The sequence below is a fragment of the Mesorhizobium sp. CC13 genome (genome assembly GCF_039907765.1).
Classification (GTDB): domain Bacteria; phylum Pseudomonadota; class Alphaproteobacteria; order Rhizobiales; family Rhizobiaceae; genus Aminobacter.
Genome location: NZ_JARDJI010000005.1, coordinates 57,672 through 114,171, shown reverse-complemented (window position 1 = coordinate 114,171; position 56,500 = coordinate 57,672). Strand labels below are relative to the sequence as shown.

Here is a 56,500-nt window from a genome sequence, read left to right as displayed (position 1 = left end):
TTCTTCTTCGCCGTCGTCGTCGGCGGCCGCGGCCAGATGCTCGGTCCGATCATTGGCATCTGGATCGTCTACATCCTGCCGAACATCCTCTTGGCCGGCTTCGTCGAGTATCGCCTGCTGATGTACGGCTGCCTGACCTTGCTCGCCGTCATGGCGTTCCCCGATGGCATCGTCGGCTCGGTCGAGCGCCTGCGCGCCAAGCGCAAGCAGACCGGCGGCGGCGAGCAGGCCTTCCGCATCGACGGCTTCCTGACCGATCTGCAGGCCGGCAAGACCGTGCGCGAGCCGAGCGAGGAGATCGTCGTCGAGGTGCGCAACGGCACCAAGAAGTTCGGCGAAGTGGTTGCCGTCAGCGCTGTCGACCTCAAGGTCCGCAAGGGCGAGGTGCATGGCCTGATCGGTGCCAATGGCTCGGGCAAGACCAGCCTGCTCAACGTGCTGAGCGGCCTCAGCCGCCTGAACTCCGGCTCGTTCATGATCAATGGCGTCGACGCCACCAACATGGCCGCCGACCGCATCGCCAACATGAGCCTCGGCCGCACCTTCCAGGCGCCGCGCATCTTCAGCCAGATGTCCCTGTGGGACAATCTGAAGATCGGCATGGACGCCCGCGTCGGCGCGGCCAGCGCCGACATCACCGCGCTCGCCAAGGCGATGGAGGAGAGCTTCGGCCAGGACGCCGCCACGCTCCTGTCGCACGGCCAGCGCCGCCTGGTGGAAGTGATGCGCACGGTGCTCAAGGAAGCGACCATCGTGCTGTTCGACGAGCCGGCCGCCGGCCTGTCGCAGAGCGAGCGCACCAACTTCGCCAATCTCGTCAAGTTCCTGAGCCGCCAGATGGGCAAGACCGTCATCCTGGTCGAGCACGATCTCGACCTGGTCTGGGGCATTGCCGACACCATCACGGTATTGGAGCAGGGCCGGGTGGTTTCCTCTGGCAAACCGGACGTGGTCGCCAAGGACCCGGCGGTGCAGCATATGTTCGTGGGGTCGCGCCATGCTTGAGGTCAAGAACCTGGTCGCCGGCTACGGCACCATCCCGGTGCTGCGCGACGTGTCGCTGACCGCCAAGGCGGGCGAAATCCTGCTGATCGGCGGCGAGAACGGTGCCGGCAAGTCGACGCTGATGCGGGCGATTGCCGGCTTCAACAAGCCCGACCGTGGCGAGATCCTGCTCGACGGCAAGGCGATCGGCGGCAATGCGCCGGAGAAGGTTGCTCAGTCCGGCTTGCGGCTGGTGCTCGACGGCCACCGGGTGTTTCCGGAGCTCAGCGTCTTCGACAATCTGCGCATGGGTGCGGCCGCTCGCCGGGGTGATCGCGCCGGCTTCAACAATGCGGTCGAGGAGATCTACGCGGTCTTCCCGATCCTGAAGGAGAAGCACAAGCTCTACGCCCGCGATCTCTCTGGCGGACAGCAGCAGATGCTGGCGCTTGGCCAGGCCTTCATCGCCCAGCCGAAGGTGCTGCTGTGCGACGAGCCGTCGATGGGACTCGCCCAGGCATTGTTGCCACCGATCCTGGCCTTCCTGCGCCGCTGGGCGCAGACGGGCACGGCCGTGGTCATCGTCGAGCAGCATCTGGCTGTGACGGCACCCTATGCCGACCGCGCCATGATCATCGAACGCGGCCAGGTGAAGTTCTCGTGCCTGGCCTCCGAGCTCGACGAGAAGCTCAACGCCCCGGCCGCGGCGGCGGAGTAAGGGTTGATGAATGACGAGGGCGCGGTCATGGACGAGGCGTCGGGCGCGAATGCCGCAGATACCGAGAACGCACCGCGCCCCTACATCAGCTTCCGAGGCAAGGTCGAGCCGCATTGGCTCGACGTCAACCGGCACATGAACGTGTCGTGGTACGACCACGTCTTCGACATCGCCGAAAGCGACCTGTTCGAGGTGTTCGGCATCCACGACGACTACATCAGGCGCACCAGCTACAGCTTCTTCCGGTTGGAGAAGAGCGTTCGTTACGAGCGCGAACTGATGCCGGATGCGCGGCTCGAGGCCCGCAGCGTCGTGCTGTGGACCGATCTCAAGCGCGTCCACCATTTCCACGAATTGTGGAATGTCGACCAGGACTACCGCGCGGCGACCGTCGAGGGCCTGTCGATCCACGTCGATCTGCGCCTGCGCAAGGCAGCCCGGATCGTCGAGGCGGCCGTCGCCGATCCGTTGACGAAACTTGCCGCAGAGCATGCGCGCCTGGTGTGGCCGAAGGGCGTGGCGCGGCGAGATTTCAGGACAAGAACGTGACGTTCAGCGATCTCGAATTCGACTACGTCGTCGTCGGCGCGGGCGCTGCCGGCTGCGTGCTTGCCGCCCGCCTGTCCGAGAATCCGAACGCGCGGGTCGCCGTCATCGAGGCCGGCGGACTGGACAAGGGCATGCTGATCCGCATTCCCGGCGCCAATGTCGTGACCGGCACGCACCCGGACTACAACTGGAGCTACGAAAGCGAGCCGGTGGAAGCGCTGGGCGGCCGCAAACTCTATTGGGCGCAGGGCAGGATCGTCGGCGGTTCCAGCTCGATCAACGGCATGATGTACATGCGCGGGCATCGGCGCGACTACGACAACTGGAAGGCGCTCGGCAACGACGGCTGGAGCTATGACGAGGTCCTGCCGTATTTCAGGAAATCCGAGACCAACGAGCGCGGCGCCAGCGACATCCATGGCGACAGCGGACCGTTGCAGGTTTCCAAGGGGCAGGGCACGGCACCCGTCTGCGACATGTTCCTCGATGCGGCGGCCCAGGAAGGCCTGCCGCTGACCGACGATCTCAACAAGGACGCAGCGGAGGCCTTCGGCCATGTCGACCTCACGGTTGGGCGCGGCAGGCGTTCGAGCACGGCTGCGGCTTTCCTGCACCCGGCGCTGAAGCGGCCGAACCTCACGCTGATCGTCAACGCGCCGGTGCTGCGCGTGGTGATCGAGGCTGGAATGGCGACGGGCGTGGTGTTTGCACATGAGGGGCGGACACGCCTGGCACGCGCCGTGAAGGAAGTGATCCTGAGCGGCGGGGCGGTGAATTCACCGCAATTGCTGATGCTGTCCGGCGTCGGCGAGGGTGCCAGCCTGCAACGCCTGGGCATAAAGGTGGCTGCCGAGCGGCCTGAAGTCGGGCGGAACCTGCAGAACCATCCGATGTACCGGCTGATGTACACCACGACCAAGCCGGTCAGCGCCTACACCCATGTCAGGCCGTGGGGCGCGCTGAAGGCGGGCGCGCAATACGCGTTGCGCCGGCGCGGCGTGCTGAGCCGCGGGCTGTTTCCGACATCCGGCTATTTCCACGCCATTGAAGGCGATGAAGGCAGTGAAATCCAGGTATGCATGGCGCCGGCGACCGTGATCCGGCGCGGGCCGGGCGTGCTCGGCATCCTGCCGCGCGAACACGGCTTCACGCTGCTGCTCAATCACGGTTCGCCCTACAGCCGCGGGCAGGTGACGCTGAAGTCGGCCGAGCCCCTGGCGCACGCTGCGATCTCGCCCAACTATTTCTCCGATCCACGCGACCTCAGGATCCTGGCCGAAGGCGCCGACAGGACACGCGCCATCGTCAACCAGCCGGCGCTTCGCGGCGTGCTCGACAGGGAATTGTTGCCGGCACGCCCGATCCGTTCGCTCGACGACATCGCCGAGGACATCCTGGCGACGGCCGTGACGCATTATCATGCCGCTGGCACCTGCCGGATGGGCGCCGATGGGGACTCGGTGGTCGATCCGCAGTTGCGGGTGCGCGGTGTGGAGAGGCTGCGGGTCGCCGACGCGTCGATCATGCCGGTGCTGGTCAACGGCAACACCTATGCCGCGACCGTGATGATTGCCGAGAAGGCGGCCGACATGATCAAGGCAGCAGCTTCATCAATATAAAATAAATTCAATGATTTATTTACTGTAGATGATGGAGTAGACGAGATGGAAAAGCGCGTTCTCGGGCGCACGGGCCTGGAGGTTTCGATCGTCGGCCTCGGCTGCAACAACTTCGGCGGCATGATCAGGTCGCTCGACACCGAGGCTGCCCGCAAGGTGGTGCATGCTGCGCTCGATGCCGGCATCACGCTGCTTGATACCGCCGACTCCTATGGTGTCAACGGGGGCTCCGAGACCACTCTGGGCGAAATCCTCCGCGACCGCCGCAAGGAGGTGGTGCTGGCAACGAAGTTCGCCTCGCCGCTGAACCGCGACAGGAGCAACCGCTACAACGGCTCGCGCGGCTACGTCATGGGCGCTGTCGAGGACAGCCTGCGCCGCCTCAGGACCGACTATATCGATCTCTACCAGTATCACTTCCCCGATCCGCAGACGCCGATCGAGGAGACGCTCAGGGCACTGGACGATCTCGTGAAGCAGGGCAAGGTCCGCTATCTCGGCTGCTCGAACCTGCCCGCCTGGATGCTGGTCGATGCCGGCTGGACCTCGCGCCACCACAATCTGCACGGCCTGCAATCCACCCAGGCCGAATACAATCTCATCTCGCGCTCGGCCGAGACGGAACTGTTCCCGGCGATGCGCCGCACCGGCATGACGCTGCTGCCCTATTTCCCGCTGGCGAGCGGGCTGTTGACCGGCAAGTACCGCAGGGGCCAGGCCATGCCCGAGGACACGCGCATGAGCATGGCCTATTTCAAGGCCGGCCTCACCGACACGAACCTCGACAAGGTCGAGAAGCTGATCGCCTTCAGCGAGGCGCGCGGCCGCACCATCCTCGAACTGGCGTTCTCGTGGCTTGCCTGCCAGCCGATCGTTTCCAGCGTGATCGCGGGGGCCACCCGTCCCGAGCAGGTGGTGGCCAATGCGGCGGCGGCTTCGTGGAAGCTGTCGGCTGCCGAACTCGCCGAGATCGACACGATCTGCAAGTGATTGTGCGACGCACAATCCTGGCTCGCCGTTAGTCCCTTTGGACGATTGCACCCCTTGGCGGGGAACGTAATTTTCTCGTCAGCTACGAAGTTGAATTGTCAGCGGAAACCCTTGAAATGAGCGATCTGGTTGAGCCGCGCACGGCAGACATCACCTATGAGACGGCCGAGCCGGTTCTCTACGAGACCGAGGGTCCGATCGCCTGGGTGACGATGAATCGCCCGACGTTCAACAATGCCCAGAACTCGCAGATGACCTATGCGCTGGACGACGCCTTCAAGCGCGCCGTCGACGATGACGCCGTGAAGGTCATCATCCTGCGCGGCGCGGGCAAGCATTTTTCGGCCGGCCACGACATCGGCACGCCGGGCCGCGACGTCAACAAGACCTTCGACCGCCGCCTGATGTGGGCCGACCACACTAACAAGCCGGCGGCCGAGATGCTCTACACCCGGGAGCACGAGGTCTATCTCGGCATGTGCCGCCGCTGGCGCGATATCCCGAAGCCGACGATCGCGCTGGTGCAGGGCGCCTGCGTCGCCGGCGGGCTGATGCTCGCCTGGGTCTGCGACTTCATCGTTGCCACCGACGACGCCTTCTTCCAGGACCCGGTCGTGCGCATGGGCATCCCGGGCGTCGAGTATTTCGCGCACGCCTTCGAGCTGCCGCCGCGCGTCGCCAAGGAGTTCCTGATGATGGGCGAGCGCATGCCTGCGGCGCGCGCCGAACAGTTCGGCATGGTCAACAAGATGGTGACCCGCGACGAACTCGAAGGCGCCGGCCGGGCGATGGCCGAGAAGCTGGCGCAGTATCCGCGCCTCGGCCTCTGGCTGTCGAAGCAGGCGATCAACCATGTCGAGGACCTGCGTGGCAAGCGCACCGCCATGGATGCGCACTACCACATGCACCATTTCGCCCATGCCCAGAACGACCTGACCACCGGCAACACGCTGGGCGGACAGGACGCCAGGAGCATGGCCGCCGCCAACAAGAAACAGGCCGGAGAGGCCTGAGCCCGCCGCTGCCGACCAACGGGAATTTCCAAGCGTGGATGTGAACTACACCGACGAGCAGAAGGCCTTCCGTAAGGAAGTGCGCTCCTGGCTCGAAATGCATGTGCCCGAGAAGCCGCTGCCATCCTTCGACACCAGTCGCGAGGGGTTTGAAGCGCATCGCGCCTGGGAGCGTGTGCTGGCCGACGGCCGCTGGGGCATGGTCACCTGGCCGGAGAGCTATGGCGGCCGCGGGCTCGACCTCATCCAGTGGCTGATCTTCGAGGAAGAATATTACCGGGCTGGCGCGCCGCTGCGCGTCAACCAGAACGGCATCTTCCTGCTCGGCCCGACCCTGATGGAATATGGTACCGACGAGCAGAAGGCGCGCTTCCTGACCTCCATGGCCTCGGGCGACGAAATCTGGGCGCAGGCCTGGTCCGAGCCGCAGGCCGGTTCCGACCTCGCCTCGGTGCGTGCGACTGCCGTGCTCGAATGCGACGAATATGTGCTCAAGGGTCACAAGATCTGGTCGTCGCGCGCGGTCTTCGCCGACTGGGCTTTCGGCCTGTTCCGCACCGATCCTGCCTCGCAGCGCCACAAGGGCCTGTCGCTGATCTTCTTCCCGCTCGACGCTCCGGGCGTGCGCGTTCAAGCGATCCCGCAGATCGACGGCGAGACCGGCTTTGCCGAAATCTTCCTCGACGACGTGCGCGTGCCCGCCTTCAACCGCCTCGGCGGCGAGGGCGAGGGCTGGAACATCTGCATGGCGACCGCCGGCTTCGAACGCGGCCTGATGCTGCGCAGCCCGGCGCGCTTCCAGGTGGCGGCGCGCAAGCTGGTCGAGCTGTACAAGGCGCATGAGGCCGAGGTCGAGCCGACGGTGCGAGCCGCGGTGTTGCAGTCGTGGATGGACGCCGAGGCCTATGCGCTGTCGATCTATGCCACCGCCTCGCGCCTTGCCGCAGGTGGCCACATCGGCGCCGAGGCCAGCACCAACAAGATATTCTGGTCGGAAATGGACATCGCCATGCACAAGGCGGCATTGTCGATCCTGGGCGCGCGCGCCGAACTTTTGCGCTCCGCACCCGAGGCCGGCGACATCGGCCGCTGGCTGGACGGCTATTTCTTCTCGCTGGCCGGGCCGATCTATGCCGGCTCGAACGAGATCCAGCGCAACATCATCGCCGAGCGCATGCTCGGGCTGCCGCGCGCATAGGGGGAGGCGAAAAGATGGATTTCCGTTTCTCCGAAGAACAGACGATGACGGCAGATGTCGTCCGCGAACTGCTCGCCGACGTCTGCCAGCCGGCCGACCTGCGCCGCCTGATGGGCGAGGGCGCTGCCCGCGACGAGGCCCGCTGGGCCAAGATCGTCGAGATGGGCCTCGCCGGTGCGCTGGTGGGCGAAGAAAAGGGCGGGCTTGGCCTCAAGGCAATCGACTTCGTCCAGATCGCCGAGGCCTGCGGTTATGCCGGCCTGCCGGAGCCGCTGGTCGAGAATGCCGGCGTGGCGCTGCCTTTGTTGGCGGACTTCTCCGGCAATGTCCGCGCGGCTGCCCTGCTGGGGCGGGCGCTGGCGGGCGAAGTGACGGTGACTGTCGCCCATCCGGCCAATCCGTTCGTCGCCGATGCCGATACGGCGGAGGCAGTGCTCGTCGTGCGCGACGGTGCCGTGCATCTGGTCGAGACAGCCAAGGCTAAGATCGGGGCGCAGCCGAGCGTCGATCCGTTCCGCCGGCTGTTTACAGTCGAATTCGAGCCGAGCGCCGAGACGCTGATCGCCGGCACAGACGAGGCGGCGGCACCGCTTGCCGCTGCACTCGACCGCGGGGCGCTGTTCGCCGCCGCGCAGATGCAAGGCATCGCCCAGCGTTGCGTCGATCTCGGCGTCGCCTACGCCAAGGAACGCCAGCAGTTCGGCAAGCCGATCGGTTCCTACCAGGCGGTGAAGCACCATCTCGCGACCGCCCAGGTGAAGATCGAATTCGCCCGGCCGGTGCTGCATGCGGCGGCCGCCCAGCTGGAGCAGGGCGACCTCTACAGCCGCGCCCGCATCTCGCAGGCAAAGCTCGCCTGCGCCGAAGCAGCCGACGTCGCCGCTCGCACCTCGATCCAGGTGCATGGCGCCATGGGCTATTCCTGGGAGGTGGACGTCCACTTCTTCCTCAAGCGCGGCATCGCGCTGACCAGCTGGTGGGGCGGCACCGCCTTCCACCGCGAGCGCGTCGCCGCCCGGGTCTTTGCGCGTCCGCTCGGACCCGAACACACCTTTGCCAGAGAGGCCGAACATGCCTGAAGCCTATATCGTCGACGCCATCCGCACGCCGGTCGGGCGCAAGAAGGGCGCGTTCGCGCAGATGCATTCGGCCGATCTCGGCGCCCAGCCGATCAAGGCGCTCATGGCCCGCACCGGCGTCGACCCGAACGCGGTCGACGACGTCATCTATGGCTGCACCGACACGATAGGCTCGCAGGCCGGCGACATCGCCCGCACCTGCTGGCTGGTGGCGGGATTGCCCGACCATGTGCCTGGCGTGACAGTCGACCGCCAGTGCGGTTCGGCACAGCAGGCGGTGCATTTCGCCGCCCAGGCCGTGATGAGCGGTACGCAGGACCTCGTCATCGCCGGCGGCGTGCAGAATATGAACATGATCCCCATGGCGTCGGCCATGCTGGTCGGGCCGCAGTTCGGCTTCCCCGATCCGTTCAGCACTTCGCCGGGCTGGATTGCCCGCTATGGCGACCAGGAGGTCAGCCAGTTCCGTTCGGCCGAGATGATTGCCGAGAAGTGGCAGTGCAGCCGCGAAGAGATGGAGCAGTTCGCGCTCGAAAGCCACCGGCGGGCCATCGCCGCCATCGATGCCGGCCGTTTCGCCGGCGAGATCGTGCCGGTCGGTGACTTCGCCGTCGACGAGACGCCGCGCCGCGACACCTCGCTCGACAAGATGGCGACGCTGAAGACGCTGATCGAGGGCGGCCGCGTGCATGCCGGCGTGGCCAGCCAGAACGCCGATGCCTCGGCGGCGCTGCTGATCGCCTCGGAGCAGGCGGTGAGGGACCACAACCTCAAGCCGCGCGCCCGCATTCATCACATCAGCGTGCGTGGCGACGACCCGGTGTGGATGCTGACGGCGCCGATCCCGGCGACGCGCCACGCGCTGGCCAAGACCGGCCTCAAGGTAGAGGACATCGACCTGTTCGAGTGCAACGAGGCTTTTGCATCGATCCCGCTCGCCTGGATCAAGGATCTCGGCATTCCGCGCGACAAGGTCAACGTCAATGGCGGCGCCATCGCGCTCGGCCATCCGCTGGGCGCCACCGGTGCTCGCATCATGACGACGATGCTCAACGAACTCGAGCGCCGCAACGGCCGCTATGCGCTGCAGACCATGTGCGAAGGCGGCGGCCAGGCCAACGTGACGATCATCGAAAGGCTCTGACCATGCCGTGCTATGCCTTCGAGGGCATCGTGCCGGTGGTCGATCCGACCACCTACCTGCACCCCACGGCGGTGCTGATCGGCGACGTGACCATCGGGCCGCGCTGCTACATCGGCCCCGGTGCTTCGTTGCGCGGCGATTTCGGCCGCATCACGGTTGTCGGCGACGCCAGCGTGCAGGACAATTGCACCCTGCATACAGGTGCGGGTTCCGACTGCATCGTCGGGCGTGGCGCCACGGTCGGACACGGCGCGATCCTGCATGGCTGCACGGTTGGCGAGAACGCGCTGATCGGCATGAACGCAGTGGTGCTGGACGGGGCCATAATCGGCGACGACAGCCTGGTGGCGGCGCTCAGCCTGGTGAAGAACGAGGTGGTGACGCCTCAGCGCAGCCTGATCGCCGGCAATCCGGCCAAGGTGATCAAGGAGATGCCGGAACAGGCGATCATCTGGCGCAACAATGGCGACGGCGAATACCAGCGGCTGGCCGACCGGTCGCTCGCCGACCTCGTGGAATGCGAACCGCTCCGCACCCCGGAGCCCGACCGCAAGCGCAATGCCGGCCAGGCGCGCGCCGTGCGGCTGTCGACCAAGACAAAGTGAGAAGGACTGACATGGCAGGGATCTGCGAAAACAGGGTTGTGATCGTCACCGGCGCCGGCCGCGGCCTCGGCCGCGCCTATGCGCTGGGACTGGCGGCCGAGGGCGCCAAGGTCGTGGTCAACGATCTCGGCGTAGGCACCCATGGCGACGCGACGGCGGAGACGCCAGCGCAGCAGGTGGTCGACGAGATCAGGGCCATGGGCGGACAGGCCGTCGCCAACCATGACGACGTCACCGATTTCGAGGCCGGCGGCCGCATCGTCAAGGCCGCGCTCGACGCCTTCGGCGGGCTGCATGCCGTGGTCAACAATGCCGGTTTCGTGCGCGACCGCATGTTCGTGTCCTGCACGCCCGACGAATGGGACGCGGTGCTGCGCGTGCATCTGCGCGGCCATTTCTGCGTCAGCCGCCACGCGGTCGACTACTGGCGCGCCCAGCAGAAGGCCGGCAAGCAGGTCGATGCCCGTATCATCAACACCTCGTCGGGTGCGGGCCTGCAGGGCAGCGTCGGCCAGAGTGCCTATTCGGCGGCCAAGGGCGGCATCGCCTCGCTGACGCTGGTTCAGGCGGCTGAGCTGCGCCGCTACGGCATCACTGCCAACGGGCTGGCGCCCAATGCGCGCACGCGCATGACCGAGACCGCGTTCGCCGAGGCGATGCAGGCCAAGGAAGGCGAGTTCGACATCTTTGCCCCCGAGAATACCGCTCCGCTGGTCGCCTGGCTGTGCAGTTCGGCCTCCGCCGACGTGACCGGCCAGGTGTTCGAACTGATCGGCGGCAAGATCCGCGTCTGCCTCGGCTGGAACGACGGCCCCGAGTTCGACAAGGAAAGCCGCTGGGAAGCAGCTGCACTGGGCGACAAGATCAAGGAGCTGGTGGCGGCGCGTCCTGCCGCGAAGCCGGTCTACGGCTCGTAAGCCAGCTTGCATCGCTGACAAGCATCAAGGGCGTCGGGCAACCGGCGCCCTTTTTCATTGTCCCGCTGCGTTGCCTCTCGCGCCCCAATAGCAAGACGGGACGGCGCCTTCGCACCGTCCCGTCTGATGTCGTCCGAAAATCCAGTTGGCTGCGCCGGATCCCTTGTCCGGGCGCATATCTAAGCGTCAGGCCGCGTTGCCGGCGGGCACCTCTTCGCGCAGGACGTTCTTGAGCACCTTGCCCTGCGGGCTGGTCGGCAGCGAGATCCGGATTTCGACGCTGCGCGGGCACTTGTAGTTGGCCATGTTGGCGCGCGACCAGTCGATGATCTCCTTCTCGGTGGCGCTCGTGCCGGGGCGCAGCACCACATAGGCCTTGCCAACCTCGCCGAGGCGCTCGTCGGGCACGCCGATCACGGCGACGATGCCGATCGCCGGATGCTGGCTCAGGATGCGCTCGATCTCGGCCGGATAGCAGTTGAAGCCGCCGGTGATGTACATGTCCTTGAGACGGTCCTCGATGCGCAGATTGCCGTTGGCGTCGAAGTAGCCGATATCGCCGGTGTGCAGCCAGCCATCCGGGTCGATGGTCTTGGCGGTTGCCTTGGGGTCGTTGAAATAGCCCTTCATGACGATATAGCCGCGGATCACCACCTCGCCGGGCTTGCCGTCGGGCTGGAATTGGCCGTCCTCGCCCAAAATACGGACCTCGACGCCCGGCGAGGGCTTGCCGGCCGTGTTGGCGATGACGTCATCCGGGTCGGTCGCCAGGCACATGGTGCCGTAGCCGCCGCATTCGGTCAGGCCATAGCCGTTGACCACGCCGGCAATGCCGAGATCCTCGCGCATCCGGCGGATGAGGATCGACGGCACGACCGCGCCGCCGGTGACGCCGAGGCGCAGGCTGGAGGTGTCGAAAGACTTCAGTTCCGGATGCTGCAGCATGCCCTGGAAAATGGCCGGCGGGCCGGGGATGACGCTGATCTTGTCCTCGGCGACGCGCTTGAGGATCTCGCCGGCGTCGTAGGTGAGGTGCGGCATCAGCACGGCGCCGCGCATCAGCGAGACGATGGCGCCCGAGCGGTAACCGAACGCATGGAAGAAGGGCGGGATGACGAGGATACGGTCGTGCTCGCGGATGCCGACGCGCGTCGCCCAGGCGTCGATGGCTCTGAGGCACTGCTGGTGGCCGTACATGACGCCCTTGGGATAGCCCGTGGTGCCCGAGGTGAACAGCATGTCGCAGAGATCGTCCGGGCCGACGGAGGCCTCCCGCTCGGCGAGCTCGGCGTCGCTGACCGTGTCGCCGGCAGCAACGAAGCTGTCCCAGTCGGCCTCGCCGCCGCGCGGCTCGCCGATGACGACCACCTGGCGCAGCAGTTCGCGGGTCTCCGGCTTCAGCTGGTCCGGATAGTAGGTGCCCAGGAACTCGCCGACAGAGAACAGCATCGATGTGCCGCTGCGCTTGACCAGTTCGCCGATCTCGGCGCCCTTGAAGCGCGTGCTGGCCGGGATGAGGATGGCGCCCGCTGTGACCAGGCCGAGCGCTGTGGCGAACCACCTCCAGGTGTTGGGCGCCCAGATCATGATCCGGTCGCCCTTCTGCACGCCGGCGGCGATCATCGCCTTGGCGACGCGCTTGCGCATCGCGTCGAGCTCGACGAAGTTCAGTTTGATGCCGTCCTCGATGGCCGTCCGCGTGCCGTAGACTTCGGCCGCTCGCGCGCAGAGCGCGGGGATGGTGGTGAACTTCCAATCTGCGTCTTCGATGATCATCAGTCTACCTGGAGGCGCGGCATATGAGACGGTTCGGCTGGGCGGGGGCGCGGCAGCCGGGCTGGTTTGGCCGGAACATAGGCGTCGGCTGCCGGCCGGCATCGTCCGAAGGGACGAATAAACCTTACGACGGCCGACATAAAGGCTGTAGGACTGCGTGCAGACGCACGCGCGCGCCGATACTGCCTGGAGTGACCGCATGAGCATTGCCCCGCAACCTGTTGCCGCGGCCTTCGAGGGCAAGGTCGTCATCGTGACCGGCGGCACCAAGGGCATCGGCCGGGCGATTGCCGAGGGGTTTCTGGGCGCGGGCGCGACCGTCGTGGTGTGCGCCCGCACTGAACCCGACGCCCTGCCGCATGCGAACGGGCGTCGGGCGATCTTCATGCAGTGCGACGTGCGCACGGCCCAGGCCTGCAAGGAACTGGTCGACCGCGTCGGCGAGGAGCATGGTCGCATCGACGTGCTGGTCAACAATGCCGGCGGCTCGCCGCATGTCGACGCAGCGACCGTGTCGCCGCGCTTCTCCGATGCCATCATCAACCTCAACCTCATGGCGCCGATCTACCTGTCCCAGGCGGCCTACCGGTGGATGGCGGAATTGCCGGAGGGCGGCAGCATCATCAACATCGCCAGCCTGTCCGGACGCCGCCCGTCGCCTGGCACGGCCGCCTATGGCGCGGCCAAGGCAGGCCTCCTCAGCCTGACCACCAGCCTGGCCCAGGAATGGGCGCCGAAGGTGCGCGTCAATGCCATCGTCGTCGGCCTGACCGAGACCGAGAAGGCCGACGAGACCTATGGTTCGCGCGAGGCGCAGCAGGCGATCGCAGCTTCCGTGCCGATGAAGCGCATGGGCCGCGGCGACGACATCGCCCGGGCTGCCCTCTACCTCGCCAGCCCGGACGCCACCTTCGTGACGGGTGCCACGCTCGAGGTCCATGGCGGCGGCGAGACGCCGCTGTTCCTCGACCTCATCAGGCGTTACGCGCCTCCGGCGGTCGAGTGACCGCTGGTCCAGGCCAGCACGACCGATGGCGCAGGCCCTTCCGGCGCGCATCCAGTGGTCCTAATGGACGATGCGCGGTGCCGTCGCTCGGAGGAGAGCGCAGGCCGCAATTTTCAGGAGTGAGACGAGACATGAGTTCCAGCATTCTGAGCCGGCGCGCGCTGTTCGCGGCCCTGATGTCGTTCACCGCGCTCGGCATGGGCGCGGCCCGGGCCGAGGAGACGATCAAGATCGGCGGCATCATGTCGCTCACCGGCTCCGGCGCCTCGATCGGCAAGAATGCCGAGGTCGCCTGGAAGCGGGCGATCGACGACATCAACGCGGCCGGCGGCATCCTCGGCAAGAAGGTCGAGCTGGTTCTGGCCGACACCATGACCGACCCGACCCATGGCGTGAGCGAGATGCGCCGCCTGATCGAGAGCGAAAAGGTGCAGGCCGTCGTCGGCCCGGCGACCAGCCAGGAAACCACGCCGCTGATGCCGATCGGCACCGAGGCCAACATCGCCCAGATCTCCAGCGCCGCCTCGACCCAACTCACGCCGCAGGTCGGTCCATACCATTTCTCGACCTCGCCGATCGGCGCGAACCAGATGATCCCCAACATCGCCTATGCGCTCGATGTGCTGAAGCTGAAGAAGCTGGCGCTGATGTCCGACAATGGCGGCATGTCGAAGGCCGCCATCTCCGACATCGTCGCCTACATGAAGGGCAAGGGCGTCGAGCCGGTCGCCGTGCAGGAATTCGCCTTCCGCACCGAGGACATGACCCCGCAGCTGTTCTCGCTGCGCAATTCCGAGGCCGAGGCGGTGCTCCTGATCAACTCGATCGGCGACGATTCGCGCAAGATGCTGGAAAACCGCTACGACATCGGCTGGGACGTGCCGGTTCTGGCCAGCCTGACCATGACCAACTATGCCGTCGGCAACGCCGCCACGATCGGCAACGAGCCGTTCGAAGGCGTCTATTCGGTGCAGTTCGAGGGCATGACCTATTGCCCGGGCGATGCGCTCGGCGAGAAGGAATTCGCCAAGTTCGCGGCCAAGGCGAAGGCGGAGATTGCGGATCTCGATCGCATGGGCGGGCCCTCGGCCCTGGTGCCTTATTACATCCAGCCCTTCATCCTGGCCGCGGCCATGAACGGCTCGGGCAAGACCGACGGCAAGTCGATCGCCGCGTGGATCGAGGCCAATGCCGGCGAGATCAGGACGCTGACCGGCAAGCTGGCGGCGAGCGCGGACAGCCACTTCCTGCCTGCGGTGGAGAGCCTGAAGGTGGTGAAGAACCCCTATCAGCTGCGCGAGGACGGCCTGGTCGAACGCGCCGACTGCGCGCAGTAGGCGCGCCGGCGCTTCAATTCACCAAGGGCGTCGCCGGTCATCCGGCGGCGCCTTTTTGCTGGCTCACCCGATCGAACGATGCGTCTTGTCCCGCGCCAAGCCATTCGTTCGATCGGGCTGTCGACAGGCACGGGTGACAGCACCCCATCGCACTTGCAGTGAGGAGCTGACATGCTGGAAGAACGGCTGGCGCGGGCCGAGGCTATGCTTGAGATCATGGCGCTGGAGGCGCGCTATGCCCGCGCCTGGGACAGTGGCGACGGCGATGGCTGGGCAGGCGTGTTCACCGAGGACGGCATCTTCGAGATCGCTGCCGTAGGCGACCGCCCGGCGCTCAAGCTGGAGGGCAGGGACCAGCTGTCGGCCTTCTGCCTGGAGTTCACCTCGAAGTTCACCGGCGTGCATGTACCGGGACTGCCGCTGGTCGACATCGACGGCGACGAGGCGACAGGGCACCTGCATTTCCAGTTCGTCGCAATCGGCCGGATTTCGGCCAATCATACGATGAGCCGCACTGCCTGCGGCCAATACGGCGTCCGCTACCGCAGGACCGAGGCCGGCTGGCGGATGGTCCACCGGCTCGAGAAGGCGTTCAGCAGCGCACGCTCCGAATTCTTCGATTTCTGAAGGTTCAGTACTTTTCTTCAAGCATCAGGTCAGCCATGCGCCAGGCGAGTGCCATGACCGGACCGTTGGTGTTGCCCGAGACGGGTGCGGGAATCACCGACGCATCGACGACGCGCAGGCCCTCGACGCCACGGACGCGCAGCCTTTCGTCGACGACGGCATCGGCATCGTTGCCCATCCGGCAGGTGCCGACCGCATGCAGTCCCGACACGAAGGTCGAGCGGAAGGCCGCGAGCATTTCCTCGTCCGATTGCACGGCGCGGCCGGGCCATAGCTCCTCCCTGACGTAAGGCTGCAGCGCCGGCTGGGCGACGAAATCGCGCATGATGCGCATCATCGAGATGGCGGTGCGCCTGTCGCCATCGGTCGCCAGCCAGTTCGGCCGGATCGAGGGCATGTCGCGCATGTCGGCGGTGCGGATCGTGACCTCGCCGCGGCTCTCCGGCCGCAGGGCATAGCCGATGATGGTTAGCCCCGGCTTGTCTTCGAGCTTCAGCCTGCCTTGCAGCAGGCCGCGGGCAAATGTGTAGGGCGACAGCGATAGCTGCAGATCGGCATAGGCGACATCGGGCGACGATCGGATGAAGCCGCCCATTTCGGAGGCGCCGAAGCTCATCAGCCCGGTGCCGGCGAGATAATAGCGCAGCACCTCGCCGACGAGGCGCAGGCCGCTGAGCCGCCGGTTGTGGCCATGGAGGCCGGCGAGGCGATGGGGCAAGGCGACAACGAGATGCTCGGCGAAGTGGCGGCCGACGCCGGGCAGTTCGGCAACGACATTGACGCCGGCAGCCGACAGCACGTCGGCGCGGCCGATGCCGGATACCTGCAGCAGTTGCGGTGACTGGATGGCGCCACAGGCGACGATGACCTCCCGTGTCGCGCGAACGGCGCGTTTTCGGCCGCCGGCGGCGAAATATTCGACGCCCACCGCCCGCCGCCCCTCGAATAGGACCCGCAGCACCTGTGCGCCGGTCCGGACGGTGAGGTTCTTGCGCCGCATTGCAGGGCGCAGGAACGCACGCGCAGCGCTCATGCGCCGGCCCCGGTGGTCGACCGTGTGGGTATAGGTGCCGACGCCTTCGCGTCTCGCGCCATTGAGATCGTCGAGATGGTCGAGACCGAGCGAAGCGCCGGCATCGGCAATGGCCTGGCCGAGAGGGTCGGCAAGCGGGCGGACGCTGACCTGCAGCGGTCCATCACTGCCACGGATGGCGTTGCCGCCAAGCTGGTGGTTCTCGATCTTGCGGAAGATTGGAGCCATGTCGGACCAGCCCCAGCCCTTCACGCCGAAATCGGCCCAGCCGTCATAGTCTTCCGGCGCGCCACGGCAGTAGAGCATGCCGTTGATGGAGCTCGATCCGCCCAGCCCGCGGCCCCGTGCCCAGGTTTCTCCCTGCGGGCGACCTTCCTCGTGCTCGACGGGGAAGTTCCAGGAGCGCTGCGGGTGTTTCGTCAGCTTGACCCAGCCGCGCGGCATGCGCACGAACGGGTGCAGGTCTGACGGGCCGGCCTCGAGGATGAGCACGCGGTGTCCGGGGTTCTCGCTCAGCCTGGCGGCCAGCACGCAGCCGGCCGAGCCGGCGCCAACGATGATGGTGTCGAATTCGCTCATGCCGCGATGTCTTGCTCTCGGGCGGCGGCTCGCATCCTGCAAACGAACTAGCCCAGGCGAGGGTGGCAGCGGTCCAGCCCGGCATATGCGCTAGTCCGCATGGACGATGTTCGGGCAAGCCGCATCCTGTGATTTCTCCTTGAGGAGTCTCCGCGTCAGAGAGCGTGGCGGCCTTGCGCGCATATCGATGCCGGCGCGCATCCAACCGGCAGCAAAGCCTACGTTCCTGGGGAGGAATGACATGAAGAAATCCATTCTCGCGGCAGCCCTGCTGCTTTCGACCGCGCTGACTGCCGCTGCGCAGGACGCCGGCGTCAAGCTCGGCGTGCTCAACGATCAGAGCTCGTCCTTCTCCGCCCTCGGCGGCACCGAGGTGACCGAGGCGGTCAAGCTCGCCATTTCCGATTTCGGCGGCCAGGTGCTGGGCAAGCCGATCGAGCTGGTTTCGGCCGACCACCAGAACAAGCCGGAGATCGCGCTGTCCATCGCCCGCGAGTGGCTGGAGCGCGACAATGTCGATGCGCTGTTCGACGTCGCCAACTCTGCGATCGCGCTGTCCGTCAACAACCTGCTCGGTGAGCAGAAGAAGCTCGGCTTCTTCGTGTCGCCGATGACCGACAAGATGACCGAGGCCGACTGCAACGGCTACGGCCTCGCCTGGGCCTATGACGCCTATTCGCAGGTTCGTTCGTCGGTCAGCGCCCAGCTGAAGGCCGGCGGCGAGACCTGGTTCATCCTGTCGCCCGACTACGAGGCCGGCAAGGTGATGGAAGCCGGTGTGAAGACCGCCGTCGAAGACGAAGGCGGCAAGATCCTCGGCCAAGTGCGCGCGCCGCTCGGCACCACCGATTTCTCGTCCTACATCCTCCAGGCCCAGGCTTCGGGGGCCAAGGTCCTGGCGCTGACGGTCAACGGTCCCGAGCTCGTCAACGCGCTGAAGCAGGTGCAGGAGTTCGGCCTGATCGACCAGGGCATGCGCGTGGCGGTGACGGTGCTGCACCAGTCGGATGCGCGCGCCATCGGCCTCGAGGCACTGAAGGGCATCCAGTTCGCGGCTGCCTGGTACTGGAACACCGACGACGCCTCCAAGCACTTCAAGGAAGAAATGCAGAAGAAGACCGGCAACGCGCCGGGCTGGGTCGCCGCCGGCGCCTACTCGGCAGCCACCAACTACCTGAACGCGGTCAAGGCCGCCGGCACCGACGAGCCGGCTGCCGTGCTCGCCCAGCTGCGCGAAGGCAAGATCAACGACCTGTTCGCCAAGAACGCCACGCTGCTGCCCAACGGCCGCCTGGTCCACGACATGCAGCTGCTCGAAGTGCGCGCCCCTGGCGAGGCATCCGATGCGCAGGACGTGTTCAAGGTGGTGACGACGGTTCCGGCCGAGCAGGCCTTCCGCGCGATCGACAAGAGCACCTGCAAGCTGGCGAAGGGCTGAGTTGACGGCGCCGGGCGGCGTTCACTGCCCGGCGCTTTCACCCGATGGGAGCAACGATTTGCCCGGCTATCTGATCTTCGAGATCGAGGTCACCGACGAGGCGGCCTGGACGCGCTATCGCGAGGTCGCCGGGCCGATCATGGCCGCCGGCGGCGGCCGTTTCGTGCTGTCTAGCGAGCGCATCGAAAGCCTCGAGGGCGGCTGGCAGCCGGCATCGATCTCGGTGGTCGAGTTCCCGAGCGCCGAGCATGCCCGACGCTTCTACCAGTCGGACGACTACCAGAAGGTGGTGGCGCTGCGGCAGCTCGCCTCGCGCGGCAAGGGCATTCTCGTCGACGCCTGAGGCGGCGAGGGCGGCCGATGCCGCACATCTGAAAGCATTGTGGAGGACAAGGTGCGACAAGGCACTGCGGACGACTACATCATCGAGGCGTCCGGGCTCAGCCGGTATTTCTACGGCTTCGCGGCCGTGAAGGACGTCGATCTCAAGGTCCGTCGGAATACCATCCACGCCCTGATCGGCCCCAACGGCGCCGGCAAGACGACGACCTTCAACCTGATCACCAAGTTCCTGCAGCCGAGCGAAGGCACGATCCGCTACAACGGCGAGGACATCACCGCGCTGAAGCCGGAAGAGGTGGCGCGCAAGGGCATCGTCCGATCGTTTCAGATCTCGGCGGTGTTTCCGCGCATGAGCGTGCGCGAGAACGTGCGCATGGCGCTGCAGCGGCCCACGGGCACCTCCTACCGCTTCTGGCAGAGCGAACGCACGCTCGGCGTGCTCGACGACCGCATCGACGAGTTGCTCGATGCCGTCGGCATGCTGAACTGGCGCGACCACGTCGCGGTGAACCTGCCGTATGGGCGCAAGCGCGCGCTGGAGATCGCCACGACCCTGGCGCTCGACCCCGAGATGCTGCTGCTCGACGAGCCGACCTCGGGCATGGGCCACGAGGACGTCGACCGCATCGCCGAGCTGATCCGCAAGGTTTCCGCCGACCGCACCATCCTCATGGTCGAGCACAATTTGTCGGTCGTTGCCGCCCTTTCCGACACCATCACGGTGCTCGCGCAGGGGCGCGTGCTGGCCGAGGGCAATTACGAGACCGTGTCGCGCGACCCGCGCGTTGTCGAAGCCTATATCGGTGGCGCAGATGACTGAGACTTCCAAGGTGGTGCTCGACGTCGCCGACCTGCATGCCTGGTACGGCGAGAGCAAGGCTCTCCACGGCATGAACTTCGACATCCGCGAGGGTGAACTCGTGACCCTGCTGGGCCGCAACGGCGCCGGCAAGACCACGGCACTGCGCTGCATCATGGGCCTGGTGCGCAAGAAGACGGGCGCCATCACCTATCGCGGCGAGAACGTCGCGGCGCGCGCGCCCGAGATCATCGCCCGGCGCGGCATCGCCTATTGCCCGGAGGAGCGCGGCATCTTCTCGAGCTTGTCCGTGGCCGAAAACCTGGAATTGCCGCCGGTCATCGCCAGGGGCGGCATGACGGTGGACGAGATCCTGGAGCTGTTCCCCAACCTCAAGGCGCGCTGGCAGAGCCCGGGCACCAAGCTTTCGGGTGGCGAGCAGCAGATGCTGGCCATCGGCCGCATCCTGCGCACGGGAGCAAAATTGCTGATCTTCGACGAGCCGACCGAGGGCCTTGCGCCCGTCATCGTCAAGCAGATCGCCGTCGTGCTCGAAAAGCTGAAGGCGAGGGGTTTCACCATCCTCCTGGTCGAGCAGAACTTCCGCTTCGCCTCCAAGCTCGCCGACCGGCATTTCGTCGTCGACCACGGCAAAGTGGTCGAGCGCTTCTGTCGCGACGAACTCGCCGGCAACGAAGCCAAGATCCAAGCTTACCTCGGGGTGTGACAGCCATGCTGGACCTGATTGGCGTTCCGCCAACCCTTCTCTTCGGCCAGTTGCTCGTCGGCCTGATCAACGGCTCGTTCTACGCCATGATGAGCCTCGGCGTGGCGATCATCTTCGGCATGCTGCGCATCGGCAATTTCGTCCATGGCGCGCAATATATGCTGGGCGCGTTCGGCGCCTGGTACCTGCTGCGCCTGCCCGAGCTGTTTCCCGGCCTCGGCCTGCCGTCCATCGGCTATTGGTGGGCGCTGGTCATCGTGCCGCTGGTAGTGGCCGTCATCGGCGCGCTGATGGAGCGCATCTTCATCCGCCGGGTATACGACCTCGACCATGCCTATGGCCTTTTGCTGACGGTCGGTCTCGCCATGGCGATCGAAGGCGCGTTCAACGTCTATTACGGCGCTGCCGGCCAGATGTATTCCGTTCCGGATACGCTCAAGGGCGGTATCAATCTCGGCTTCATGTTCCTGCCGACCTATCGCGCCTGGGTCATCGTTGCGGCAATCGTCGTCTGCTTCGGCACCTGGTACACGGTCGAGCGCACCAAGCTCGGTTCCTACCTGCGCGCCGCCACCGAAAACCCCGATCTCGTCCGCGCCTTCGGCATCAACGTGCCGCGCCTGCTGATGCTGACCTATGCCTTCGGCGTCGGCCTCGCCGGTTTCGCCGGTGTCATGGCGGCACCCATCTACCAGGTCAGCCCGCAGATGGGGCAGGGCATCATCATCACCATCTTCGCGGTGGTGGTTATCGGCGGCATGGGTTCGATCTTCGGCGCCATCGTCTCCGGCCTGATGCTGGGCGTGATCGAGGGCCTGACCAAGGTCTTCTATCCGCAGGCTTCGTCGACGGTGATCTTCATCATCATGGCGCTGGTGCTGATCTTCCGCCCGGCCGGTCTGTTCGGCAAGGAAACGACGAGCCATTCCGTCGCCGACGTGTCGTCCGGTCGCTCCGGCAGCTTCCTGGAGAACGGCCGCCTGTGGCTGGCGATCTTCGCCGTCGGCGGCGGCGTGCTGCCCTTCGTAATCTATCCGGTCATGGGCATGAAGATCCTGGTGCTGGCGCTGTTCGCGCTCGCCTACAATCTGATCTTCGGCTATGTCGGCCTGCTCGCCTTCGGCCATGCCGCCTTCTATGGCGCGTCGGCCTATGTCACCGCCCATGCGGCGGCGGCCTGGGGCCTGCCGACCGAGCTCTGCATCCTGATGGGCGTTGTGGTTGCCACCGCCATCGGCGCGCTGTTCGGCTGGCTGGCGATCCGCCGGCAGGGGCTGTACTTCGCCATGATCACGCTGGCGCTGGCGCAGATCATCTATTTCTACGCCGTGCAGGCGCCGTGGACCCATGGCGAGGACGGCATCCAGTCGGTGCCGCGCGGCACGTTGTTCGGCGTCATCGACCTCTCGAACACGTTGAACATGTATTACGTGACGCTCGCCGTGTTCCTGGTCGGCTTCGCCTTCGTCTACCGCATCGTGCACTCGCCCTTTGGCCAGACGCTGAAGTCGATCCGCGAGAACGAGCCGCGCGCCATTTCGCTCGGCTATTCGACCGACCGCTTCAAGCTGATCGCGTTCACGCTGTCGGCGATGCTGTCGGGCGTGGCAGGCGGCCTCAAGGCGATCATCTTCCAGCTGGCCTCGCTCGCCGACGTGTTCTTCATGACCTCGGCCGACGTGCTGCTGATGACGCTGATCGGCGGCGTCGGCACGCTGCTCGGACCGGTGGTCGGTGCCGCCGTGCTGGTGACGCTGCAGCGCGAGCTGGCAACGCTGGGTGCCTGGGTGGTGGTCGTCCAGGGTGTGATCTTCGTGCTGTGCGTTCTGTTCCTGCGCAAGGGCATCGTCGGCACGCTGGAGGAATTCCTGGCCAACCGCGCCGAGCGCAAGGCGCAGAAGAGCGCCGAGCGCACCGAAGCCAAGGTCGAAGTGGCGCAATGAGCGCGCCGTCGACCGTCGTCATCGGCATGGGACCCGGCCTCGGCCAGGCCCTGGTGAAGAAATTCGCGCGCGAAGGCCATCGTGTTGCCTTCGTCGGCCGTCGGGCCGAGGCGATCGCGCGCTACGAGCAGGAGCTGAGGGCCGACGGGCTCGACGTCACGGGTTTTGCCGGCGACGCCGGCAGGCCCGGGGACATGGATCGTGTCCACGCCGCGATCCGCGAGCGGCACGGCGATGCCGAGGCACTGATCTACAACGCGGCGATCATCGAGCCGGCGCGGTTCGTCACGCCGTCGCGGCTGGGCGAGGTGAAATACGGCACCGCCGACGGCTGGCGCTCGCACGGCGAACCGGCAAGCGTCGACTATGTCGTGGATGCCTTCCGGACCAATGTGGCCGGTGCGCTGCACGCTGCCCAAGCGGTGGCGCCCGGCATGATCGGGCGCGGCCGCGGCACGATCCTTTTCACCGGCGGCGTGCTGGCCTTCGGCCCATGGATCGAATGGGGCGTGACGTCGATGGGCAAGGCGGCCCTGCGCAGTCTTGGGCATTCGCTTGAGAAGGAGCTGTCGCCGTCCGGCATCCATGTCTCGACCGTCGCCATCCACGGCACGATGCAGGCGGGCACGCCCTATGACCACGACCTGGTCGCCGAAGCCTATTGGAAGCTTCACGTCCAGCCACGTGACCAGTGGCAGCCTGATTTCCATTTTTGTGCAGATGCCGCAGACGGCGGAGACCCGGACGCATGAACGGCCCGATCAACTTCAACGGCAAGCGCGCCCTCGTCACCGGCGGCGCCAGCGGCATCGGCGAGACGGCGGCGAAGCTGCTGGCTGATCTCGGCGCGAGGGTCATCATCGCCGATCTCGACCGCGATCGTCTCGATGAGGCGGCCGCGCGCACCGGATCGGCCGGCGTCGCCCAGGGCGATGTCGCGAGCGAGGCGGATGCCGAGCGCATGGTCCGCGAGGCGATCACCAAGCTCGGCGGGCTCGACCTCGTCTTCAACTCGGCCGGCATCGGCGACGATCTGGTGCCGGTGCACGAGCAGTCGGTGGATCGCTGGCAGCGGGTGGTCGACGTCAACCTGAAAGGCACTTACCTGATATGCCGCGCCGCGTCGCGGCCGATGCTGGTGCAGCAGAGCGGCGCGATCGTCAACGTGTCGTCGATCGTCGGGCTCGGCGGCTTTCCACGCCGCTCGGCCTATGCCGCTGCCAAGGCCGGCATCAACCACCTGACGCATACGCTGGCCTGCGAGTGGGGGCCGTCGGGTATCCGCGTCAACGCCATCGCCCCGGCCTACACGCGCACGCCGATGGTCGAGGCGCTGCTCGAACGCAAGGCTTTCGATCCGACGATCCTCGAGCGGCGGACGCCGCTGGGCCGTTTGGCGTTGCCGGCGGAGATGGCGCAGGCGGTCGTGTTCCTGCTGTCGGACTGGGCGTCCTACATCACCGGCACGGTGCTGCCCGTCGACGGCGGATGGAGCGCCTTCGGTGGCGCGGGCGACGTCGCGACTGCCTGAGATAGTTCCACCCGATATTTAGCTGGCAGTCGCAAATTACTGATATCAAATGGAAAGGCCGCGCAGTGCGCGGCCGTTTCGCTGCTGGGTACCAGGAACTCACTTGCTTCTGAAATCATCCAGCCGGTTTTCGCGCAGCGCCAGCACCAGCGCGCGCTTGCGGATCTTGGCGGCCTCGACCGGCATGGTGTCGATGAAATGCACGGCGCGCGGTGCCTTGTAGGCGGCAAGGCTTTCGCGGCAGTAGCGGATCAGCTCTTCCGCCGTGGCATCCTGGCCCTCGGCCTTGACGATGACGGCAACCGGAATCTCGCCCTTGCTCTCGTCGGGTGCGCCGACGACCGCGCACATGGCGACCGCCGGGTGCTTGTAGAGCAGCGCCTCGATCTCCAGGGGATAGACATTGTGGCCGCCGGCGATGATGACGTCCTTCTTGCGGTCGACGATGAAGAGATAGCCGTCCTCGTCGACGTAACCGAGATCGCCCGACTTCCAGCCGCCATTGCCGAAGGCTTCGGCCGTGGCCTTCTCGTCCATCCAGTAGCCTTGCGAGACGCAGTCGCCCGAGATGATGACCTCGCCGATCTCGCCCTGCGGCACGATATTGCCTCCGTCGTCGACGATCGAGATGCGCGAGCTGCCCACCGGCAGGCCGGCCGAACCCGGCTTGCGAATGCCCGCTGTCGGCTCCATCACGTTCTGGCCGCTGGTCTCGGTCGATCCGTAGACCTGGGTGACGCGTGCGCCCGACAATTCCTCGAAGCGGCGGATGACCGGCTGCGGCACCGGCGAGCCGCCGGTCGTGCAGATGCGCAGCGACGACAGGTCGTGCTTGGCCGGGTCGACCTCGTTGACGATGTAGACATACATGGTCGGCGTGCCGCCGAAATAGGTGGCCTTGTAGCGGCCGATGTCGGCCAGCACGCGGCCCGTGTCCCAACGCTCGTGCAGCACGATGGTGCCGCCGGTATAGAGGCAAAGGTTGAGCGTCACCGTCAGGCCGAAATTGGTGAACAGCGGCACGGCGCAGAGGTAGGTTTCCTCGGCGAAGCGCGTGCGGTGCGACACCATCATGTCGCGCAGCGTCGAGCACTGGTTGAACTGCGATTGCGCCGCGCCCTTCGGCGCGCCCGTCGTGCCCGAGGTGAAGAACAGGGCGCAGATGTCATCGATGTGGCAGGCGGCGTCCCCGAAGGTCGAGGGGGCGGCTGCCATCAGCGTGGCGAGATCGTCGGCGCTGCCATCACCTGACGCGACCAGGCAGTGGGCGAGGTCGGCGAACTCGGCACGGATCTCGGAGAAGTAGGGCCAGGTCGAGCCATCGGCGATCAGCGCCTTCATGCCGGTCTGGGTGACGATTTTGCGCAGCTCGGCATGACGGAACATGGCGCTGAGCGGGGCTGGGATCGCGCCGAGCCGCTGGCAGGCCCAGAAGCCGATCGCCATCATCGGCGTGCTCGGCAGATAGAGCCCGACGCGGTCGCCCTTGGCGACGCCGCGTGCCTTGAGAACATTGGCCAGCTGGGCCGTCAGCTCGGAAAAGCGCGCATAGGTGATCGTTTCCTTGTCGGTGACGATGAAGTTGCGCTCGCCGATCAGCCGCGCGTTCCGCGCCAGCACCTGGCTCAGGATTTCCATGCTCGTGTTCCTGCAGTCGAAATTGGGACTTTTGGGGCGACTTCAAGACCCGGCGGTCGGTACAGACATCGTCTGCACAGACTAAGCCAGGTCAGGGGCTGCGGTCACGAAATCAGGATGCCGCCGTCGATGGGCAGCTGATGCCCGGTCATCTTCCGCGATTCGTCGGAGGCGAGGTAAAGCGCCGCATTGGCGACATCGATGGGCTCGGCGATGCCGAGCAGATAGGCGTCGAACTGCGCCTTGAGATGCGGTTCGCGCTCGAAGAAGCCGAGCACCCGATCGGTCGCGACGGCGCCCGGCACCAGCACGTTGACGCGGATATTGTCCTTGGCGAACTCCACCGCCATCGAGCGCGTCAGCGAGATGATGCCGCCCTTGGCCGCCGAATAGGCGTCGCGGTTGGGAATGCCCATGGCGCCGACGATCGACGAGCAATTGACGATCGAACCGCCGCCGGACTGCTGCATCAGCGGAATGGCGTTGCGGCAGCAGACCCAGGTGCCGAACAGGTCGAGCTTGATGCAGCGCCAGAACTCCTCGAACGGCGCGACGGTGACGGGGCCATCGGCCGAGCTGGAGCCGCCGGCATTGTTGTAGAGCACGTCGAGGCGGCCCCAGGCGTCCATCGCCGTCCTGAACGACGCCTCGACGCTGTCGGGTTCGGTGACGTCGGTCTCGACATATAGGGCCGTGCCACCCGATGCATTGATCGAGGATGCGATGGCCTCGCCCTTCTCGCGGCTGCGGCCGGCGACGGCGACCTTGGCGCCTTCCCGGGCGAAGAGCCTCGCGGCTGCCTCACCGATGCCGCCGGTTGCCCCGGTGATGAATGCGACCTTGCCTGCCAGACGGGCCATGTTCGTTCTCCTCGAAACCGTACCCGCGAACCTGCGCGCGCGGGCACCGGCAACATCGTCCGAAGGGACTAAAATTGCCGAGCAATTCCGCCAATTTGGCCTCAAGATGCCGGGCAACTGGCGACTAGTCCCATCAGACGATGTTAGCGGTCTGCCCCTGTCCCATTCCTTGCCTCGATTGAAGAATTTGGCAGTGCCGAAATGGCAGCAGGAAGCGGCGCAAGGACATGAAGGCAGTGATCTGCAAGGAGTTCGCCCCACGGGCGGAACTCAGGATCGAGGAGATCCCTGAACCGGTGGTCAAGCCGGGGCAGGTGGTGATCCGCATCGAGGCATGCGGCATCAACTTTTTTGACGGGCTGATGGTCGAAGGCAAGTACCAGACCAAGCCCGAGCTGCCGTTCACGCCAGGCAGCGAAGCCGCCGGCACGATCATAGCAGTCGGCGAGGGCGTCGAGCGCCTCAAGGTGGGCATGCGCGTCCTGGCATTCGCCGGCATCGGCGGCTATGGCGAGCAGGTTGCGGTCGACGCCTGGAAGGTGTTCCCGATCCCCGCCGAGATGAGCTTCGTCGAGGCGGCCGGCTTCCTCATCACCTATGCCACATCGCACCATGCGCTCAAGGACCGCGCGCAGATCAAGCCAGGCGAGACTATCCTGGTTCTGGGTGCGGCCGGTGGCGTCGGGCTGACGGCCGTCGAACTCGGCAAGCAGATGGGCGCACGCGTCATCGCCGCAGCCTCCAGCGACGAGAAGCTTGCGTTGTGCCGCCAATACGGCGCCGACGAGACCATCAACTACTCGACCGAGGACCTGCGCCAGCGGCTGAAAGACCTGACCAACGGGCAGGGCGTCGACGTGGTCTACGACCCGGTCGGCGGTGCCGTGACGGAAACGGCCGTTCGTGGGCTCGCGCTGTTCGGCCGCCTGCTGGTCATCGGCTTTGCCGCAGGCGACATCCCGAAGATCGCGCTGAACCTTCTGCTGCTCAAGCAGTCGGCGCTGATCGGCGTGTTCTGGGGCGCCTTTGCCCGCTCGGCGCCGGAGAAGAACGCCGCAAACATTGCCGAGCTGATGGACTGGTTCGCCAGGGGCAAGCTCAGGCCGCACATCTCGGCCGAATATCCGCTCGACCGCTTCGCCGAGGCGCTCGACGTGGTCATGGAGCGCGCCGTCAAGGGCAAGGTCGTTCTGGTGACCGGCAATTCAGGACATAGCAAGGAAGGGGTGCCGGCATGACCGAACTGCTCGCAAAGACCGTTTCGGTCGCCAAGCAAGGCAACATTCTGGTCGCGACCGTCGACAATCCGCCCGTGAATGCGCTGTCGCATTCGGTGCGCTCGGGGCTGATCGAGGCGGTCAAGGCGCTCGAAAGCAATGCGGACGCACGCGCCATGGTCATCCTGTGCGAGGGCCGGACCTTCATCGCCGGCGCCGACATCCACGAGTTCAAGAAGCCGATGGTGGCCCCGCTGCTCGGCGAGGTGATCGATACGCTCGACGCCGCCACCAAGCCGATCGTCGCCGCGATCCATGGCACCGCGCTCGGCGGCGGCCTCGAAGTGGCACTCGCCTGCAGCTACCGCATCGCGCTCGAAGGCTCAAAGGTCGGCCTGCCCGAGGTCAAGCTCGGCATCCTGCCCGGTTCGGGCGGCACGGTGCGCCTGCCGCGCCTTGCCGGCGTCGAACAGGCGCTGACGATGATCAGCGAAGGCGGTCAGATTTCAGCGCGCGACGCTCGTGAAAAGGGCATCGTCGACGAGGTCGTCCCGGGCGACCTGAAGGCTGCGGCTATTGCCTTTGCCGAGAAGGTCGTTGCCGACGGCGCCAGGCTGCGCCGCACCAGCGACCTGCCGGTGCCGGCATTCGACGCGGCGGTACTCGAAACGAGCCGCGCGGCATTGTCGAAGAAATACAAGGGCTTCAAGGCACCTATTGTTGCTGTCGATTTGATCAGGATGGTGACCGAGACGCCGGTGGCCGAGGCCATCGCGCTCGAATACAAGACCTGCAAGGAGCTGCTGGTTTCGCCGCAGTCGAAGGCGCTGCGCCACATCTTTGCCGCCGAACGCGAGGCGCTGAAGATCGACGGCGTCGATGCCGAGGTTAAGCCGCGCGACGTCGGGAACGTCGCCATCGTCGGCCCCGGCACCATGGGCCGCGGCATCGCCGCCTGCTTCCTCAACATCGGCATCCCGGTGACATTGGTCGGTCTTTCGGACGAAGGCCTGGTGTCTGCGGTCAAGGCAATCGGCAAGATCTACGAGGGCAGCGTCAGGCGCGGGTCGATGACGGCCGACGAGATGGAGCGCCGCATGGCGCTGCTGACGCCGACGACGTCCTACGACACCCTCGGCGACGTCGACCTGGCGATCGAGGCGGTGACCGAGGACATGGCGGTCAAGAAGGACGTGTTCGCCAGGCTCGACGCGGTGCTGCGCGACGACGCGATCATCGCCACCAACACCTCGTTCCTCGACATCGAGGAACTGGCGGGCTCCTCGAAGAACCCGGCGCGCGTCGCCGGCATGCACTTCTTCAACCCGGCCAACGTCATGAAGCTGCTCGAAAACGTGCGGGCGGCAAGGACCGCGCCCGATGTGCTCGCCACGACCACCGCGCTGGGCAAGCGTCTCGGCAAGGTGCCCGTGATGGTCGGGCGCTCCGAAGGTTTCGTTGCCAACCGCATGCTCTCCAAGCGCACGCGCGAGGCTCAGTTCCTGCTCGAGGACGGTGCGACGCCGCAACAGGTCGACCGCGTGCTAACCGCCTGCGGCTTCCCCATCGGCCCGTTCGCGCTGGCGGACCTCGCCGGCATGGACATCATGGCCGCAGCGCGGGCGGCGCGCGTCGTCCGCATGTCGCCGCGCGAGCAGCAGTGCAACATTGTCGACAGGCTGGTGGCAGCCGGCCGCCTCGGCCAGAAGTCGGGCGCGGGCTACTACGTCTATGACGAGAACCGCAAGGCTTCGCACGATCCCGCAGTGGACGAGCTGCTCGACGCGCACCGCAAGGAACGCGGCTTCACCGCCCGCACCATCACCGACGAGGAAATCCTCGAACGCTGCCTGTTCGCCATGGTGAACGAAGCGGCCAAAATCCTCGACGAGGGTGCGGCGGCACGGCCTGGAGACATCGACGTCATCTGGACCAACGGCTTCGGTTTCCCGGCCTATCTGGGCGGCCCGATGTTCTACGCCGACCAGGTCGGCCTGCCGAAGGTCAAGGCGGCGCTCGACAAGTACGCGGGGCTCGTGGGCGAGCAATATTTCAAGCCGGCCGCGCTGATCGAGCGGCTGGTTGCCGAGGGCAGGGGTTTCTACGGCTGAGCCGTATCCCCTCCGAACCAAGAATTGAGAACAGACGGACTAGGATGCTATGAACAAGGAAATGGACCTGAAAGCGGTCGTCGCGCAGCTTCGCGACGGCATGACGATCGGCTTTGGCGGCTGGGGTCCCCGGCGCAAGCCGATGGCGCTGGTGCGCGAGATCCTGCGCTCGGACCTCAAGGACCTGACGCTGGTCGCCTATGGCGGGCCTGAGATCGGCATGCTGTGCGCCGCGGGCAAGGTCAAGAAGCTGATCTACGGCTTCGTTTCGCTCGACGCGATGCCGATCGAGCCCTACTTCCGCAAGTCGCGCGAAGCCGGTTCCGTGACGGTCAGCGAACTGGACGAAGGCCTGCTGCTGCTCGGCCTGCAGGCTGCCGGCCACAACCTGCCGTTCGCCGCGACCCGCGTCGGCCTCGGCTCCGACGTCATGAAGTACAATCCGGACTTCAAGACGGTGAAGTCGCCCTATGCCGACGGCGAAGTGCTGCTCGCCATGCCGGCGATCAAGCTCGACGTGGCGCTGATCCACGTCAGTCGCGCCGACCGCCTAGGCAACACCCAGACCGACGGTCCGGATCCGTTCTTCGACGGCCTGTTCGCACGTGCGGCCGACAAGGTGTTCGTCACCACCGAAGTGCTGGTCGACCGCCTCGACGCCGAATATTCCGACAAGGCCAAGAGCCAGCTTTTCGAGCGCTGCTTCGTCACCGGCGTGGTCAAGGCGCCGTTGGGCGCGCACCCGACCGCTTCGCATGACGCCTATGGCTGGGACATGGGCCACCTCAAGGATTACGCCGCATCGGCGACCGAAGAGGGCGGCTGGCAGCGCTATTTCGACCAATATGTGAAGGGCGACGAGGCCAGCTACGCCGCGAGCGTTGGCGGCGAAGCCAAGATCCGCGCCCTGCCGCTCCCCATTTTCTGATCGGACACGACATGACGACTGCAAAAGAATTCACGCTTGCCGAACTGATCGTAGCGGCCGGAGCGCAAGCCTGGGCCAGCGACGGCGAAGTTCTCGCGACCGGCATCGGCCCGCTGCCGCGCCTGGCGGCCGGCCTCGCCAAGCTGACCTGCGCCCCCGGCATCATGATGACCGACGGCGAGGCCTATCTGGTCGAGGACCCGATCCCGCTCGGGCCGCGCGGCGACTACAAGCCGAAGTTCTCCGGCTGGATGCCCTATGGCCGCGTGTTCGACAGCGTCTGGAGCGGGCGCCGCCACGCCATGGTGACCCCGGTGCAGGTCGACCGCTACGGCCAGGGCAACATCTCCGCGCTCGGCGGCGAGTTCCAGAAGCCGAAGGTCGCCATGCTCGGCGTGCGTGGTTTCCCGGGCAACTCGATCTGCCACAAGAACTCGATGTTCCTGCCGAACCACTCCAAGCGCACCTTCGTCGAGGGCGAGGTCGATGTGGTGGCTAGCGTGGGCTTCAATGCCAGGAACTGGCCGGAGGGCACCAAGCCCGCCGACGTCAAGCTCGGCGTGGTCATCACCGACCTCTGCATCTTCGACTTCAACGGCCCCGACCACGCGGCCCAGGTGCTGTCGCTGCATCCGGGTGTGACCTTCGATCAGGTGCAGGACGCCACCGGCTTCCCGCTGCTGCGCGCCGAAGGCATGACCACCACGGCGGCTCCGACCGAGGAACAGCTGGCGATCATCGCCAAGCTCGACCCGCACAATGTCCGTGCCACCGTGCTGAAGGGCAATCCCTCGGGCGTCCGCGCCGCGTGACGACATCGGCCGCCGGCACCGTTTCCGCCGGCGGCTTCTTCCCGGAATGGCAGTGGCGGACGTGAGATGGACTTCGAATACAGCGCAAAGACCAAGGACCTGCTCGAAAGGCTGAACGCCTTCATGGACGAGCATGTCTATCCCAACGAACGCCGCTACCACGAAGAGGTCGAGGCTGACCGCTGGGGCCATCCGCCTGTTCTCGAAGAGCTCAAGGCCAAGGCCAAGAAGGCTGGCCTGTGGAACCTGTTCCTGCCGGAATCGAACCACGGCGCGGGCCTGACCAACACCGAATACGCGCCGCTGTGCGAAGTCATGGGCCGGGTGCATTTCTCGTCGCAGATCTTCAACTGTTCGGCGCCCGACACCGGCAACATCGAGACCATCGAGCGCTACGGCACCGAGGCGCAGAAGGCGCGCTGGCTGCCCGGCATGCTCGGCGGCACCGTCCGCTCCGCCTTCGCCATGACGGAGCCGGATGTGGCGTCCAGCGACGCGACCAACATCCAGAGCTCTATCGTGCGCGACGGCGACGACTATGTCATCAATGGCCGCAAGTGGTGGATCTCAGGCGTCGGCGATCCGCACTGCGAATTGCTGATCTTCATGGGCAAGACCGACCCGGGCGCCCACAAGCACCAGCAGCAGTCGATGATCCTGGTGCCGATGGATACGCCCGGCATCAAGGTGCTGCGTCCCATGTCGGTGTTCGGCTACGACGACGCGCCGCACGGCCACATGGACATGCTGTTCGAGAACGTGCGTGTGCCCGCGTCCAACATGCTGCTCGGCGAAGGCCGTGGTTTCGAGATCGCACAGGGACGCCTCGGACCTGGCCGCATCCATCACTGCATGCGCCTGATCGGCCTTGCCGAACGTTGCCTGGAGTTGATGTGCCGGCGCGTGAAGAGCCGCGTCGCCTTCGGCCGGCCGATCGGCGAGCAGTCGGTGACGCTGGAGCGCATCGCCGAATCCCGCATCCTGATCGACCAGGCGCGCCTGCTTACGCTGAAGGCCGCCTACATGATGGATACCGTCGGCAACAAGGCGGCGCGCGCCGAGATCGGCATGATCAAGGTCGCAGCGCCCAACATGGCCTGCAAGGTCATCGACTGGGCCATCCAGGCGCATGGCGCAGCCGGCGTGTCGCAGGATTTCGTGCTCGCCAACTATTATGCGCATGCCCGCAAGCTGCGCTTCGCCGACGGGCCGGACGAGGTGCATCGCAACCAGATCGGGCGCCTCGAGCTCGCCAAATACGCCGACATCGGCTGACTTGGGAGGGCGCGCCATGGATGCCAGCCGTTTCGTCGGCACCGAGCCGCTCGCCGCCGACAGCAAGATCGACGTCGCGCGGCTGCATGCCTACCTCAAGGCCAACATCGATGGCTGCGAGGGGGAGATTTCGGTCGAGCGCTTCCGCGGCGGCCAGTCCAACCCGACGATGCTGCTCAGCTTCGACGGCAGGCGCAAGCTGGTGTTGCGCAAGAAGCCGGATGGCAAGCTGTTGCCCTCGGCTCATGCCGTCGACCGCGAGTTCCGCGTCATCAGCGCCTTGCGCGACAGCGACGTGCCGGTGGCGCGCGCCCGGCTGCTCTGCGACGACGAGAGCATCGTCGGCGCCATGTTCTACGTCATGGAGTTCGTCGAAGGGCGCTCGTTCTGGGCGCCGGCCTTGCCCGAGCAGTCGCCGGCCGAGCGCAAGGCGATCTACATGGAAATGAACCGCGTCGCGGCTGCCCTTCACAAGACCGACTACAGGGCGGTCGGCCTGGATGACTTCGGCAAGCCCGGTGACTACGTCGCCCGCCAGGTGGCGCGCTGGACGAAGCAGTATCGGGCCTCGGAGACGGAAACCATCGAGGCGATGGACCGGCTGATCGACTGGCTGCCCGGCAACATTCCGCCGGAGACCCGCACCTCGCTGATCCACGGCGATTTCCGCATCGACAACATGCTGTTCCACCCGACCGAGGCGCGGGTGCTGGCTCTCGTCGACTGGGAGCTGTCGACGCTGGGCGAGCCGATGGCCGATTTCGCCTATCACATGCTGACGTGGCGCCTGCCCAACAAGCCCTATCGCGGGCTCGGCGACCTCGACATCGGCGCACTCGGCATTCCCGACGAACAGCGCTACCGCGACGCCTATCTGAAGGCGACGGGGCAGCAGGGCGTGTCGGATCGCCACTGGTACGCCTATCTCGCCTACAGCTTGTTCCGCGTCGCCGGCATCCGCCAGGGCATCATGAAGCGCGTGGTCGACGGCAATGCCTCTAGCGCGCACGCCCGCGAGGCCGGCGCGCTGGCGCGGCCTGTGGCCGAGTTCGGCTGGCACTACGCGGAACTCGCGATGAGATCGTAAGGGAGGATGGAATGAGCGGACTGTATCCGGCCGAGGGAGCGGCCATAGTCATCGGTGGCAGCGGCGGCGTGGGCGCCGAGATCTGCCGCGTGCTGGCCCGCGACGGCTGCGACGTGGCGCTGACTTACCACAGCAACCAGGCCAAGGCGGAAGCTGCAGCAGAAGCGGTGCGCGGCGAGGGCCGCAAGGCGTCCATCCACAAGCTCAATATCGAGGACGTCGAGGCGACCCGCGCCTTTATCGACGGCGTGGCGGAAGCAAATGGCGGCGTCCACACGGTGGTCTATGCCGCCGGCCCGCTGGTGCCGCTGATCCATCTCAGCAAGATCGAGCCCGAACAGATGCGCAAGCACCTGATGCAGGACGCCTTCGGCTTCTTCAACGTGATCCACTATGCCATCCCGCACCTGCGCAAGGCGCGCGGTTCGATCGTCGCCTGCCAGAGCTCGGCGCAATATCGCTTCGCAGCAGCCGACGGGCTGTCGGTGGTGCCGAAGTCGGCCGTGCATGCGCTGATGAAGGGCGTGGCCAAGGAAGAGGGGCGCTACGGCATCCGCGCCAATGGCGTAGCGCTTGGCATCATCGAGACCGGCCAGCACACCGAGCTCAGCAAGCTCGGCTATATCGACGACAAGTACATGCAGGCCGCAGCCATGGCCACGCCGCTGCGCCGCAACGGCAAGGCCATCGACATCGCCGAGGCCGTTTCCTTCCTCGCCTCCAGCCGAGCCGGCTTCATCTCCGGCGAAGTCATCAACGTCGATGGCGGTTATCACGTCTGATCGTTTCCTCGGCGCGGGCTCCGGTGTCCGCGCCGCCGCCTCCGCAGCGGGCTTTCGCAATCGATGCGTTGCGGATCCGCCGTTAGTCTTTTCAGACGATGTTCAGAGGCTCCGCCGCTCCTAGCAAGTAGTTGGAAAACTTCGGTTCCGGGCGCTTCGCAGCAGAAATGACCTGCGCATTTGCTGTCCGGTTCCCCGCCGAAAACAACTGTTCTGGAGCAATCCTTTGCGCGAAGCCGTCATCGTTTCCGTCGCCCGCACTCCCATCGGCAAGGCCTTCCGTGGCGCCTTCAACGACACCGAGGCCCCGGCGCTGTCCGGGCATGTCGTGCGCGAAGCGGTCAAGCGCGCCGGCATCACTCTCGACGCGGTCGAGGACGTCGTCATGGGCTGCTCGGCCCAGCAGGGCACGCAGGGCTACAACATCGGTCGCCTGACGGCTGCCGCGGCCGGCCTGCCCGACAGCGTGCCCGGCATGTCCATCGACCGCATGTGCTCGTCGGGCCTGATGGCCGTGTCGATCGCCGCCAAGCAGATCATCGTCGACGGCATGGAGACGGTCGTCGCCGGCGGGGTGGAATCGATCAGCCTGACCCAGAACAAGCACAAGAACAGTTTTCGCGCCCGTTCGCAGGCTGTCACCTCGCAGTGGCCGCACATGTACATGACGATGATCGAGACCGCCGAGATCGTCGCCAGGAAGTACGGCATCAGCCGCGAAGCGCAGGACGAGTTCTCGCTTGCCAGCCAGTTGCGCACCGCCGCCGCCCATCAGGCCGGCCGCTTCGACGACGAGATCGTGCCGATGGCCTCGCGCAAGATGGTGATCGACAAGGAGACCAACGAGACCAGCTTCCACGACGTGACGCTGGCGCAGGACGAAGGTTTCCGCGCCGACACCAATCTCGACGGCCTTGCCAAGCTCAAGCCGGTCTTCGCCGACGGCGAGGTGATCAAGCTCGGCGAATACGTCACCGCCGGCAACTCGTCGCAGCTGTCGGACGGCGCTGCCGCACTCGTGGTCATGGAAGCCAGGCGGGCCGAACAGCTCGGCCTCAAGCCGCTCGGCGCCTATCGCGGCATGGCGGTCGCCGGCTGCGCGCCCGAGGAAATGGGCATCGGCCCGATCTTCGCGGTGCCGAAGCTGTTGCAGAAGCATGGCCTCAAGGTCGACGATATCGGCCTCTGGGAGCTCAACGAGGCCTTCGCCAGCCAGGCCGTCTACTGCCGCGACACGCTGGGCATCGATCCCGACAAGGTCAACGTCAACGGCGGCGCCATCGCCGTCGGCCATCCGTTCGGCATGACCGGCGCGCGCACCACCGGCCACGTGCTGATCGAGGGCCGTCGCCGCAGCGTGAAGTACGGCGTCGTCACCATGTGCGTCGGCGGCGGCATGGGCGCTGCCGGCCTGTTCGAAATCTTCAACTGATCGGGCATTTTGGGGGGGACGATGACCGCAGCCGAGTTCGGACAAGCACGGGGCCTCAAGCCCATACTGGGTCCCGCAACCCAGCTCGGCTTCGTCGTCCGTGACATCGAAAAGGCGATGCGCCATTGGATCGACGTCTTCGGCGTCGGTCCCTTCATCTTCATGGAGCGCGGCGTCAGCCAGCCGGTCAGCACCACCTGGCATCGCGGCCGGCCGGTCGAGGTCGAACTGCGGCTTGCCTTCGGCTATATGGGCGACGTGCAGATCGAACTGATCGAGCAGACCAACGACGCCTCGTCGCCCTACACGGACTTCCTCGGATCCGGCCGCGAGGGCCTGCAGCATCTCGGCTTCTGGGTGCATGACCATGCCGAGGCGACTGCCAGGGTGGAGGCAGCCGGCTATGAACGCGACTACGAAATCCGCATCGCTGGCCAGGACCAGCCGATCCTCTACTACCGTTCGCCCGACCTCTACGGGCCGATGCTGGAGATCGTGCCGCCGATGTGGCGCCGCTCGCGCCAGGCCGTGCTGGACCACATCCGCGCCTACAAAGGCACGGATCCCGTCATCCGCTTCGACACCTACAGCGCCTTCATCCAGCACGCCGGCGTGAAGTTCGATTGAACTGATCGCGCCAAGTCATTGGCCTGAAGCCGGAATTTGTCGCCGGTTCCTACTTCACCAGCTTCTCCAGCTCGTCGAGCTGCTGGCGCAGGCCGGCAATCGTCTGGCGCACCGCCTCGGCGTCGCGCGGCTGGTCGTGGTGGGCGCGTAGGCCGGCCAGCGCCATGTCGGCGATGATCTCCCCGATCTCTATGGGTGTCTTGGCGCCTGACGGCGAGTACCAGCGCGATGTCCAGTTGGCCATGCCGATCACGGCAAAGGCCGTGACCTTGGGGTCGACGGTCCGAAACTCGCCGCTGCCGATGCCGTCGGAAATGCAGTGCACGTAGAAATCGTAGATGTGCCGGCGGCCCTGGTTGTAGATCGGCCCGAGCGCCTCGGGGATCTGGGTTTCGAGGCGCGACAGGAGGATGAAGCGCGAGCCCGAGGACAGGCGACGAACGATGCCGTCGACAATGGCGCGGCGCAGCCGTTCCGAAGCCGACAAGCCGGGTTCTGCCATCAGCTCCTGCAGCCGGTGCGAAGGCGTCAGCGCCTCCGACTCGACCAGCGCCGCCAGCATCTCCTCCTTGTTGCGGAAGTAGTGGTAGACGGCCGAACGGCCGAGGCCGAGCGCCTGGGCGATGTCGTTGATGCTCGTCTGGGCATAGCCCTTGCTGTCGAACAGCTCGGCGGCGATGTCGATGAGCTGCTCGCGCACCAGTTCCTTGCGCGGGTTCGTGGCGGCGCGCGCCAGGCCGTCGCGATCGAGGGTGTCCGTGCCGTTCCCGCCTGCGTCCATCTGCGCCATACGCACCATCCTGCTCACCGCCAGGCCTCCCGTCCGGTGGGGAGTACCGCCCGCGATCCCGAAGCGATCAACCGTGGGTCGAATCGTCCGCCGCCGGGGCTTCCGGCGATTGGGAGTATAATACGGTTCGCCGCCGTGTAAGCCTGCGGCGAGGCAGGATTTGTCGCGCTCTCGACAGGCATCGTCATTGATCCGCGTTCTCGATGTTTGAAATGGGCTGGTAGAGCGGCGCGCCGAACAGCGGTCGCCGTGAAACAGGGCGACGGCCGTCAGCATCGCTGACACCGTAGCGCTCGGCGAGTTCGGTCGAATAGAAGGTGCCGCCGCTCAGCGCGATGGCGTCGCCCGCCCTGTGGATCGCCGCCAGGATGCGCCCGATGAAGAACGGCGTTTCGATATGCGGCAGGTTGCCGGCGTTGTCGCCGACCACACCGCCCGCGGCGATGCCGGCAAGCGTGCGCTCGGTGCCGATCAGGCCCGGCCAGAGCGAGATCGCGGCAACGCCGTAGGGCCGCAGCTCATGGGCCATGTCGTGGGCCAGCTTGTCCTGGCCGGCCTTGCCGACGCCGTAGGGCAGGCTGTGGCGATAGACCTTGCCGCCCGGCCCGGAGGTGTTGGCGATGAGGCCGGACCGCCGGCGGACCATGATGGGTGCTGCGAAGTGGCTTGCCGCATAGCTCGAGCGCAGGCCGACATCGATCATGTCGCGCCACAGCGACAGCGGGCGCTCCCAGAAGTTGCCGTCGGGCACGGCCCAGTCGGGCATGGCGAAGGCGTTGTTGACGAGCAGGTCGAGCCGGCCCTGTTCGGCGTCGACGCGCTTGAACAGGGCTTCGGTCTGGCCGTCGTCGAGGTGATCGCACAGGGCCACGATGCCCTTGCCGCCGGACTGGTCGACCGCTTCGGCTGTGTCGCGGACCGTGCCGCCCCAGGGGCCTATGGCCTGACGGTCGCTGCGGCCGGTGCAATAGACGGTGAAGCCGGCTTCGCCCAGCGCAATGGCGATGCCGCGGCCGAGACCGCGGCTGGCGCCGGTGACGACCGCGACCGGTCTGTTTTCCGCTGCGCTCAATTCGGTTTCCTCTGGTAGCCGAGGCCGAGCGGCTGCTGGTTGTCGGCCAACGTTTCGGCGAAGGCCGCGCCTACCGCTTCATAGCTCCAGTCGCCCTCGATCACCGGATCGGCGATCAGCGGATGGGTGACGAAGGACAGTTGCTTGCCGGCGATGCGGACGACCTGGCCGTTGATCTTCTCGGCGGCGTCGGAGAGCAGGTAGCTGACCACTGGCGCATTGACGTCAGCGTCGGGCAGGGCGGCATAGTGCACCTCGCGGCTCGCCGCCTGCTCGGCCATCAAGGCCTTGTTCTGGGCGGCCATTGCCGTTTCGGCCAGAGGCGACAGCGCATTCACGCGCACGCCGGTGCCGCGCAGTTCCATGGCCCAGCTGTAGGTCAGGGATGCGACCCCGCCCTTCGTCGCGCCGTAGCCGCCAAGGGCAATGTCGCCGGCCTGCGATCCCGAGGCGACATTGATGATCGAACCGCCCTTGCCGGCTGCGAGCATGCGCCGTGCCGCATGGCTGGCGCAGGCAGCGGTGCCGATGAGGTTGATCTCGACCATGCGCCGCATGTCGGCTTCGGTGAGATCGAGGATCTTGCCGATGCGCAGGATGCCGGCGTTGTTGACGATGCCATTGATGGCGCCGAAGGCGTCTATGCAGGCGTCGACGAGCGACTGCGCATAGCTCCAGGACGAGACGTCGCCGGCATGCGCGACGGCCTTGCCGCCAGCAGCAGCTATCGAATCGACCGTCGACTGTGCGGCCTCCGCGCTGATGTCGTTGACGACGATCGCCGCACCTAGCCCGGCCGCGTGGCGCGCATAGGCAGCGCCCAGGCCCGACCCGGCGCCGGTGATGACCACCGCCTTGCCCTCGAGTGATTTCATGTCGTGTCCTCCGGCCGGCCACCATGGCGGCACGTGCCGGTCCGGACATCCCACGTTCGGACGATGCCAGCGGGGATGCCCGTTGGGCCTCAGCCTTCCCGCTTCACACCGCTCGACAGCAGGTCTCGCGCCTCCGCCTGGCCGTTGAGCAATCGGTTGACACGGTTCTGCACGCGCCAGCCGTCAGCCGTGCGGACGAGTTCCCAGCGATTGGCGCTGGCCCGCTCGACGCGCCAGTGGTCGCCATGGATGAGGTAGACGCGCGAATAGCCCGTGGCCACCGCCTTGTCGCCGTCGACGGTGACATGCGGCATGCTCAGCACATGGGCGCAGCCGTCGGCGACGTAATGGACATGCGGCTCGATATCCACCAGCGAACCGACCCTTTCCGCGCCGACGAGCGGATCGCCGCCGAAGTCATAGGCGCCGTCCTCGGCCCACAGCGATGCCGTGACGCTGCCGGTGCGGCTGTCGACGGAGGGGCCGTAGGTCGCGAACAGCTGGTAGATGGCCAACTGGTCCTCCAGCCCCTTGATGCGCGCTTCCAGCGCCGCAAGGCGTGCCTCGATGTCAGGCATGTCTTTTCCTTCCTTGGGCAGTCGGCTCCATAGCTGCTGCCCTGGATGCGTCCGCCATCGTTCGTTTGGAGGATGAACCCGTTTTCGACAGACGCGACGCTGGTCCCGATTTCAGGGGAGGACGAACATGGATCTGGCAGACCGGATCGCGGCCGAGCATGAATGCGCCAGGCTTGTGCAGCGCTATTGCATCCTCGTCGACGGCTACCGGCACGAGGAGCTGGTGGGGCTCTGGGCGCCCGACGGGTTGTGGGAAACCTGGAAGGGCCCGCTCAAGGGTCATGCCGAAATGCGCGCCTATCTCGACGCCAAGGCGCAGACCGACACCACGATCCACATGGCGCACAACGTCGTCATCGACCTGATCGACGCGGACCATGCGACCGGCGTCGCCTGCTTCACCTATCACGGCAGCAGCCGCGACGACCCGAACGCGACGGTGGCTCGGGTCGTCGGGCGTTACTTCGACCGCTTCGTGCGCAACGCCGACGGCTGGCGCTTTGCCCACCGGCGCACCGACATGACCTTTCGCACCGGCTGACCTTGCTCAGCCCACCGTCTGGGCGCCGTCGACGACGAGGACGGCGCCGGTGACGAAGCAGGCCTCGTCGGAGGCGAGATAGGCAAAGGCGCTGGCGATGTCCTCGGGCTCGCCGCTTTCCTTGCCGGCGAGCTTGGGCGGCTTGACCATGATGGCGGGGTCCTGGTCCTCGATCGGCTGCAGGCCGGTGCCGATTTCGGTGCGCACCCGGCCGGGGCAGATGGCGTTGAAGCGCACGCCCTTCGGCGCATATTCCGTCGCAAGCGACTTGGTCATGGCGATGATACCGGCCTTGGAGGCGGCATAGGCGGCGGCGTAGGCGATGCCCTGCAGGCCGGCGGTCGAAGCCGTCGACACGACATTGCCGCGCGATGCGACAAGCGCCGGCAAGGCCTGGTGCACGACATGGAAGACGCTTTCGAGGTTGATGCCGAAGACCAGCGACCAGTCGTCGCCGGTCTGGTTGGCGAAATGGTCGCGGCGATAGATGCCGGCATTGTTGATGAGGCTGTCGAAGCGGCCGTGGAGCGCCAGGGCCTCATCGACCATCCGGCGCGCCGAGGCCTTGTCGGCGGCGTCATAGGCAAGCGCATCCGCGCGTGTGCCGAACTGTTCCTTGGCTATGGCGCAAACCTGCCTTGCACCTTCGAGGTTGCGGTCGGCGAGGATCAGCGTCGCCCCCTCGGAGGCGAGGCGCAGGGCGGTGGCGCGACCTATGCCCGATGCGGCGCCGGTGACCAGCACCACCTTGTTGTCGAAACGCTTGAGCCCCATAGTCTCCTCCAGTGCACTGCGCGACCGCTTCGCACCGGCCGTCGGCAGCGAGTAGACTAGTCGGGGTCAAGCGCCAGCATCCCACATTTGGACGATGTTGCTGGCGCCGGCCGGTGGCATCCGGCATGAAGCGCTTCGTTGCCGCATCAGGCGCAATGGCGTCGCTCCAATCCGTGCCCGACAGGACCGCATGCTCGAATTCACACCAGACCAGCAGATGATCCGCGAGGAAGCCCAGCGCTTCCTGCGCGAACAATCGTCTTCCGAAGCGATCCGGAGCGTCGTCGATGCGGGTGCCAGCCACGATGCGGCGCTGTGGGCCAGCATTTCGGGCGAGCTCGGTTGGTGCGCCATGGCGGTCCCGGAGGAATTCGGCGGGGTGGGACTTGGTGCCACCGAGGTGGCGATCCTGATGGAACTCACCGGTGCGCGTCTTGCCTGCGTGCCCTTCTGGTCGACGGTGTGCCTGGCGGCACCGCTGTTGCAGTCGGCCGGAAACGAGGCTGCCAAGGCCAAGTATCTTGCAGCCATTGCCGCAGGCGAAATGGCCGTGACCGTCGCCTATGCCGATCCTTCTGCGGCCGATCCGGCGGCGACGGTTGCGGTCAAGGCGACGCGCACCGCGACAGGTTACAGGCTGGACGGCAGGGTCGCCCACGTCGTCGATCTCGAAGTGGCCGATGTCGTGCTGGTGCCGGCGGGGCTCGAGGATGGGACGACGGCGTTGTTTGCGATGTCACGGGGGTCTGGCCAGACCATCACGCCGTTCAAGGTCCTGGACGGCACCCGGCCGATCGCTTCGCTCGATCTCGCCGTGGAAGTCCCGGCAGACAGCCGCATCGACGACGGCAGCGTGGGTGCCGACCAGTTCGGGCAGGCGCTGGCCTTTGCCAATCTCGGCCTCGCGGCCGAACAACTCGGAGCTGCGCAAGGCGCGCTCGACGTCACGCTCGCCTACATAGCCGAACGCGTCCAGTTCGGCCGTACCATCGCTTCCTTCCAGGCGATCAAGCATCGCTGCGCCAAGCTGGTGGTCGACATCGCCGAGGCACGCTCGCTGGTCTTCGGCGCGGCGGCGAGCCTGGGCGAGGGCGCCGACAACGCCCTGGAGATTTCTGGCGCCCGCGTGCTCGCTTCCGACCTGCAGTTCCGCGCTGCCGAGGAAGCGATCCAGTTGCATGGCGGCGTCGGCTTTACCTGGGAATACGACCCACATCTCTATTTCAAGCGGGCGCAGGCGAGTGCAGCACTACTCGGTTCGCACGACGCCCATCTCGACGGCATTGCCGCGTCCGTCTTCGGCGACGGAGGCCTGAAATGAGCGATCTGATCGCATTTCGCACAGAAGTGCGCGAGTGGATGGCAAGGCATCTCGCCGGCAAGTTCGCGGAGCTGAAACATCGCGGCGGTTCGGGCGAGGGCGATGTCCTGCCGCAATTGCGCAAGGAATGGGAGCGCGAACTGGCTGCCGGCCGGTGGACCTGCCCGGGCTGGCCGCAGGAACATGGCGGGCGCGGGCTTTCCGTCGCCGAGCAGGTCGCCTTCCAGGAAGAGTACAGCCGGGCCGGCGGGCCGGGTCGCATGGGCCATATCGGCGAGGGCCTGATGGGGCCGACGCTGATCGCCTTCGGCACCGAGGACCAGAAGAAGCGCTTCCTGCCGGGCATTCTCAGCGGCACGGAATTCTGGTGCCAGGGCTATTCCGAGCCGAGCGCCGGTTCCGACTTCGGCAACATCAAGACCCGCGCCAAGCTCGACCCAGAGACCGGCGACTGGATCGTTTCGGGCCAGAAGGTCTGGACCTCGCTCGCGCATCTGTCCGACTGGATTTTCGTCGTGGCGCGCTGCGAGGAAGGCTCGGTCGGCCGCAACGGCCTGATCTTCCTTTTGATGCCGCTTGCCCAGCCGGGTGTCGACATCCATCCGATCAAGCAGATCGGCGGCGGCGCCGAGTTCAACTCGGTGTTCTTCGACGGCGCCCGCGCCAAGGCCGGGGACGTCGTCGGTCAGCCCGGCGATGGCTGGAAGATCGCCATGGCGCTGCTCGGCTTCGAGCGCGGCATTTCCACCCTTGGCCAGCAGATGAGCTTCCAGCAGGAGCTCGACCTGATCGTGGAGATCGCCAAGGAGAACGGCTCCGACCGGTCGCCGGCGATCCGCCAGCGCGTCGCCCATGCCTGGACCGGCCTGCGCGCCATGCGCTACCTCGCCATGCGCGTTTTGAGCGACGACCAGTCTGCCGAAACGCGGCGCGAGGCGCTGACCTACAAGTACCAGTGGTCGAACTGGCACCGCGACCTCGGCCGCCTCGCCATGGACGTGCTGAAGATGGACGCCAACGTCGTCTCCGACGATCCGCGCCGCGAGCGGCTGCAGCAGATGTTCCTGTTTGCCCGCGCCGACACGATCTACGGCGGCACCAACGAAATCCAGCTCAACATCATCGCCGAGCAGGGCCTCGGCATGCCCAGGGAGCCGCGCGGCAAGCTGTAGAAGGCAAGGGCGCGCCTGAGCCAGGGAGGAATTTGGCATGGGCATTCGGGAGGCAGACCTCGAGGAACTCGCGGCGCGCGACGCGCTGCGGCGGCTGGTGACGGCCTATTCGCGGGCGGTCGACCGGCGCGATTTCAAGCTGCTGCGCAGCCTCTACCACGACGAGGCCTTCGAGGAGCATGGCGACATGTTCGTGGGCGGGCCGGACGAATACATGGCCTTCGTCGAGAAGGCGCTGTCGAACTATGCCGCGACTGCGCACTACGTGGTCAATACCAGCTTCGAGATCGATGGCGACCGCGCCGAGGGCGAGGTCTACAAGATCAATTACCACCGCAAGCACGGCCCCGACGCGCACGAAGTGATCACCGGCAGCCGCAGCCTCGACCGCTACCGGCGCGACGACGGCGAATGGCGTTTCCTCGGCCGCTCGATCACGCTCGACTGGTCGACCAGGCGCGCCGTCGACCCCGACGCTTACAGCGATTTCGCCGCAGGCAGCCCGCTCGGGCGGCCCGGGTCGGACGACCTGTCCTACCGGGTCCTCGCGCTTTTCGGCCGCCATGGCTGACGATTTCACTCATTCGCAGACAAGATTTCCCGAGGGAGGAAAGCATGACTGACCAGAGACAATTCGCCGGCAAGATCGCCGTTGTGACCGGCGCCGGCAACGGCATCGGCCGCGCGGCGGCGATCGCCTATGCGCAGGAAGGCGCCGATGTCGCGATCCTCGACCGCGAGGCCGAGGCGCTGGCCGAAACCGCCGAGCTGGTACGCGCCCTGAACGTCAAGGCGCTGCCGCTCGTGGGCGACATGATGAACCAGGAGGTGGTGACCGACAGCTTTGCGCGCATCAAGCGCGAGCTTGGTCCTGTCGACATGCTGCTCAACAACATCGGCCAGACCGCGCGCGAGAACTATTCGGAATTCTGGCAGGCAAAGCCGGAGACGCTGCAGTTCGTGATCGGTGTGTCGCTGATGACGACGCTGATGTGCACGCGCCAGGTTGTCGAGGACATGCGCGAGCGGCGCTCGGGCAAGATCGTGTCGATCTCGTCGGATTCGGCCATGAACGGCGACATCGGCACCGTCGACTACGCCTCGGCCAAGGCCGGCGTGCTCGGCTTCACCCGTGCGCTCGCCCGCGAGCTCGGGCCGTTCAAGGTCAACGTCAACGCCGTCTGCCCCGGCCCGACCAACACGCGCGCCATGCAGCGCATCCCCAAGGACGCCTATGAGCGCGCCAGGAACATGATCCCGCTCGGCGAGCTGAGCGAGCCGGAAGACATTGCAAACGCTGTGATTTTCCTGTCGAGCGAGAAGTCGCGCTTCATCACCGGCCAGACGCTGATGGTCAACGGCGGACGCGTCTTCTACTGATCGTTTTCGTTAGTTCATTCAGACGATGTTCCGCTTTGTGCGGCGCATCATTTGAAACAGGACGGTGCGATCGCCCTTATGCCATCGAGCAACGGGCGGTCGCCGGAACCTCCAGCGAGAGAGAATGCCCATGAGCCTGCATACCGTCCTGTGCGAACGCCTCGGCAGCCGCTACCCGGTGGTGCAGACGGCCATGGGCTGGGTCGCCGACGCCAACCTCACCGCCGCGACCTGCAACGCCGGCGGCTTCGGCTTCTTCGCCGGTGCGACCACCGAGCCGGGCGACGTCGAGAACCAGATCCTCGCCATCAAGTCGAAGACCGACCGTCCCTTCGGCGTCAACTTCCACATGTTCCAGCCCAACGCCGAGGAAGTGATCTCGGTCGTCATCAAGCACAAGGTGCGCGCCGTCAGCTACGGCCGCGGCCCCGACGCCAAGACGATCAAGCGTCTGAAGGACGCCGGCGTCGTCTGCATGCCGACCGTCGGCGCGGTCAAGCACGCGGTCAAGGCGGTGGAACTCGGCGCCGACATCATCACCGTGCAGGGCGGCGAGGGCGGCGGCCACACCGGTGCCGTGCCCACGACCATCCTGTTGCCGCAGGTGCTGGATGCCGTGAAGGTCCCGGTGGTTGCCGCCGGCGGCTTCTTCGACGGGCGCGGTCTTGCCGCTGCCCTCGGCTACGGCGCGGCAGGCATTGCCATGGGCACGCGCTTCCTGATGACCAAGGAATCGCCGGTGCCGCGTTCGGCGCTCGACCGCTACCTCGCCACCAGGGATCCGACGCTGATCCGAACCACCACCGCCGTCGACGGCTTGCCGCAGCGCTTCATCGAGAACGCCGAGATCAGGCGGCTCGAGAACATGAGCCTGCCGGCGCGCCTCGCCATGAGCATGAAATATGCCCGCCAGTGGGGCAAGGAGAGCGGGCTTGGCCCTATCGCCATGGCCAAGCTCGGCCTCAGGGTGCTGTCGAGCGGCGAGAACAGCTTCGCCCAGACCGTGATGGCGCCGAACCTGCCGACGCTGGTGCAGCGCGGCGTCGTCGAGGGCAACACCGAAACCGGCCTGCTGCCTTCCGGCCAGGCCGCTGCCATGATCGACAGGCTCGAGAGCTGCGAAGAGCTGATCGCCCGCATCGTCGGCGAGGCGGAAGCGCGGATCAAGGCCGTCTCGGCGCTCGTCGCCGCCAACTGATTGGAGAGAATTCGATGAGCGACCAATTCTGGACCAGGATCGAAGACGGCATCGCCGAGCTGGTGATCGAGAACGCCCCCGTCAACGCGCTCGACAGCATCGGCTGGCGCAGGCTCTCGCAGGAGATCGACGCCCTGAACGCCAACGCCGAGGTGCGCGTGATCGTCATCCGCGCCGAGGGCAGGGGCTTCTGCGCCGGCGTCGACATCAAGGAGCTGCAGAAGCATCCCGAGCGCATTCCCGAAGTGAATGCCGGCAATTGGGAGACCTTCCGCGCCATCCATCGTGGCCTGAAGCCGGTGATCGTGGCCGCCCACGGCTACATCCTCGGCGGCGGCATCGGCATCTGCGGCTCGGCCGACATCATCCTGTGCTCGCCCGACGCGACCTTCGGCGTGCCCGAGGTCGACCGTGGCGCGCTGGGTGCGGGTGCGCATCTACAACGGTTGTTTCCGGTGCAGAAGGTTCGCCAGATGTACTTCACCGGCGAGCCGATCGATGCGGCCGAAGCCTATCGCCTCGGTGCCGTCGAGAAGGTCGTGCCGCGCGAGGAACTGCGCGACGCGGCCATCAAGCTTGCCAAGACCATTGCCGCCAAGAGCGCGATCATGATCCGCCTTGCCAAGGAAGCGCTGAACGGCATCGAGGACGGCGACCTCGAGAAGAAATATCGCTGGGAGCAAGGTTTTACGGCCCAGGCCTACCTGACCCAGGAATCGCAGGAGGCGCGCGACGCCTTCGTTTCCAAGCGCGACGCCGACTTCAAGAAGTAATCAGACCGGGACGCCCCACGATGACTGCCACCAAGATTTTTCCCGCGCCGCCCTATGTCGAGGGCCATGGCCTGCTCAAGGGCCGCTCCGTGCTCATCACCGCTGCCGCCGGCGTCGGCATCGGCTTTGCCGCCGCCCGCAAGGCGATCGAGGAGGGCTGCCGCGCCATCATGATCTCCGACGTGCATGAGCGTCGCCTGGCCGAAGCGGCCGCGAAGCTGCGCGAGTTCTCAGCGACGGTCGAGATCTACAGCCAGCTCTGCAATGTCACCGACGAAGAGCAGGTCCAGGCGCTGGTCGACGCGGCCGAGGAAAAGCTCGGCGGCATCGACGTGCTGATCAACAATGCCGGTCTCGGCGGTTTGAAGCCTGTCGTCGAGATGACCGACGCCGAATGGAACCTGGTCCTCGACGTGACCCTTACGGGCACGATGCGCATGACCCGCGCGGCGCTGAAGAAGATGCAGCCGCGCGGCAAGGGCGCCATCGTCAACAACGCCTCCGTGCTCGGCTGGCGCGCCCAGAAGGGCCAGTCGCATTATGCCGCCGCCAAGGCCGGCGTGATGGCCTTCACCCGCTGCTCGGCGGTGGAAGCCGCCGAATACGGCATCCGCATCAATGCGGTCTCGCCGTCGATCGCCATGCACGACTTCCTCAAGCGCTCGGCGCCGCAGGAACAGCTCGACGCGCTGGCGAGCCAGGAGGCCTTCGGTCGCGCGGCGGAAGTTTGGGAAATCGCCAACGTCATGATGTTCCTCGCCAGCGACTATGCCGGCTACATGGTCGGCGAGATCGTCTCCGTCTCCAGCCAGAGGGCCTGACGATGGGCCTCGTCTTCTCCTCGCCCGACGAGGCGGTGGCGGCGATCGGCCAGAACCTCGGCTCGACCGACTGGCTCGTCATCGACCAGGCGCGCATCGACATGTTCGCCGAGGCGACCGGCGACCACCAGTGGATCCATGTCGATCCTGATCGCGCCAAGAACGGCCCGTTCGGTGGCACAGTGGCGCATGGCTGCCTGACGTTTTCGCTGATCAACGGCTTCCTGCCCGACCTGTTCAAGGCGGAAGGCATGAAGATGGGCATCAACTACGGCTGCGACCGGCTGCGCTTCCCAGCACCCGTGCCGGTGAACTCCAGGGTTCGCGCCACTGGCGAGCTGGTCAGCGCCGAGCTCCTGCCCGGCAACGCCGTGCAGACGACCGTGCGCGTGACCATCGAGATCGAGGGATCGGTGAAGCCGGGCTGCGTCGCCGACATGGTCGGCCGCTACTACTTCTGAGGCGCGCGGCGCTTCGGCCACCGGAGGTGATTATGGACAAGACGAGCGACGCGCAGGCCGAGATCCTGGCGCGGCTGGACAGGCTCGAGTCGCGCGACGAGATCCGCCAGCTGATTTCCAAATATTCGCTGGCGCTCGACATGCGCGACATGAACGCGATGGCCTCGCTGTTCGCGCCCGACGTCAAGGTCGGCGGCGGCAAGTCGGGCAGGGCGGCCCTGCGCGACTGGCTCGACGAGACCATGCGCAAGCAGTTCGACGGCACCTCGCACCATGTCGGCTCGACCATCATCGAGTTCGTCGACGCCGACAATGCGGTGGGCGTCGTCTATTCCAAGAACGAGCACGAATGCGGCGCCGAGTGGGTCATCATGCAGATGATGTACTACGACCGCTACGAGCGCATCGACGGCCGCTGGTTCTTCCGCCGCCGCCAGCCGCTCTACTGGTACGCCACCGACCTCAACAAGCCGCCCGTCGGCTCGCGCAAGATGCGCTGGCCGGGCCGCGAGCCCTATGAAGGCTCGTTCCACGACCTGTTCCCGTCCTGGAAGGAATTCTGGGCGCGCTCCGGTCCCGACGAGGCGCTGCCGGAACCGGCGCCGCTCGAAGCCTTCATCGAAACCATGCGCAGAGGCAATGAGATCCGTGGCAACCGTGTGCGCTGAGAAGACTACCGACGGGCAGATCGCCGACAGGCTGTTCAGGCCGATCAAGCTCGGCGGCCTGGAGCTGTCCAACCGCATCGCCATGGCACCGATGTCGCGCTATTTCTGTGCCGACGGCGTGCCGCACGAGAAGGTGTCGGCCTATTATTCGCGGCGCGCGCTGAACCAGGTCGGGCTGATCCTCACCGAGGCAACCTATATCGGTCATCCGACGGCGCCGAGCTACGAGGGCGTGCCCTATTTCGCCGGCGAGGCAGCTCTGGCCGGCTGGGCCAAGGTGCGAACGGCGGTGCATGCCGCCGGCGGCAAGATCTTCCCGCAGCTCTGGCACACCGGCAGCTTCCGCAACTCCTCGATGGCGCCCCAGCCGGGCGTTCCCGGCGTCGGGCCATCGGAAAACCTCAACGCCTTTACCGGCCATGCCGAACCGACCAAGGCGATGACCGAGAAGGAGATCTTCGAGGTCATCGAATCCTACGCCGAGGCCGCTGAAGCGGCGCAGCGTCTGGGCTTCGACGGCGTCGAGATCCACGGCGCGCATGGCTACCTGATCGACGAGTTCTTCTGGGCGACTTCGAACCGCCGCACCGATCGTTATGGCGGCAATCGCCGCGATCGCACACGCTTTGCCGTGGAGGTCATCGAGGCGATGCGCAGCCGCGTCGGTCCCGATTTCCCGATCTCGTTCCGCTATTCGCAGTGGAAGCAGCAGGACTACAAGGCGGTTCTCGGCGAAACGCCTGCCGAACTGGCCGATGTGCTGGAGCCGCTGGTCGATGCCGGCGTCAGCATCGTGCATTGTTCGACACGACGCCTTTGGGAGCCGGGCTTCCCGGCCGAGAACGACATGACGCTCGCCGGCTGGACGAAGAGGCTCACCGGATTGCCCGTCATCGCCGTCGGCGGCGCCGGGCTGGACCGCCCGGGACTCAATGCCGCCGAGGCCACCTCGCTCGAGGTGATCGAAAGGCCGCTGGCACGCGACGAGTTCGATATCCTCGCTGTCGGCCGGGCATTGCTCGCCGATCCGGCCTGGGCGCTGAAGGTCCGGCAGGGCCGGGCCCACGAAGGGGTGGGCTACTCCAGGGAACAGCTGAAATCGCTGTTCTGACCGAGAAAGGCGCCGTTCGCGGCGCCTTTTTGTTTGCGGCGACACCGGTCATTCCCAGCCATTCACTGCAGCCAGCAAAAAAAGAAGCGCCGGGGACCTGGTCCACCGGCGCTTTCAGCTTGGGTTGACTGGTTGGGAGAGAGCGGCCTGGCCCCTACGCCGCCTGGCGCGGACCATGGCCGAGGATGACGGCGCTGTTGAGCACGAGCCGCACGAGCTCGGTCTGCCGCGTGATGCCGCTCTTGGAGAAGATCGAGCGCAGGTGGGCACGCGCGGTGTTACGGCTGATGTCGAGCGAGCTTGCGGCGTCCTCCAGCGACAGGCCGGCGGTCAGGCGGCGTGCGACGGCCGCCTCGGCCGGGGTGAGGTCGAAGAGCTGGCGCACGAGATCGCCCTCGACTTCGGAATTGGCCTCAGGGTCGCGGATGTACACCGCAACCGCCGAATTGGCCGCTGCCGCGTTGTCCTTGCTGCCGCGGATCGGCCGGACGATGACGCCGAGATTGCGCGAGCCCGACTGCTTGGTCAGCGACAGCCCGCGCGAGACGGTACCCTCGTCGTCGGCCGCGCTCTGCATGGCGATCTTCACCAGGTTCTGGAAATCGCGGTCTTCCTTGGCCGAGGTGGCGCGCAGGCGATTGCTCTGGACCTGCAGCCCGTCGCGGGTCTGCAGCAGCTTGAGCGCCGCATCCGAAGCGCGGACGATCTTGCCCGAATGGTCGAGGATGACGACGCCGACATAGAGCTTGTCCATGACGTCGGAATAGAGCCTGCGCTCGACCTCAGTGGCGCCCATCCGCCACGACGTTTCGACACCCCGGACGAGTTGCGAGACGAGGATCTCGCAGACGGAAGCCGCGTCGTCGTCGAATTTTGCGCCGGCACGGTCGCGGAACACCCAGAGCGTGTAGCGCGCGGCGTCGTCGGCGGTCACGTGCGTCGCTGTCATGGGCTGGCAGCGTTCCGCCAGATAGGCGAGCTGCGCCGGGCGGGCGAGGGGAACGCCGGCGGCGTCCAGCATCGGTTCGTTGATTTCGGTGAACGCGTAGTAGGTCTCGCCGGTGCGTGTCCGGTCTTCGATCACCAGCACTGCGGCATAGGCATCGAACTGCTCGCGGATGAGTTCGAGCGAGCTGCGCAGCGGCTTGCCGTTGAGCAGGCTGTCCGAAACCCTGTTCAGGAAATGGCCGAATTCGACGATGGAGCGGGCGTGAAAGGTCATCTTAGGCTCTCCCAAATATCCGCCGCACGAGCGTGCGGTATCCTTGCCCGGCAGCGCCGTCGCGCCGGGAGGTCAAACGAGAATGAGTTCGTGGTTCAGGCGGGCGTAGGGCCTGCCCGGACTTCGGCTTTCAGGATGGTGGGAGGAAGCTGGGTCGCGCCTGCGACCGGACAAGCGGTGACCCAACTGACATGCGCATGCTGCTCGGTCCGGTCATCGCGCTTCCTCCCGAATGCGAAATGATTAACATCGACACAATGTCATTAAATTGACGGTGTGTCAAACGATGAGTGACATGCGTGGAATTTTTGACATGGTGTCAGCAGTGGAAAACGCCCTCTCTGCAAAGCAAACGGGCCGGGTCTCGCGACCCGGCCCGTGATGTGTCTGATCCGCGGTGGCGTTTCAGTCGCCGCAGTTGGCGCGTTCGACCAGCCCGTCCTCGCGCGGCTTGTAGGGGTTCTTGACGACCTTGATCGATTCCGGCGCCGGCAGGAAGTGGCTCTTGGCGCTCGCCTGGATGGGGCCAGTGAGCATTTCCACCTTCGAGGCGTTCTCCTGCAGCCAGGCTGCGATCGACGGACCGTCGGTCTTGCCCGAGCCGTTGATGGCCGCCGCCAGCACGATCGGCTGGATGTAGTAGGGGATCAGCGCCGAGGCGCCGCCCATGCGGTCGACGTCGGCTACCTGCTCCCTGGCGCGCTTGACGAACTTGGCGAAGGGCGACGCGCCGACCGGATCGTTGGCGCAAAAGGTCATGCCGACGAACTGCACGCTGTAGACGTCCTTGAAGGCTTCCTCGCCGACGACCGCGGCATTGCCGACCGCGTAGTTGGTCATGGTCTGGTTGGCCAGCACCGGCACGTCCCAGCCGATGTCGGCGCGGTTTTCGAGCAGCTTGCGCGAATCGTCGCCGATCGAGTTGATGAGCAGGATCGCCTCGGCGCCCGAACTGCGCATCTGGAACAGCTGCGGGGTCATGTCCTCGGTGCGGAAGGCGAATTCCTGCACGGCGGTCGGCTCGACGCCCTTCGACTTCAGGTAGTCGACGATCTCGACCACGGCGGCCTTGGACATGCCGCCATTGTCGGAGATGAGCGCCAGCTTCTTGAGCTTGAGCACGTCGATGGCGAAGTCGATGTTCGGCTTCATCTGGTTCAGCCCGGTGACCGAGCCCGAGAAGTGGAACGGACCGGCTTCGGGGGTGAGCTGGGTGGAGGCGGCCGACGAGACCTGCGCGATCTTCTTTTCCGTCGCGACCGGCACGACCGGGATCGTCTCCTGGCTGGTGGCCGGGCCGACGAGGACCTGGACCTTCTCGTTCTCGATCAGGCGACGGACCTCGCTGACGGCATGCGTCGGGTCGGTCATGGTATCGCCGAGCACCAGCTCGGCCTTCTTGCCGAGGATGCCGCCCGCGGCGTTGATGTCCTCGATCGCCAGCTTCCAGCCGACTTCGGCGGTCTTGCCGATCGATGCGCCGCCGCCGGTGAGCGACATGATGCCGCCGATCTTCATCGTTTCCTGCGCCGGGGCATTTCCGACCGAAAGGGCCAGCGCTGCCGCCGAGGCCATGCCGATGGTCAGACGTCTCGTAATGGAACCATTCCACTGGAAGTGCATGCGTTTCTCCTCCGCTTACTTCGACCGACAGCAGTCACGACCGTCGGTCCCAAGGCATCGTCCGCTTGGACGATGGAGCGCCGGGGCAGGCTGAAATCGTTCAGGTCGCGCTAAAATAAGATGTCGCCAATGTGCCAAATGGGCCACGCTCAGCGCGGTGGCAGCTTCCTGGCGACGACCGCTCGTGCCAGCTCAGGCTCCGGCAGCTTTCGCCATGCCAGCCAGGCAAGTATCGCTCCGAGCCCCATCAGCGGTACCACGACCGACATGCCTCTCACGGCGTCGCCGAGGAGGCCCGCGAGCACCGTGCCCGCAAGTCCGCTGCCCATCTGCATGAAGCCGCTCAGCGACGCGGCTGCGCCGGCATTGTCCGGAAAGGCGGCGACGGTCGCCGCCGACATCGCCGGCATGACGAACGAATTGCCGAAGACGAACATCGCCATCGGAACCATGACCGAGGCGAAGGTCGGTTCGTACAAGCCCAGGCAGATTGCCATGGCGAGTGCGCCGAGGCCGCTGGTCGCCAGACCGACCGGGACCATGCGATAGGCGCCGTAGCGCGGAATGAGGCTGCGCATCACCAGTGAACCGGCGATGAAGCTGGCCGACTGGAACAGCATCGCCAGGCCGAACTGCGCCGGCGTCAGCCCGAGCCGATCCATCAGGATGAAGGGCAGCACTGTCGCCTGCGTGTAGTAGGCGCCCAGCGTGCCGGCGATGACGAGGCTGGAGAACAGGAAATAGCCGCTGCCGAGCAGCTTCCCGTAGGTCCTGATGACCGCTTCTGGCCGTGCCCGGCTCGGATCGCGTTCGACGGTTTCGCCAGGGCGAACCTGACCGTCAGCAGGGCGGCGATACCCATCAGGAACATGATGGAGAAGATCGCATGCCAGCCGGCGATCTGCATGACCAGCCCGCCGATGGTCGGCGCCAGGGCCGGGGCCAGCGCAAGGATGAGGGTGATGAGGTTCAGGATGCGTGCGGATTGCTCGTGGGCGAACAGGTCGCGCACGATGGCGCGCGAGAGCGAAAGCCCGACCGCGGCTCCCGCCCCCTGCAGCAGGCGCGACAGGATCAGCACCTCGATGGAGGGCGCCAGCAGCGCGCCGAGGCTGCCGACGAGGTAGATGCCGAGGAACGCCAGCGTCACCGGCTTGCGGCCGAAGCCGTCGGCCAGCGGGCCGCAGACGAGCTGGGTGACGGCGAAGCCGGCGAAATAGAGCCCGAGCGTCATCTTCACCGCGTCCTCGGTCGTGCCGAAGGCATGCACGATCTCCGGCATCGCAGGCGTGAAGAGCGACAGCGAGGCCGGGCCGAGCCCGGCCAGCACTGCACTGACGATGGTCACGCGCCGCTCGCTCATCACGCCGGCCGGACGCTCGCTGGGATGGTCGTATTTCATGGCGCAGGCCTCCGGCTGGAATGGACGGCAGGCGCCTGTGCGGCAGAGTGCCTATGTCCAATTCCAACCACGGCCGCGAAAGATCATCCGCCGTTCGGACTATCCCGGTGCCGGCTGCCAGCCGACGGCCGAAAAGAAAAGGGCCGCTGCTGCGGCCCCTTCTTGGAGGTCAGACGGCCTGGCCGTGCAGGTCGTAGGCGTCGGCGCGCTCGACCTTGACGGTGACGATGTCGCCGACGCGCAGCGGGCGGCGCGACTGGATGTGCACCGATCCGTCGATCTCGGGCGCGTCGTATTTGGTGCGGCCCTTGGCCATGGTGCCGTTGGCCTCGTCGATGATCACCGGCAGGCGCTTGCCGACCTTCTTCTGCAACTGGGCCGCGGAAATCTTCTGCTGGCGCTGCATGAAGCGGTGCCAGCGGGCTTCCTTGACCTCTTCAGGCACCTGATCGAGGCCGAGGTCGTTGGAGCGGGCGCCCTGGACCGGCTCGTACTTGAAGCAGCCGGCGCGGTCGATCTTGGCTTCGTCGAGCCAGTCGAGCAGCATCTCGAAGTCTTCCTCGGTCTCGCCCGGGAAGCCGACGATGAAGGTCGAACGGATGGCAAGGTCCGGGCAGACGTCGCGCCAGCCGCGGATGCGCTCGAGCGCCTTTTCGCCATGCGCCGGGCGACGCATGTTCTTCAGCACCTGCGGCGAGGCGTGCTGGAAGGGAATGTCGAGATAGGGGAGGATCTTGCCGTCGGCCATCAGCGGGATGACATCGGCGACATGCGGGTAGGGGTAGACATAGTGCATGCGCACCCAGATGCCGAGTTCGCCGAGTTCCTGCGACAGGTCGAGGAATCTTGCGCGGACCTCGCGGTCCTTCCACGGGCTGGTCGCATATTTGATGTCGATGCCGTAGGCGCTGGTGTCCTGGGAGATGACAAGCAGTTCCTTGACGCCGGCATTGGCCAGCTTCTCGGCCTCGCGCAGCACGTCGGCCGCGGGCCGCGAGACGAGGTCGCCGCGCAAGGCCGGGATGATGCAGAAGGTGCAGCGGTTGTTGCAACCCTCTGAAATCTTGAGATAGGCGTAGTGGCGCGGGGTAAGCTTGACGCCCTGTGGCGGCACCAGGTCGGTGAACGGGTCGTGCGCCGGGGGCGCAGCCTCGTGCACGGCGGCCATGACGCTCTCATAGGCCTGCGGGCCGGTGATGGCGAAGACGTTCGGGTGCTTCTCGCGGATCAGTTCGGGCGTGGCGCCCATGCAGCCGGTGACGATGACCTTGCCGTTCTCCTTCATCGCAGTCCCGATCGCGTTGAGCGATTCATCGCGCGCCGAATCCAGGAAACCGCAAGTGTTTACGACCACGAGGTCGGCGCCGTCGTGCTTGCGGGCGATCTCGTAGCCCTCGGCGCGGAGCTGGGTGAGGATGCGTTCGGAATCGACGAGCGCCTTCGGGCATCCGAGGCTGACAAAACTGACGCGGGGTGCTGCGGTCATAGGCGGCTTCCAATGGACGCGGGCCGGCTACCCTGGGGTCCGGCCCGGAAATCTTGCGATGTATCGATCTGTTCGCTCTGGCACGAGCTCAATTCGGGCGGCGCAATAGCACAGTTCTGGCTTCAAGCAAACCGGCGGATGCGGCATGCGAAACGGGCCGGGTTGACCCGGCCCGCAAATCCCGTCGCCTCAGTGGCCGCCGGCGGTCGGCCCGAACCAGGGCGCCAGGAAGGCGAACTGCTCGGGGAACTGCTGCACGGCGCCGTCGAGCAGCATCTTGACCGCGACGTAGAGGATGATCAGCAGGCCGATATAGGCGATCCAGCGGAACCTGTGCAGCAGGCGGGCCACGAAGGAGGCGGCGAAGCCCATCAGCGCGATGGACAGCGCAAGACCGATGATGAGGACCGTCGGGTGCTCCATGGCCGCGCCGGCGACGGCCAGCACGTTGTCGAGCGACATCGAGACGTCGGCGATGACGATCTGCCAGGCGGCCTGGGCGAAAGTCT

56 protein-coding genes and 1 pseudogene (2 of these 57 only partly in view) are annotated in these 56,500 nt (G+C 66.2%); 42 read left to right on the top strand and 15 right to left on the bottom strand.

The window, feature by feature from the left end:
- The 11 genes from PV773_RS09810 to PV773_RS09760 form a co-directional block, all read left to right on the top strand.
- Positions 1-1,005 carry the 3' portion of an ATP-binding cassette domain-containing protein gene (locus PV773_RS09810; RefSeq protein WP_347966182.1) on the top strand. It extends 759 nt beyond the left edge of the window, so the window shows 1,005 of its 1,764 coding nt (coding positions 760-1,764); the start codon falls outside the window, past its left edge; the stop codon is at positions 1,003-1,005.
- Positions 998-1,702, top strand: coding sequence for an ABC transporter ATP-binding protein (locus PV773_RS09805; protein ID WP_347966181.1), 705 nt, complete (start codon positions 998-1,000; stop codon positions 1,700-1,702). The genes PV773_RS09810 and PV773_RS09805 overlap by 8 nt, the downstream gene beginning before the upstream one ends.
- 6 nt (positions 1,703-1,708) lie before the next feature.
- Positions 1,709-2,251, top strand: coding sequence for a thioesterase family protein (locus tag PV773_RS09800; protein ID WP_347966180.1), 543 nt, complete (start codon positions 1,709-1,711; stop codon positions 2,249-2,251).
- Entirely contained in the window at positions 2,248-3,870 is a 1,623-nt protein-coding gene (locus PV773_RS09795; RefSeq protein WP_347966179.1) for a GMC family oxidoreductase N-terminal domain-containing protein, read from the top strand. Before PV773_RS09800 ends, PV773_RS09795 begins: the two co-directional genes overlap by 4 nt.
- Positions 3,871-3,915: 45 nt before the next feature.
- Positions 3,916-4,860 carry an aldo/keto reductase gene (locus PV773_RS09790; RefSeq protein WP_347966178.1) on the top strand — a complete coding sequence of 315 codons (945 nt, stop codon included), beginning with the start codon at positions 3,916-3,918 and terminating at the stop codon, positions 4,858-4,860.
- A 116-nt stretch (positions 4,861-4,976) separates the two neighbouring features.
- Positions 4,977-5,873 (top strand): enoyl-CoA hydratase, encoded by an 897-nt coding sequence (locus tag PV773_RS09785; protein WP_347966177.1) that lies wholly within the window; start codon positions 4,977-4,979, stop codon positions 5,871-5,873.
- Between the two features lie 34 nt (positions 5,874-5,907).
- Complete coding sequence (locus tag PV773_RS09780; RefSeq protein WP_347966176.1) at positions 5,908-7,071, top strand: acyl-CoA dehydrogenase family protein; 1,164 nt, start codon at positions 5,908-5,910, stop codon at positions 7,069-7,071.
- 14 nt (positions 7,072-7,085) lie between these two features.
- Positions 7,086-8,150 (top strand): acyl-CoA dehydrogenase family protein, encoded by a 1,065-nt coding sequence (locus PV773_RS09775; protein WP_347966175.1) that lies wholly within the window; start codon positions 7,086-7,088, stop codon positions 8,148-8,150.
- Positions 8,143-9,294 carry an acetyl-CoA C-acetyltransferase gene (locus tag PV773_RS09770; RefSeq protein WP_347966174.1) on the top strand — a complete coding sequence of 384 codons (1,152 nt, stop codon included), beginning with the start codon at positions 8,143-8,145 and terminating at the stop codon, positions 9,292-9,294. The genes PV773_RS09775 and PV773_RS09770 overlap by 8 nt, the downstream gene beginning before the upstream one ends.
- A gap of 2 nt (positions 9,295-9,296) precedes the next feature.
- Positions 9,297-9,899 carry a phenylacetic acid degradation protein PaaY gene (locus tag PV773_RS09765; protein ID WP_347966173.1) on the top strand — a complete coding sequence of 201 codons (603 nt, stop codon included), beginning with the start codon at positions 9,297-9,299 and terminating at the stop codon, positions 9,897-9,899.
- 11 nt (positions 9,900-9,910) lie between these two features.
- The gene (locus tag PV773_RS09760; RefSeq protein WP_347966172.1) at positions 9,911-10,816 is read left to right on the top strand and encodes an SDR family oxidoreductase; all 906 of its coding nucleotides are present in this window, start codon (positions 9,911-9,913) and stop codon (positions 10,814-10,816) included.
- A gap of 186 nt (positions 10,817-11,002) precedes the next feature.
- Here the strand turns inward: PV773_RS09760 and PV773_RS09755 are convergent, their stop codons facing one another.
- Positions 11,003-12,592 (bottom strand): FadD3 family acyl-CoA ligase, encoded by a 1,590-nt coding sequence (locus tag PV773_RS09755; protein ID WP_347966171.1) that lies wholly within the window; start codon positions 12,590-12,592, stop codon positions 11,003-11,005.
- Between the two features lie 199 nt (positions 12,593-12,791).
- Here PV773_RS09755 and PV773_RS09750 point away from each other — a divergent pair, with 199 nt between their 5' ends.
- The 3 genes from PV773_RS09750 (at position 12,792) to PV773_RS09740 (ending at position 15,562) form a co-directional block, all read left to right on the top strand.
- Complete coding sequence (locus PV773_RS09750; RefSeq protein WP_347966170.1) at positions 12,792-13,598, top strand: SDR family oxidoreductase; 807 nt, start codon at positions 12,792-12,794, stop codon at positions 13,596-13,598.
- Between the two features lie 131 nt (positions 13,599-13,729).
- Entirely contained in the window at positions 13,730-14,935 is a 1,206-nt protein-coding gene (locus PV773_RS09745; RefSeq protein ID WP_347966169.1) for an ABC transporter substrate-binding protein, read from the top strand.
- Between the two features lie 171 nt (positions 14,936-15,106).
- Complete coding sequence (locus PV773_RS09740) at positions 15,107-15,562, top strand: nuclear transport factor 2 family protein (protein ID WP_347966168.1); 456 nt, start codon at positions 15,107-15,109, stop codon at positions 15,560-15,562.
- A 4-nt stretch (positions 15,563-15,566) separates the two neighbouring features.
- Here PV773_RS09740 and PV773_RS09735 read toward each other — a convergent pair whose 3' ends face one another.
- Entirely contained in the window at positions 15,567-17,174 is a 1,608-nt protein-coding gene (locus tag PV773_RS09735; RefSeq protein ID WP_347966167.1) for a GMC family oxidoreductase N-terminal domain-containing protein, read from the bottom strand.
- 241 nt (positions 17,175-17,415) lie between these two features.
- Here PV773_RS09735 and PV773_RS09730 point away from each other — a divergent pair, with 241 nt between their 5' ends.
- From PV773_RS09730 to PV773_RS09695, 8 genes and pseudogenes are all read left to right on the top strand, one after another.
- Complete coding sequence (locus PV773_RS09730; protein WP_347966166.1) at positions 17,416-18,612, top strand: ABC transporter substrate-binding protein; 1,197 nt, start codon at positions 17,416-17,418, stop codon at positions 18,610-18,612.
- 58 nt (positions 18,613-18,670) lie between these two features.
- Positions 18,671-18,955 carry a DUF1330 domain-containing protein gene (locus tag PV773_RS09725; protein WP_347966165.1) on the top strand — a complete coding sequence of 95 codons (285 nt, stop codon included), beginning with the start codon at positions 18,671-18,673 and terminating at the stop codon, positions 18,953-18,955.
- A 51-nt stretch (positions 18,956-19,006) separates the two neighbouring features.
- Positions 19,007-19,774: an ABC transporter ATP-binding protein gene (locus PV773_RS09720; RefSeq protein WP_347966164.1), complete on the top strand. Its 768-nt coding sequence runs from the start codon at positions 19,007-19,009 to the stop codon at positions 19,772-19,774.
- Positions 19,767-20,480 carry an ABC transporter ATP-binding protein gene (locus tag PV773_RS09715; RefSeq protein ID WP_347966163.1) on the top strand — a complete coding sequence of 238 codons (714 nt, stop codon included), beginning with the start codon at positions 19,767-19,769 and terminating at the stop codon, positions 20,478-20,480. Before PV773_RS09720 ends, PV773_RS09715 begins: the two co-directional genes overlap by 8 nt.
- A gap of 5 nt (positions 20,481-20,485) precedes the next feature.
- Positions 20,486-21,394: pseudogene (locus tag PV773_RS09710) on the top strand (branched-chain amino acid ABC transporter permease); the annotation flags it as partial.
- Between the two features lie 126 nt (positions 21,395-21,520).
- On the top strand, positions 21,521-22,423 hold the full coding sequence (locus tag PV773_RS09705) for a branched-chain amino acid ABC transporter permease (protein ID WP_347966297.1): 903 nt from the start codon (positions 21,521-21,523) through the stop codon (positions 22,421-22,423).
- The gene (locus PV773_RS09700; RefSeq protein ID WP_347966162.1) at positions 22,420-23,175 is read left to right on the top strand and encodes an SDR family NAD(P)-dependent oxidoreductase; all 756 of its coding nucleotides are present in this window, start codon (positions 22,420-22,422) and stop codon (positions 23,173-23,175) included. Before PV773_RS09705 ends, PV773_RS09700 begins: the two co-directional genes overlap by 4 nt.
- Positions 23,172-23,954 carry an SDR family NAD(P)-dependent oxidoreductase gene (locus PV773_RS09695; protein ID WP_347966161.1) on the top strand — a complete coding sequence of 261 codons (783 nt, stop codon included), beginning with the start codon at positions 23,172-23,174 and terminating at the stop codon, positions 23,952-23,954. Before PV773_RS09700 ends, PV773_RS09695 begins: the two co-directional genes overlap by 4 nt.
- 99 nt (positions 23,955-24,053) lie before the next feature.
- Here the strand turns inward: PV773_RS09695 and PV773_RS09690 are convergent, their stop codons facing one another.
- Both PV773_RS09690 and PV773_RS09685 read right to left on the bottom strand, forming a co-directional pair.
- The gene (locus tag PV773_RS09690) at positions 24,054-25,592 is read right to left on the bottom strand and encodes an AMP-binding protein (protein ID WP_347966160.1); all 1,539 of its coding nucleotides are present in this window, start codon (positions 25,590-25,592) and stop codon (positions 24,054-24,056) included.
- Between the two features lie 104 nt (positions 25,593-25,696).
- Complete coding sequence (locus tag PV773_RS09685) at positions 25,697-26,452, bottom strand: SDR family oxidoreductase (RefSeq protein ID WP_347966159.1); 756 nt, start codon at positions 26,450-26,452, stop codon at positions 25,697-25,699.
- Positions 26,453-26,679: 227 nt separating this feature from the next.
- On the opposite strand from PV773_RS09685, the gene PV773_RS09680 reads away from it, so the two are divergent.
- The 9 genes from PV773_RS09680 to PV773_RS09640 all read left to right on the top strand — a co-directional run bounded on the left by PV773_RS09680 (position 26,680) and on the right by PV773_RS09640 (position 36,723).
- Positions 26,680-27,690 carry an NADPH:quinone oxidoreductase family protein gene (locus PV773_RS09680; protein ID WP_347966158.1) on the top strand — a complete coding sequence of 337 codons (1,011 nt, stop codon included), beginning with the start codon at positions 26,680-26,682 and terminating at the stop codon, positions 27,688-27,690.
- The gene (locus PV773_RS09675) at positions 27,687-29,780 is read left to right on the top strand and encodes a 3-hydroxyacyl-CoA dehydrogenase NAD-binding domain-containing protein (RefSeq protein ID WP_347966157.1); all 2,094 of its coding nucleotides are present in this window, start codon (positions 27,687-27,689) and stop codon (positions 29,778-29,780) included. Before PV773_RS09680 ends, PV773_RS09675 begins: the two co-directional genes overlap by 4 nt.
- 49 nt (positions 29,781-29,829) lie before the next feature.
- On the top strand, positions 29,830-30,708 hold the full coding sequence (locus PV773_RS09670) for a CoA-transferase (protein WP_347966156.1): 879 nt from the start codon (positions 29,830-29,832) through the stop codon (positions 30,706-30,708).
- 11 nt (positions 30,709-30,719) lie between these two features.
- Complete coding sequence (locus tag PV773_RS09665) at positions 30,720-31,520, top strand: ketoacid CoA transferase (protein ID WP_347966155.1); 801 nt, start codon at positions 30,720-30,722, stop codon at positions 31,518-31,520.
- A 66-nt stretch (positions 31,521-31,586) separates the two neighbouring features.
- Positions 31,587-32,795 (top strand): acyl-CoA dehydrogenase family protein, encoded by a 1,209-nt coding sequence (locus PV773_RS09660; RefSeq protein ID WP_347966154.1) that lies wholly within the window; start codon positions 31,587-31,589, stop codon positions 32,793-32,795.
- A 16-nt stretch (positions 32,796-32,811) separates the two neighbouring features.
- Entirely contained in the window at positions 32,812-33,882 is a 1,071-nt protein-coding gene (locus PV773_RS09655) for a phosphotransferase family protein (RefSeq protein ID WP_347966153.1), read from the top strand.
- 11 nt (positions 33,883-33,893) lie between these two features.
- A complete protein-coding gene (locus PV773_RS09650; protein ID WP_347966152.1) occupies positions 33,894-34,664 on the top strand; it encodes an SDR family oxidoreductase in 771 nt (256 codons plus the stop codon).
- A gap of 226 nt (positions 34,665-34,890) precedes the next feature.
- Complete coding sequence (locus PV773_RS09645; RefSeq protein ID WP_347966151.1) at positions 34,891-36,096, top strand: acetyl-CoA C-acyltransferase; 1,206 nt, start codon at positions 34,891-34,893, stop codon at positions 36,094-36,096.
- Between the two features lie 21 nt (positions 36,097-36,117).
- Positions 36,118-36,723: a VOC family protein gene (locus PV773_RS09640; protein WP_347966150.1), complete on the top strand. Its 606-nt coding sequence runs from the start codon at positions 36,118-36,120 to the stop codon at positions 36,721-36,723.
- Between the two features lie 49 nt (positions 36,724-36,772).
- Here PV773_RS09640 and PV773_RS09635 read toward each other — a convergent pair whose 3' ends face one another.
- From PV773_RS09635 to PV773_RS09620, 4 genes are all read right to left on the bottom strand, one after another.
- Positions 36,773-37,513, bottom strand: coding sequence for a TetR/AcrR family transcriptional regulator (locus tag PV773_RS09635; RefSeq protein ID WP_347966149.1), 741 nt, complete (start codon positions 37,511-37,513; stop codon positions 36,773-36,775).
- A gap of 184 nt (positions 37,514-37,697) precedes the next feature.
- The gene (locus PV773_RS09630) at positions 37,698-38,585 is read right to left on the bottom strand and encodes an SDR family NAD(P)-dependent oxidoreductase (protein ID WP_347966148.1); all 888 of its coding nucleotides are present in this window, start codon (positions 38,583-38,585) and stop codon (positions 37,698-37,700) included.
- The gene (locus tag PV773_RS09625; protein WP_347966147.1) at positions 38,582-39,460 is read right to left on the bottom strand and encodes an SDR family oxidoreductase; all 879 of its coding nucleotides are present in this window, start codon (positions 39,458-39,460) and stop codon (positions 38,582-38,584) included. Before PV773_RS09625 ends, PV773_RS09630 begins: the two co-directional genes overlap by 4 nt.
- Before the next feature lie 89 nt (positions 39,461-39,549).
- Positions 39,550-40,038, bottom strand: coding sequence for a nuclear transport factor 2 family protein (locus tag PV773_RS09620; RefSeq protein ID WP_347966146.1), 489 nt, complete (start codon positions 40,036-40,038; stop codon positions 39,550-39,552).
- A gap of 127 nt (positions 40,039-40,165) precedes the next feature.
- On the opposite strand from PV773_RS09620, the gene PV773_RS09615 reads away from it, so the two are divergent.
- A complete protein-coding gene (locus PV773_RS09615; protein ID WP_347966145.1) occupies positions 40,166-40,579 on the top strand; it encodes a nuclear transport factor 2 family protein in 414 nt (137 codons plus the stop codon).
- A 6-nt stretch (positions 40,580-40,585) separates the two neighbouring features.
- Here the strand turns inward: PV773_RS09615 and PV773_RS09610 are convergent, their stop codons facing one another.
- Positions 40,586-41,353, bottom strand: coding sequence for an SDR family NAD(P)-dependent oxidoreductase (locus tag PV773_RS09610; protein WP_347966144.1), 768 nt, complete (start codon positions 41,351-41,353; stop codon positions 40,586-40,588).
- A 190-nt stretch (positions 41,354-41,543) separates the two neighbouring features.
- Between PV773_RS09610 and PV773_RS09605 the strand changes: the two genes are divergently transcribed.
- The 10 genes from PV773_RS09605 (at position 41,544) to PV773_RS09560 (ending at position 50,258) form a co-directional block, all read left to right on the top strand.
- Positions 41,544-42,674: an acyl-CoA dehydrogenase family protein gene (locus PV773_RS09605; protein WP_347966143.1), complete on the top strand. Its 1,131-nt coding sequence runs from the start codon at positions 41,544-41,546 to the stop codon at positions 42,672-42,674.
- Complete coding sequence (locus PV773_RS09600) at positions 42,671-43,846, top strand: acyl-CoA dehydrogenase family protein (RefSeq protein ID WP_347966142.1); 1,176 nt, start codon at positions 42,671-42,673, stop codon at positions 43,844-43,846. Before PV773_RS09605 ends, PV773_RS09600 begins: the two co-directional genes overlap by 4 nt.
- A 37-nt stretch (positions 43,847-43,883) precedes the next feature.
- Complete coding sequence (locus tag PV773_RS09595) at positions 43,884-44,417, top strand: nuclear transport factor 2 family protein (RefSeq protein WP_347966141.1); 534 nt, start codon at positions 43,884-43,886, stop codon at positions 44,415-44,417.
- Between the two features lie 44 nt (positions 44,418-44,461).
- Complete coding sequence (locus tag PV773_RS09590; protein WP_347966140.1) at positions 44,462-45,226, top strand: SDR family oxidoreductase; 765 nt, start codon at positions 44,462-44,464, stop codon at positions 45,224-45,226.
- A gap of 130 nt (positions 45,227-45,356) precedes the next feature.
- Positions 45,357-46,424 carry a nitronate monooxygenase gene (locus PV773_RS09585; protein WP_347966139.1) on the top strand — a complete coding sequence of 356 codons (1,068 nt, stop codon included), beginning with the start codon at positions 45,357-45,359 and terminating at the stop codon, positions 46,422-46,424.
- A gap of 14 nt (positions 46,425-46,438) precedes the next feature.
- Positions 46,439-47,197 (top strand): enoyl-CoA hydratase family protein, encoded by a 759-nt coding sequence (locus PV773_RS09580; RefSeq protein ID WP_347966138.1) that lies wholly within the window; start codon positions 46,439-46,441, stop codon positions 47,195-47,197.
- Positions 47,198-47,217: 20 nt separating this feature from the next.
- Positions 47,218-48,018 carry an SDR family oxidoreductase gene (locus PV773_RS09575; RefSeq protein ID WP_347966137.1) on the top strand — a complete coding sequence of 267 codons (801 nt, stop codon included), beginning with the start codon at positions 47,218-47,220 and terminating at the stop codon, positions 48,016-48,018.
- Between the two features lie 2 nt (positions 48,019-48,020).
- Positions 48,021-48,479, top strand: coding sequence for a MaoC family dehydratase (locus PV773_RS09570; RefSeq protein WP_347966136.1), 459 nt, complete (start codon positions 48,021-48,023; stop codon positions 48,477-48,479).
- A gap of 32 nt (positions 48,480-48,511) precedes the next feature.
- A complete protein-coding gene (locus PV773_RS09565; RefSeq protein ID WP_347966135.1) occupies positions 48,512-49,147 on the top strand; it encodes a nuclear transport factor 2 family protein in 636 nt (211 codons plus the stop codon).
- The gene (locus PV773_RS09560) at positions 49,128-50,258 is read left to right on the top strand and encodes an NADH:flavin oxidoreductase (protein WP_347966134.1); all 1,131 of its coding nucleotides are present in this window, start codon (positions 49,128-49,130) and stop codon (positions 50,256-50,258) included. The genes PV773_RS09565 and PV773_RS09560 overlap by 20 nt, the downstream gene beginning before the upstream one ends.
- Before the next feature lie 154 nt (positions 50,259-50,412).
- Here the strand turns inward: PV773_RS09560 and PV773_RS09555 are convergent, their stop codons facing one another.
- The 6 genes from PV773_RS09555 to PV773_RS09530 form a co-directional block, all read right to left on the bottom strand.
- Positions 50,413-51,480 carry a helix-turn-helix transcriptional regulator gene (locus tag PV773_RS09555; RefSeq protein WP_347966133.1) on the bottom strand — a complete coding sequence of 356 codons (1,068 nt, stop codon included), beginning with the start codon at positions 51,478-51,480 and terminating at the stop codon, positions 50,413-50,415.
- A gap of 405 nt (positions 51,481-51,885) precedes the next feature.
- Entirely contained in the window at positions 51,886-53,103 is a 1,218-nt protein-coding gene (locus PV773_RS09550; protein WP_347966132.1) for an ABC transporter substrate-binding protein, read from the bottom strand.
- 149 nt (positions 53,104-53,252) lie between these two features.
- Positions 53,253-53,783 (bottom strand): MFS transporter, encoded by a 531-nt coding sequence (locus PV773_RS09545; protein WP_347966131.1) that lies wholly within the window; start codon positions 53,781-53,783, stop codon positions 53,253-53,255.
- The gene (locus tag PV773_RS09540; protein WP_347966130.1) at positions 53,765-54,505 is read right to left on the bottom strand and encodes an MFS transporter; all 741 of its coding nucleotides are present in this window, start codon (positions 54,503-54,505) and stop codon (positions 53,765-53,767) included. The genes PV773_RS09545 and PV773_RS09540 overlap by 19 nt, the downstream gene beginning before the upstream one ends.
- 169 nt (positions 54,506-54,674) lie before the next feature.
- Positions 54,675-55,991: a 30S ribosomal protein S12 methylthiotransferase RimO gene (rimO, locus tag PV773_RS09535; RefSeq protein ID WP_347966129.1), complete on the bottom strand. Its 1,317-nt coding sequence runs from the start codon at positions 55,989-55,991 to the stop codon at positions 54,675-54,677.
- A gap of 189 nt (positions 55,992-56,180) precedes the next feature.
- Positions 56,181-56,500, bottom strand: partial view of a TerC family protein gene (locus tag PV773_RS09530; protein WP_347966128.1) — the final stretch only. It continues 373 nt past the right edge of the window; 320 of the gene's 693 nt are visible here — the last part of the coding sequence; its start codon lies off the right edge, out of view — the gene reads right to left on this strand; it ends in the stop codon at positions 56,181-56,183.

Coding starts and splice junctions, on each gene's coding strand:
- PV773_RS09805 (WP_347966181.1), top strand. CDS start 998: ATGCTTGAGGTCAAGAACCTGGTCGCCGGCTACGGCACCATCCCGGTG.
- PV773_RS09800 (WP_347966180.1), top strand. CDS start 1,709: ATGAATGACGAGGGCGCGGTCATGGACGAGGCGTCGGGCGCGAATGCC.
- PV773_RS09790 (WP_347966178.1), top strand. CDS start 3,916: ATGGAAAAGCGCGTTCTCGGGCGCACGGGCCTGGAGGTTTCGATCGTC.
- PV773_RS09785 (WP_347966177.1), top strand. CDS start 4,977: ATGAGCGATCTGGTTGAGCCGCGCACGGCAGACATCACCTATGAGACG.
- PV773_RS09775 (WP_347966175.1), top strand. CDS start 7,086: ATGGATTTCCGTTTCTCCGAAGAACAGACGATGACGGCAGATGTCGTC.
- PV773_RS09770 (WP_347966174.1), top strand. CDS start 8,143: ATGCCTGAAGCCTATATCGTCGACGCCATCCGCACGCCGGTCGGGCGC.
- PV773_RS09765 (WP_347966173.1), top strand. CDS start 9,297: ATGCCGTGCTATGCCTTCGAGGGCATCGTGCCGGTGGTCGATCCGACC.
- PV773_RS09760 (WP_347966172.1), top strand. CDS start 9,911: ATGGCAGGGATCTGCGAAAACAGGGTTGTGATCGTCACCGGCGCCGGC.
- PV773_RS09755 (WP_347966171.1), bottom strand. CDS start 12,592: ATGATCATCGAAGACGCAGATTGGAAGTTCACCACCATCCCCGCGCTC.
- PV773_RS09750 (WP_347966170.1), top strand. CDS start 12,792: ATGAGCATTGCCCCGCAACCTGTTGCCGCGGCCTTCGAGGGCAAGGTC.
- PV773_RS09745 (WP_347966169.1), top strand. CDS start 13,730: ATGAGTTCCAGCATTCTGAGCCGGCGCGCGCTGTTCGCGGCCCTGATG.
- PV773_RS09740 (WP_347966168.1), top strand. CDS start 15,107: ATGCTGGAAGAACGGCTGGCGCGGGCCGAGGCTATGCTTGAGATCATG.
- PV773_RS09735 (WP_347966167.1), bottom strand. CDS start 17,174: ATGAGCGAATTCGACACCATCATCGTTGGCGCCGGCTCGGCCGGCTGC.
- PV773_RS09730 (WP_347966166.1), top strand. CDS start 17,416: ATGAAGAAATCCATTCTCGCGGCAGCCCTGCTGCTTTCGACCGCGCTG.
- PV773_RS09715 (WP_347966163.1), top strand. CDS start 19,767: ATGACTGAGACTTCCAAGGTGGTGCTCGACGTCGCCGACCTGCATGCC.
- PV773_RS09705 (WP_347966297.1), top strand. CDS start 21,521: ATGGGCATGAAGATCCTGGTGCTGGCGCTGTTCGCGCTCGCCTACAAT.
- PV773_RS09700 (WP_347966162.1), top strand. CDS start 22,420: ATGAGCGCGCCGTCGACCGTCGTCATCGGCATGGGACCCGGCCTCGGC.
- PV773_RS09695 (WP_347966161.1), top strand. CDS start 23,172: ATGAACGGCCCGATCAACTTCAACGGCAAGCGCGCCCTCGTCACCGGC.
- PV773_RS09690 (WP_347966160.1), bottom strand. CDS start 25,592: ATGGAAATCCTGAGCCAGGTGCTGGCGCGGAACGCGCGGCTGATCGGC.
- PV773_RS09685 (WP_347966159.1), bottom strand. CDS start 26,452: ATGGCCCGTCTGGCAGGCAAGGTCGCATTCATCACCGGGGCAACCGGC.
- PV773_RS09680 (WP_347966158.1), top strand. CDS start 26,680: ATGAAGGCAGTGATCTGCAAGGAGTTCGCCCCACGGGCGGAACTCAGG.
- PV773_RS09675 (WP_347966157.1), top strand. CDS start 27,687: ATGACCGAACTGCTCGCAAAGACCGTTTCGGTCGCCAAGCAAGGCAAC.
- PV773_RS09670 (WP_347966156.1), top strand. CDS start 29,830: ATGAACAAGGAAATGGACCTGAAAGCGGTCGTCGCGCAGCTTCGCGAC.
- PV773_RS09665 (WP_347966155.1), top strand. CDS start 30,720: ATGACGACTGCAAAAGAATTCACGCTTGCCGAACTGATCGTAGCGGCC.
- PV773_RS09660 (WP_347966154.1), top strand. CDS start 31,587: ATGGACTTCGAATACAGCGCAAAGACCAAGGACCTGCTCGAAAGGCTG.
- PV773_RS09655 (WP_347966153.1), top strand. CDS start 32,812: ATGGATGCCAGCCGTTTCGTCGGCACCGAGCCGCTCGCCGCCGACAGC.
- PV773_RS09650 (WP_347966152.1), top strand. CDS start 33,894: ATGAGCGGACTGTATCCGGCCGAGGGAGCGGCCATAGTCATCGGTGGC.
- PV773_RS09640 (WP_347966150.1), top strand. CDS start 36,118: ATGACCGCAGCCGAGTTCGGACAAGCACGGGGCCTCAAGCCCATACTG.
- PV773_RS09635 (WP_347966149.1), bottom strand. CDS start 37,513: ATGGCGCAGATGGACGCAGGCGGGAACGGCACGGACACCCTCGATCGC.
- PV773_RS09625 (WP_347966147.1), bottom strand. CDS start 39,460: ATGAAATCACTCGAGGGCAAGGCGGTGGTCATCACCGGCGCCGGGTCG.
- PV773_RS09620 (WP_347966146.1), bottom strand. CDS start 40,038: ATGCCTGACATCGAGGCACGCCTTGCGGCGCTGGAAGCGCGCATCAAG.
- PV773_RS09615 (WP_347966145.1), top strand. CDS start 40,166: ATGGATCTGGCAGACCGGATCGCGGCCGAGCATGAATGCGCCAGGCTT.
- PV773_RS09610 (WP_347966144.1), bottom strand. CDS start 41,353: ATGGGGCTCAAGCGTTTCGACAACAAGGTGGTGCTGGTCACCGGCGCC.
- PV773_RS09605 (WP_347966143.1), top strand. CDS start 41,544: ATGCTCGAATTCACACCAGACCAGCAGATGATCCGCGAGGAAGCCCAG.
- PV773_RS09600 (WP_347966142.1), top strand. CDS start 42,671: ATGAGCGATCTGATCGCATTTCGCACAGAAGTGCGCGAGTGGATGGCA.
- PV773_RS09595 (WP_347966141.1), top strand. CDS start 43,884: ATGGGCATTCGGGAGGCAGACCTCGAGGAACTCGCGGCGCGCGACGCG.
- PV773_RS09590 (WP_347966140.1), top strand. CDS start 44,462: ATGACTGACCAGAGACAATTCGCCGGCAAGATCGCCGTTGTGACCGGC.
- PV773_RS09585 (WP_347966139.1), top strand. CDS start 45,357: ATGAGCCTGCATACCGTCCTGTGCGAACGCCTCGGCAGCCGCTACCCG.
- PV773_RS09580 (WP_347966138.1), top strand. CDS start 46,439: ATGAGCGACCAATTCTGGACCAGGATCGAAGACGGCATCGCCGAGCTG.
- PV773_RS09575 (WP_347966137.1), top strand. CDS start 47,218: ATGACTGCCACCAAGATTTTTCCCGCGCCGCCCTATGTCGAGGGCCAT.
- PV773_RS09570 (WP_347966136.1), top strand. CDS start 48,021: ATGGGCCTCGTCTTCTCCTCGCCCGACGAGGCGGTGGCGGCGATCGGC.
- PV773_RS09565 (WP_347966135.1), top strand. CDS start 48,512: ATGGACAAGACGAGCGACGCGCAGGCCGAGATCCTGGCGCGGCTGGAC.
- PV773_RS09555 (WP_347966133.1), bottom strand. CDS start 51,480: ATGACCTTTCACGCCCGCTCCATCGTCGAATTCGGCCATTTCCTGAAC.
- PV773_RS09550 (WP_347966132.1), bottom strand. CDS start 53,103: ATGCACTTCCAGTGGAATGGTTCCATTACGAGACGTCTGACCATCGGC.
- PV773_RS09540 (WP_347966130.1), bottom strand. CDS start 54,505: ATGAAATACGACCATCCCAGCGAGCGTCCGGCCGGCGTGATGAGCGAG.
- rimO (WP_347966129.1), bottom strand. CDS start 55,991: ATGACCGCAGCACCCCGCGTCAGTTTTGTCAGCCTCGGATGCCCGAAG.